This window comes from Mesotoga infera (assembly GCF_900157305.1).
GTDB classification, from domain to species: Bacteria; Thermotogota; Thermotogae; order Petrotogales; family Kosmotogaceae; genus Mesotoga; species Mesotoga infera.
On sequence record NZ_LS974202.1, the window covers coordinates 1,727,179 to 1,784,849 of the forward strand.

Annotated in this window: 59 protein-coding genes and 1 riboswitch (2 of these 60 only partly in view); of the genes, 40 read left to right on the top strand and 19 right to left on the bottom strand. The window is 49.0% G+C overall.

Annotated features, from left to right (window positions below; translation table 11 throughout):
• From MESINF_RS07760 to MESINF_RS07770, 4 genes are all read left to right on the top strand, one after another.
• Window positions 1-84 carry the 3' portion of a sodium ion-translocating decarboxylase subunit beta gene (locus MESINF_RS07760; protein ID WP_169700943.1) on the top strand. Its footprint begins 966 nt before the window's first position, so the window shows 84 of its 1,050 coding nt (coding positions 967-1,050); its start codon lies off the left edge, out of view; the stop codon is at window positions 82-84.
• 24 nt (window positions 85-108) lie between these two features.
• A complete protein-coding gene (locus tag MESINF_RS13735; RefSeq protein ID WP_269460642.1) occupies window positions 109-243 on the top strand; it encodes a hypothetical protein in 135 nt (44 codons plus the stop codon).
• A 175-nt stretch (window positions 244-418) separates the two neighbouring features.
• Window positions 419-1,315: an EamA family transporter gene (locus MESINF_RS07765; RefSeq protein ID WP_231936673.1), complete on the top strand. Its 897-nt coding sequence runs from the start codon at window positions 419-421 to the stop codon at window positions 1,313-1,315.
• A gap of 419 nt (window positions 1,316-1,734) precedes the next feature.
• The gene (locus MESINF_RS07770; RefSeq protein WP_169699289.1) at window positions 1,735-2,682 is read left to right on the top strand and encodes a hypothetical protein; all 948 of its coding nucleotides are present in this window, start codon (window positions 1,735-1,737) and stop codon (window positions 2,680-2,682) included.
• 9 nt (window positions 2,683-2,691) lie between these two features.
• Here MESINF_RS07770 and MESINF_RS07775 read toward each other — a convergent pair whose 3' ends face one another.
• The 3 genes from MESINF_RS07775 to leuS all read right to left on the bottom strand — a co-directional run bounded on the left by MESINF_RS07775 (window position 2,692) and on the right by leuS (window position 7,040).
• Window positions 2,692-3,969 carry a fasciclin domain-containing protein gene (locus tag MESINF_RS07775; protein ID WP_169699290.1) on the bottom strand — a complete coding sequence of 426 codons (1,278 nt, stop codon included), beginning with the start codon at window positions 3,967-3,969 and terminating at the stop codon, window positions 2,692-2,694.
• Window positions 3,970-4,141: 172 nt separating this feature from the next.
• Window positions 4,142-4,303 (bottom strand): hypothetical protein, encoded by a 162-nt coding sequence (locus tag MESINF_RS07780; protein ID WP_169699291.1) that lies wholly within the window; start codon window positions 4,301-4,303, stop codon window positions 4,142-4,144.
• Window positions 4,304-4,664: 361 nt separating this feature from the next.
• Window positions 4,665-7,040, bottom strand: coding sequence for a leucine--tRNA ligase (gene leuS, locus MESINF_RS07785; RefSeq protein ID WP_169699292.1), 2,376 nt, complete (start codon window positions 7,038-7,040; stop codon window positions 4,665-4,667).
• 501 nt (window positions 7,041-7,541) lie between these two features.
• Between leuS and MESINF_RS07790 the strand changes: the two genes are divergently transcribed.
• Both MESINF_RS07790 and MESINF_RS07795 read left to right on the top strand, forming a co-directional pair.
• Entirely contained in the window at window positions 7,542-7,733 is a 192-nt protein-coding gene (locus MESINF_RS07790) for a hypothetical protein (protein ID WP_169699293.1), read from the top strand.
• Window positions 7,721-7,924, top strand: a complete 204-nt coding sequence (locus tag MESINF_RS07795) for a hypothetical protein (protein WP_169699294.1) — start codon at window positions 7,721-7,723, stop codon at window positions 7,922-7,924. Before MESINF_RS07790 ends, MESINF_RS07795 begins: the two co-directional genes overlap by 13 nt.
• Here the strand turns inward: MESINF_RS07795 and MESINF_RS07800 are convergent.
• The 3 genes from MESINF_RS07800 to MESINF_RS07810 form a co-directional block, all read right to left on the bottom strand.
• Entirely contained in the window at window positions 7,903-8,109 is a 207-nt protein-coding gene (locus tag MESINF_RS07800) for a hypothetical protein (protein ID WP_169699295.1), read from the bottom strand. The two genes, MESINF_RS07795 and MESINF_RS07800, sit on opposite strands and share 22 nt — an antisense overlap.
• Before the next feature lie 92 nt (window positions 8,110-8,201).
• Window positions 8,202-9,650 (bottom strand): C1 family peptidase, encoded by a 1,449-nt coding sequence (locus MESINF_RS07805; protein WP_169699296.1) that lies wholly within the window; start codon window positions 9,648-9,650, stop codon window positions 8,202-8,204.
• A 12-nt stretch (window positions 9,651-9,662) separates the two neighbouring features.
• Window positions 9,663-11,147 carry a hypothetical protein gene (locus MESINF_RS07810; protein WP_169699297.1) on the bottom strand — a complete coding sequence of 495 codons (1,485 nt, stop codon included), beginning with the start codon at window positions 11,145-11,147 and terminating at the stop codon, window positions 9,663-9,665.
• Between the two features lie 192 nt (window positions 11,148-11,339).
• Here MESINF_RS07810 and MESINF_RS07815 point away from each other — a divergent pair, with 192 nt between their 5' ends.
• The 3 genes from MESINF_RS07815 (at window position 11,340) to MESINF_RS07825 (ending at window position 13,202) form a co-directional block, all read left to right on the top strand.
• On the top strand, window positions 11,340-11,843 hold the full coding sequence (locus MESINF_RS07815; protein WP_169699298.1) for an inorganic diphosphatase: 504 nt from the start codon (window positions 11,340-11,342) through the stop codon (window positions 11,841-11,843).
• A gap of 77 nt (window positions 11,844-11,920) precedes the next feature.
• Window positions 11,921-12,583: an HAD-IA family hydrolase gene (locus tag MESINF_RS07820; protein ID WP_169699299.1), complete on the top strand. Its 663-nt coding sequence runs from the start codon at window positions 11,921-11,923 to the stop codon at window positions 12,581-12,583.
• The gene (locus MESINF_RS07825) at window positions 12,576-13,202 is read left to right on the top strand and encodes an HAD-IA family hydrolase (protein WP_169699300.1); all 627 of its coding nucleotides are present in this window, start codon (window positions 12,576-12,578) and stop codon (window positions 13,200-13,202) included. Before MESINF_RS07820 ends, MESINF_RS07825 begins: the two co-directional genes overlap by 8 nt.
• A 52-nt stretch (window positions 13,203-13,254) precedes the next feature.
• Here MESINF_RS07825 and MESINF_RS07830 read toward each other — a convergent pair whose 3' ends face one another.
• Window positions 13,255-13,935 carry a hypothetical protein gene (locus tag MESINF_RS07830; RefSeq protein ID WP_169699301.1) on the bottom strand — a complete coding sequence of 227 codons (681 nt, stop codon included), beginning with the start codon at window positions 13,933-13,935 and terminating at the stop codon, window positions 13,255-13,257.
• Window positions 13,936-14,097: 162 nt separating this feature from the next.
• Between MESINF_RS07830 and MESINF_RS07835 the strand changes: the two genes are divergently transcribed.
• The gene (locus MESINF_RS07835; protein WP_169699302.1) at window positions 14,098-15,171 is read left to right on the top strand and encodes a hypothetical protein; all 1,074 of its coding nucleotides are present in this window, start codon (window positions 14,098-14,100) and stop codon (window positions 15,169-15,171) included.
• Here the strand turns inward: MESINF_RS07835 and nadE are convergent.
• Window positions 15,161-15,994 carry an NAD(+) synthase gene (nadE, locus tag MESINF_RS07840; protein ID WP_169700947.1) on the bottom strand — a complete coding sequence of 278 codons (834 nt, stop codon included), beginning with the start codon at window positions 15,992-15,994 and terminating at the stop codon, window positions 15,161-15,163. The genes MESINF_RS07835 and nadE overlap by 11 nt on opposite strands.
• A 195-nt stretch (window positions 15,995-16,189) precedes the next feature.
• On the opposite strand from nadE, the gene ggt (MESINF_RS07845) reads away from it, so the two are divergent.
• The 9 genes from ggt (MESINF_RS07845) to MESINF_RS07885 all read left to right on the top strand — a co-directional run bounded on the left by ggt (MESINF_RS07845) (window position 16,190) and on the right by MESINF_RS07885 (window position 26,732).
• The gene (gene ggt / locus MESINF_RS07845; RefSeq protein WP_169700949.1) at window positions 16,190-17,845 is read left to right on the top strand and encodes a gamma-glutamyltransferase; all 1,656 of its coding nucleotides are present in this window, start codon (window positions 16,190-16,192) and stop codon (window positions 17,843-17,845) included.
• A 276-nt stretch (window positions 17,846-18,121) separates the two neighbouring features.
• Window positions 18,122-19,249, top strand: coding sequence for a M14 family metallopeptidase (locus tag MESINF_RS07850; protein WP_197712652.1), 1,128 nt, complete (start codon window positions 18,122-18,124; stop codon window positions 19,247-19,249).
• Between the two features lie 25 nt (window positions 19,250-19,274).
• Window positions 19,275-21,011, top strand: a complete 1,737-nt coding sequence (gene ggt / locus MESINF_RS07855) for a gamma-glutamyltransferase (protein WP_169699304.1) — start codon at window positions 19,275-19,277, stop codon at window positions 21,009-21,011.
• Window positions 21,012-21,034: 23 nt separating this feature from the next.
• Window positions 21,035-21,586: a DUF6305 family protein gene (locus MESINF_RS07860; protein ID WP_169699305.1), complete on the top strand. Its 552-nt coding sequence runs from the start codon at window positions 21,035-21,037 to the stop codon at window positions 21,584-21,586.
• Between the two features lie 57 nt (window positions 21,587-21,643).
• A complete protein-coding gene (locus tag MESINF_RS07865) occupies window positions 21,644-22,711 on the top strand; it encodes a succinylglutamate desuccinylase/aspartoacylase family protein (protein ID WP_169699306.1) in 1,068 nt (355 codons plus the stop codon).
• A gap of 12 nt (window positions 22,712-22,723) precedes the next feature.
• Window positions 22,724-24,088, top strand: coding sequence for a TRAP transporter large permease subunit (locus MESINF_RS07870; RefSeq protein ID WP_169699307.1), 1,365 nt, complete (start codon window positions 22,724-22,726; stop codon window positions 24,086-24,088).
• Window positions 24,085-24,228, top strand: coding sequence for a hypothetical protein (locus MESINF_RS07875; RefSeq protein ID WP_169699308.1), 144 nt, complete (start codon window positions 24,085-24,087; stop codon window positions 24,226-24,228). Before MESINF_RS07870 ends, MESINF_RS07875 begins: the two co-directional genes overlap by 4 nt.
• Window positions 24,229-24,307: 79 nt before the next feature.
• A complete protein-coding gene (locus MESINF_RS07880) occupies window positions 24,308-25,531 on the top strand; it encodes an MFS transporter (protein WP_231936914.1) in 1,224 nt (407 codons plus the stop codon).
• Between the two features lie 64 nt (window positions 25,532-25,595).
• Window positions 25,596-26,732: a hypothetical protein gene (locus MESINF_RS07885; RefSeq protein ID WP_169699310.1), complete on the top strand. Its 1,137-nt coding sequence runs from the start codon at window positions 25,596-25,598 to the stop codon at window positions 26,730-26,732.
• Between the two features lie 106 nt (window positions 26,733-26,838).
• Here MESINF_RS07885 and MESINF_RS07890 read toward each other — a convergent pair whose 3' ends face one another.
• A complete protein-coding gene (locus MESINF_RS07890; RefSeq protein ID WP_169699311.1) occupies window positions 26,839-28,032 on the bottom strand; it encodes a cation:proton antiporter in 1,194 nt (397 codons plus the stop codon).
• A 46-nt stretch (window positions 28,033-28,078) separates the two neighbouring features.
• A riboswitch (Fluoride riboswitch) is annotated at window positions 28,079-28,157 on the bottom strand.
• Between the two features lie 57 nt (window positions 28,158-28,214).
• Here MESINF_RS07890 and MESINF_RS07895 point away from each other — a divergent pair.
• The 9 genes from MESINF_RS07895 to MESINF_RS07935 all read left to right on the top strand — a co-directional run bounded on the left by MESINF_RS07895 (window position 28,215) and on the right by MESINF_RS07935 (window position 35,847).
• Window positions 28,215-28,418, top strand: coding sequence for a hypothetical protein (locus MESINF_RS07895; RefSeq protein ID WP_231936676.1), 204 nt, complete (start codon window positions 28,215-28,217; stop codon window positions 28,416-28,418).
• A complete protein-coding gene (locus MESINF_RS07900; RefSeq protein WP_169699312.1) occupies window positions 28,415-29,341 on the top strand; it encodes a carbon-nitrogen hydrolase family protein in 927 nt (308 codons plus the stop codon). The genes MESINF_RS07895 and MESINF_RS07900 overlap by 4 nt, the downstream gene beginning before the upstream one ends.
• A 64-nt stretch (window positions 29,342-29,405) precedes the next feature.
• On the top strand, window positions 29,406-30,335 hold the full coding sequence (locus MESINF_RS07905) for a D-alanine--D-alanine ligase family protein (protein WP_231936677.1): 930 nt from the start codon (window positions 29,406-29,408) through the stop codon (window positions 30,333-30,335).
• 4 nt (window positions 30,336-30,339) lie between these two features.
• Window positions 30,340-31,047 (top strand): hypothetical protein, encoded by a 708-nt coding sequence (locus tag MESINF_RS07910; protein ID WP_169699313.1) that lies wholly within the window; start codon window positions 30,340-30,342, stop codon window positions 31,045-31,047.
• Window positions 31,048-31,416: 369 nt separating this feature from the next.
• The gene (mscL, locus tag MESINF_RS07915; RefSeq protein WP_169699314.1) at window positions 31,417-31,869 is read left to right on the top strand and encodes a large conductance mechanosensitive channel protein MscL; all 453 of its coding nucleotides are present in this window, start codon (window positions 31,417-31,419) and stop codon (window positions 31,867-31,869) included.
• 237 nt (window positions 31,870-32,106) lie between these two features.
• On the top strand, window positions 32,107-32,355 hold the full coding sequence (locus MESINF_RS07920) for a hypothetical protein (protein ID WP_169699315.1): 249 nt from the start codon (window positions 32,107-32,109) through the stop codon (window positions 32,353-32,355).
• A gap of 463 nt (window positions 32,356-32,818) precedes the next feature.
• A complete protein-coding gene (locus tag MESINF_RS07925; protein WP_169699316.1) occupies window positions 32,819-34,054 on the top strand; it encodes an ABC transporter substrate-binding protein in 1,236 nt (411 codons plus the stop codon).
• A gap of 54 nt (window positions 34,055-34,108) precedes the next feature.
• Entirely contained in the window at window positions 34,109-35,038 is a 930-nt protein-coding gene (locus MESINF_RS07930) for a carbohydrate ABC transporter permease (protein WP_169700956.1), read from the top strand.
• Window positions 35,035-35,847, top strand: a complete 813-nt coding sequence (locus MESINF_RS07935) for a carbohydrate ABC transporter permease (protein WP_169699317.1) — start codon at window positions 35,035-35,037, stop codon at window positions 35,845-35,847. Before MESINF_RS07930 ends, MESINF_RS07935 begins: the two co-directional genes overlap by 4 nt.
• Here MESINF_RS07935 and MESINF_RS07940 read toward each other — a convergent pair.
• The 5 genes from MESINF_RS07940 to MESINF_RS07960 form a co-directional block, all read right to left on the bottom strand.
• Window positions 35,837-36,838 (bottom strand): hypothetical protein, encoded by a 1,002-nt coding sequence (locus MESINF_RS07940; protein ID WP_169699318.1) that lies wholly within the window; start codon window positions 36,836-36,838, stop codon window positions 35,837-35,839. The two genes, MESINF_RS07935 and MESINF_RS07940, sit on opposite strands and share 11 nt — an antisense overlap.
• 2 nt (window positions 36,839-36,840) lie before the next feature.
• Complete coding sequence (locus MESINF_RS07945; protein WP_169699319.1) at window positions 36,841-37,944, bottom strand: CHAD domain-containing protein; 1,104 nt, start codon at window positions 37,942-37,944, stop codon at window positions 36,841-36,843.
• A complete protein-coding gene (locus MESINF_RS07950; RefSeq protein ID WP_169699320.1) occupies window positions 37,941-38,435 on the bottom strand; it encodes a SixA phosphatase family protein in 495 nt (164 codons plus the stop codon). Before MESINF_RS07950 ends, MESINF_RS07945 begins: the two co-directional genes overlap by 4 nt.
• Window positions 38,436-38,534: 99 nt before the next feature.
• Window positions 38,535-39,368: a GNAT family N-acetyltransferase gene (locus MESINF_RS07955; RefSeq protein ID WP_169699321.1), complete on the bottom strand. Its 834-nt coding sequence runs from the start codon at window positions 39,366-39,368 to the stop codon at window positions 38,535-38,537.
• A 2-nt stretch (window positions 39,369-39,370) separates the two neighbouring features.
• On the bottom strand, window positions 39,371-40,435 hold the full coding sequence (locus MESINF_RS07960) for an alanine/ornithine racemase family PLP-dependent enzyme (RefSeq protein WP_169699322.1): 1,065 nt from the start codon (window positions 40,433-40,435) through the stop codon (window positions 39,371-39,373).
• Window positions 40,436-40,530: 95 nt separating this feature from the next.
• On the opposite strand from MESINF_RS07960, the gene MESINF_RS07965 reads away from it, so the two are divergent.
• The 12 genes from MESINF_RS07965 to MESINF_RS08020 all read left to right on the top strand — a co-directional run bounded on the left by MESINF_RS07965 (window position 40,531) and on the right by MESINF_RS08020 (window position 53,311).
• Window positions 40,531-40,938 (top strand): GIY-YIG nuclease family protein, encoded by a 408-nt coding sequence (locus tag MESINF_RS07965; RefSeq protein ID WP_169699323.1) that lies wholly within the window; start codon window positions 40,531-40,533, stop codon window positions 40,936-40,938.
• Window positions 40,935-41,720, top strand: a complete 786-nt coding sequence (locus tag MESINF_RS07970) for an SAM hydrolase/SAM-dependent halogenase family protein (protein ID WP_169699324.1) — start codon at window positions 40,935-40,937, stop codon at window positions 41,718-41,720. Before MESINF_RS07965 ends, MESINF_RS07970 begins: the two co-directional genes overlap by 4 nt.
• Complete coding sequence (locus tag MESINF_RS07975; protein ID WP_169699325.1) at window positions 41,704-43,014, top strand: sensor histidine kinase; 1,311 nt, start codon at window positions 41,704-41,706, stop codon at window positions 43,012-43,014. Before MESINF_RS07970 ends, MESINF_RS07975 begins: the two co-directional genes overlap by 17 nt.
• Entirely contained in the window at window positions 42,986-44,332 is a 1,347-nt protein-coding gene (locus MESINF_RS07980; RefSeq protein ID WP_169699326.1) for a sigma-54-dependent transcriptional regulator, read from the top strand. Before MESINF_RS07975 ends, MESINF_RS07980 begins: the two co-directional genes overlap by 29 nt.
• Complete coding sequence (locus tag MESINF_RS07985; RefSeq protein ID WP_231936915.1) at window positions 44,313-46,895, top strand: CBS domain-containing protein; 2,583 nt, start codon at window positions 44,313-44,315, stop codon at window positions 46,893-46,895. The genes MESINF_RS07980 and MESINF_RS07985 overlap by 20 nt, the downstream gene beginning before the upstream one ends.
• Entirely contained in the window at window positions 46,896-47,099 is a 204-nt protein-coding gene (locus MESINF_RS07990) for a hypothetical protein (protein ID WP_169699328.1), read from the top strand. It abuts the gene before it with no gap.
• An 81-nt stretch (window positions 47,100-47,180) separates the two neighbouring features.
• Complete coding sequence (locus MESINF_RS07995; protein WP_169699329.1) at window positions 47,181-48,017, top strand: hypothetical protein; 837 nt, start codon at window positions 47,181-47,183, stop codon at window positions 48,015-48,017.
• Between the two features lie 13 nt (window positions 48,018-48,030).
• Window positions 48,031-48,603, top strand: a complete 573-nt coding sequence (locus MESINF_RS08000; RefSeq protein WP_169699330.1) for an NUDIX domain-containing protein — start codon at window positions 48,031-48,033, stop codon at window positions 48,601-48,603.
• Window positions 48,570-49,412 carry a 4-(cytidine 5'-diphospho)-2-C-methyl-D-erythritol kinase gene (gene ispE / locus MESINF_RS08005; protein ID WP_169699331.1) on the top strand — a complete coding sequence of 281 codons (843 nt, stop codon included), beginning with the start codon at window positions 48,570-48,572 and terminating at the stop codon, window positions 49,410-49,412. Before MESINF_RS08000 ends, ispE begins: the two co-directional genes overlap by 34 nt.
• Window positions 49,413-49,849: 437 nt before the next feature.
• Window positions 49,850-51,535 carry an Rqc2 family fibronectin-binding protein gene (locus tag MESINF_RS08010; protein ID WP_169699332.1) on the top strand — a complete coding sequence of 562 codons (1,686 nt, stop codon included), beginning with the start codon at window positions 49,850-49,852 and terminating at the stop codon, window positions 51,533-51,535.
• Window positions 51,532-52,452, top strand: a complete 921-nt coding sequence (locus MESINF_RS08015; RefSeq protein ID WP_169699333.1) for a hypothetical protein — start codon at window positions 51,532-51,534, stop codon at window positions 52,450-52,452. The genes MESINF_RS08010 and MESINF_RS08015 overlap by 4 nt, the downstream gene beginning before the upstream one ends.
• Window positions 52,453-52,462: 10 nt before the next feature.
• Complete coding sequence (locus MESINF_RS08020; protein ID WP_169699334.1) at window positions 52,463-53,311, top strand: rhomboid family intramembrane serine protease; 849 nt, start codon at window positions 52,463-52,465, stop codon at window positions 53,309-53,311.
• A 25-nt stretch (window positions 53,312-53,336) separates the two neighbouring features.
• Here the strand turns inward: MESINF_RS08020 and MESINF_RS08025 are convergent, their stop codons facing one another.
• The 5 genes from MESINF_RS08025 to yqeK all read right to left on the bottom strand — a co-directional run.
• On the bottom strand, window positions 53,337-54,500 hold the full coding sequence (locus MESINF_RS08025; RefSeq protein ID WP_169699335.1) for a type III PLP-dependent enzyme: 1,164 nt from the start codon (window positions 54,498-54,500) through the stop codon (window positions 53,337-53,339).
• 126 nt (window positions 54,501-54,626) lie between these two features.
• Entirely contained in the window at window positions 54,627-55,577 is a 951-nt protein-coding gene (locus MESINF_RS08030; protein WP_169699336.1) for a GAF domain-containing protein, read from the bottom strand.
• Between the two features lie 9 nt (window positions 55,578-55,586).
• The gene (locus MESINF_RS08035; protein ID WP_169699337.1) at window positions 55,587-56,792 is read right to left on the bottom strand and encodes an LCP family protein; all 1,206 of its coding nucleotides are present in this window, start codon (window positions 56,790-56,792) and stop codon (window positions 55,587-55,589) included.
• On the bottom strand, window positions 56,792-57,502 hold the full coding sequence (locus MESINF_RS08040; RefSeq protein ID WP_169699338.1) for a hypothetical protein: 711 nt from the start codon (window positions 57,500-57,502) through the stop codon (window positions 56,792-56,794). The genes MESINF_RS08035 and MESINF_RS08040 overlap by 1 nt, the downstream gene beginning before the upstream one ends.
• Window positions 57,489-57,671, bottom strand: partial view of a bis(5'-nucleosyl)-tetraphosphatase (symmetrical) YqeK gene (gene yqeK, locus MESINF_RS08045; protein ID WP_169699339.1) — the end only. It continues 408 nt past the right edge of the window; the window shows 183 of its 591 coding nt (coding positions 409-591); its start codon lies off the right edge, out of view; it ends in the stop codon at window positions 57,489-57,491. The genes MESINF_RS08040 and yqeK overlap by 14 nt, the downstream gene beginning before the upstream one ends.

Consider the following 57,671-nt stretch of genomic DNA (forward strand, 5'->3'; position numbering starts at 1 on the left):
ATTATGTACGCCACCGGAGCTAACGTTGCAGGGCAGATAGGTTCAGTTCTCGCTGGAAGCATCGTTCTGGCTCTCTTCATCTGAGTGCAGTCGGAAGGAGGGATTGGCATGAGTGAAGCGGTATCCAAGAGTCTTGCGATATTCGTCGAGGGGTATCCGACGACTTTTCTCATCACTGTCGCGTTTTTCATAATGATAAAATTGCTTGTCTGGACTTCTTCAAGGAAAAAGAAAACCGACTAATAGGGCAGAAGCCTACCTGGAAACAGGGGCTTTCCCGGGCCAGAATTGTTGCCGTTGATCTATCTGTCACACAATGTTTCGTGAAGCGAACGAACATCTCCCGTCCGGTTTGTACATAATTCATCAATAAGCTGTGTCCGCATACGGACGGTTTTCTTTGCCGGGGTGATAGATTGTGGGAAAGATCCTGAGCGAAAACGGTAAGGCCTTGTTCGCGTATGTGCTCGTCTGTTTCTTCTGGGGTTCGACGTATCTGGCGATAAAGATCGGCGTTCAGGATATGCCCCCGATGTTCTTCGCCAGCGTCAGGTTTATCGTTGCCGGCGGTCTTATGCTCCTCTTCTCAAAGATCAGAAGTTTGACCTTCCCCTCGAGTTTCAAAGAAGTCGCACTACTTTCGACAGTCGGCCTCTTCATGCTTCTGGGCGGCAACGGCCTGGTAGTCTTCGCAGAACAGTGGGTCGATTCGGGTGTGGCCTCGTTGATGATCGCCACCGTTCCGATATTCGTAGCGATTCTCGAACACTTCTTCATAAAGGGGACGAAACTTACCCTAAAAAGCGTTTTCGGTCTCCTGCTGGGCTTTCTCGGAGTTTATTTCCTGTTGCATCCATCTGGAGACTCGAGTTCAATAAACCTCGAAGGTGTTGCGGTGCTTCTTGCTGCAAGCTTCCTCTGGTCGTCAGGAACGGTGCTTTCCAAGAAAGTCAGGGGCAACGGCTCGATCGTGGTCAAAATTGGAATACAGATGTTTGCAGGTGGAATCGGACTGACAATAACCTCCCTGATCTCCGGAGAGTTGTCTAGGGTGAGATTCACCACAAACTCTTTGTATGCTATCGTGTATCTCATAGTCTTCGGCTCTTTGATAGGCTACAGCAGTTATATTTACCTGCTTCAAAAGTGGCCCGCGACAAGGGCCGGTACCTACGCCTATGTCAATCCCATAGTCGCGGTAACCCTCGGAGCGCTTTTACTCGGAGAGCGCGTGACTTTTCTGATGATGATCTCCATGGCGGCCATACTGGTGGGAGTCATCATCGTACAGAGATCGAAAATCAGAGTCGATTAAGTAGACGGCGACAGCTATTTAACGTACGGGACTTCGGGAAGTGCGCGGATAACCGTGTTATCGACAGATACGGGCAGTACAGAAGAATATATTGATCGGACTGTGCCCGGTGATAACTTTGACATTGAACATTCCGACATTCATTTAAGAGAGTTGCGGAAAGAGAGAATGCTTTCCGACGCGCCTTTTTTGATCTGGAGATAACGCTGAAGAAAAGACTCGCCGGCGGTCCGTTTTACTTCGATTAATCTGTTCTCATACCTCTTATCTATCCATGTCCCGCACGCGCATGCGATCATTGCGAACGGTTACTGTATAATTGAATTGTGATTCTTCTATTTGCACCGGAACAAGATATATCAAAATCCGATCGTGGCGTGTTGTAGATTTCTTCGCCACGCAGTTTTCCGGGGTGTCGTATGAGGTTTGCAGGATTCGCCATATTGTTCTTTGTGACCTTCCTGCTTTTTGTAATTACTCTTCTTTCTTCTTTTGGTTATGAGCCTATAATGGTGCCTCTCCTCGTTCTTGTGATTACGGGATTTGTGATCGAAAGTGTGAGAGTATTGTTTTCGGGAAAGACCACTCCCACTGATCGCTCGCATTTTCTGAAGACTATGGTCGCGGTTATGGTAGGAGCCATAGGTGCCTACATCATGAACTGTTTTCTCTCTATCAGTGCGATTATGTCAGCAAGTCTAGTGGGGCTGATCGCAGTTGCGGTCACGAAGAAGTTCGCCGTTGAGGTTTATTGCGGTGCTTTTGTAGGTATGGTTTCGCCTCAGGTTCTGCATGATTTCACCCACACGATATTCGCCGGGCTTATCGCCGGTCTGGTTTTCTATCTAGCTAGAGATATTTTCAACGGTTACGGAGGAAAACTCGGAACGATAGCCTGCAGCAGCTGGATCATAATGACGGCCATTTCAAGCGTTAAGTTGCTGGATACTCAGGTGGAGATCCGCCACTCCGGATTGAGTATTATGCTTTACAGTCTGGGATCGGCTCTGTTGACGTATATGCTCAGTGTTCGTCTTAAAAATGGTCCCGTGCTGGCCTCCGGCGTTGTGAGTCTTGCAGGGGCAGTGATTCTTCCGGCCGTTCACGGCGTGAGCGCCGGTTTGTTGACCGGAGTGGTGATGGCTGCATCCTTTGCAGGAATGTCTTCTAAGGAGAAGATGAGGAACGAACTGGAGATCTTGCTGAGCGGAGCTCTGCTGGGAATAATCTTTATATATAGCGCGAACCATTTCAACGGAGCGGGAGGAAGGCTGGGAACGCTGGCTTTCGGAAGCGTCGTCAGTGCCAGAGGAATTATCTTTCTAATACAAAAGGCCACCCGAAGGTGGCCTCTGCTGGGCAATTAGAGCTTAAGCTTATCTGGGTATCAGCACTGCATCAATCACGTGTATGACGCCATTCCTGGTCAGGATATCTCTGCTGATTATATTAACGTTATTTATGGTCAGCGTACCGTCCAGGTTTATCTTTACGGGTTTGCCATTGAGCGTAAAGAGCGATTGCGCTATCTTAAGCTCTGAGAATAGATATTCGCCACCTATTACGTGGTAGGTGAGGATCGACTTCAGCTTTTCGGTGTCTTTCAGGAGTCCGTCTATGGTTTCCTGACCAAGTTTGGCAAAGGCTTCGTCGGTCGGGGCAAAGACTGTCAAGAGGCCTCCATCAGAAAGCGCCTCTCCGAGACCGGCAGTTTTCAAAGCTGTGAGAAGGGTTTTGAACTGTCCGGCCTGTTCTGCGGCCTCAACGATCGAAGGCAGACCGCTCCTCCATTCGCGTGGTATCATCACGTGGTCTATCACATGGATCACACCATTTCCAGTGTCGATATCGCCTATCGTGATAATTGTGTTGTCAATGCCAAATCCGGCTTCGTTGATTTTTACGTTTAACAGCTCTCCGTGAAGCGAGCGCAATCCATTTTCATTGATCAAGTCAGCCATCATGTACTCACCCTGCACGACATGGTAGAGAAGCACTGCCTTGAGCCATTGCGGTTCGTTGAAGAGAGCTTCTCTGGTCTCGGCAGGAACTCTGGCGAAGGCGATATCGCTCGGAGCGAAGAGGGTGTACGGACCGCCGCTCTTGAGCGTGTCCACCAGGCTGGACTTTTCGAGGGCGAGAACCAGCGTTTCGAGGATACCGGAATCTCTAGCCACCTGTACCAGGTTGGCCTCTTCTCTGGGGATCATAACGGTATCGATAATATGTATCACACCGTTGGAGGCTTTTATATCCTTAACCGTAACTGCGGCTCCATCGATTTTCAAGCCACCGCGCGTATCTATCGCCAAAGACTGTCCGTGCAATGTTTGAATGGCCGGATAAAGCACTAGGCTCTCAGAAGAGTATTCGCCGGATACCACATGATAGAGAAGAACAGATCTTAATTTCGAGACATTATCCAGAAGGTCTTTGATCGTACCTGCGGGAAGCTTTTCGAAGGCTTCGTCGGTCGGGGCAAAGACAGTGAAGGGGCCACTTCCTTTCAAAACGTCTGTCAGGCCTGCCGTCTCTATGGCCGCGACCAGCGTCTTGAAATTACCGGACTCGACGGCTATATCTACTATATTCTTCTGGGAAAAAGCTACCAGGCTTACGAGGGCAAAGAGAATCAAGATCATTGTTTTCTTCATCTTGCACACCTCCTCATGGTTTCTGTTCAGTGATATTCTACAACGATTGTACCGGTTTATTTGAGATGCGAAAAGTCTGGTGCCGATTCATATGACTCTTCCATAGAGCAGGACTCAATGAAAGAGGCGAGCCTCCGCTGGCCCGCCTCTCTTTTGAGTGTGACTGTATCTGTTACTTCTTTGGGGTTTCTTTTTTTGGCTCTTTCTTTACTTCTTTCTTTACATCTTTCTTGCCCGGCATCCTGGCCACCTCTTTTTGTCGCGGCTCATGTCCGCTCCATGAGAATTCTAGCATTATAATCGAACATGCAAATCCTGCGGTATCATCTTTCAAGGCAATCTCAGGAAACTACGAGCGATTAATGAATAATAGAGTCGAAAATGATATATTTATTCTCTATAAATCCCGCGTGCTAGTTAAGTTTTTCGATTATAACTTTTCTAAATTTCCCTTTTATTCTATAAGCTTTATTTGGAAAGGGATAAAGGTTCCAATTAACCATGAAATTTTACCTGAGAAATTTATTTAAACAAGAAAATATAGAATAGTTAGCTGTCTATCGAAGTATCAGACATCGCCTTTGATTGTGGCTTTGCTTTTCTGCCTTTCGTAACCTGTTCATAAGTGAAAATGACGGGTTACATCCATAACAAAAACCGGCCGTTCGGCCGGTCTGTATTCGTAATCACTATTTTCAGACGATTATATTTATTATTTTGTCCTGCACATATATGATCTTTCTGATGGTCTTTCCTTCAAGCATGGAAGCGAGTTTTTCATCCTTCATGATAGCTTCCATGACCTTTTCCTGGCTGGAGTTCTGCTCGAGCGTCACCTTTCCCCTCATCTTTCCGGATATCTGTACGGGCAGTTCAACGTTTGCCATCGAAGCGTATTTTTCGTAACCCGAGGGGAAACCGTCCTCCAGAATTGTTCTCTTCTTTCCTCCCTTAATGCTGTAGATCTCTTCACAGAGGAAAGGAGCGAATGGTGAAAGGAGTTTTGCCATATCTATCACGAGTTGTCTCTCGATTACATTCTCTTTTGAAGCCTCGTTGACGAACTCCATTATAGCTGCGATCGCCGTGTTAGGCTTTATGTTAGTTATCGAATATTCGACCTTTTCGATGGTCTCGGCCATCTTAATTTTCAGGTTCAACGAGCTCTTCCCTTCGCCCATATTTGCAATTTCCCAGACGCGATTGAGGAATCTCTTAATCGCGTCCATTCCGCTGTCCCTGAAATCTCCGCCCTCGAGGAAGGTCCCCATGAACATAAGGTAGGTTCTGAGGGCATCGACCCCGTGGCTGTCGAAATACTGATTGGGGTTGACGATATTGCCTTTCGACTTCGACATCTTCTCTCCGTCTTTTATAATAAGCCCGTGACCCCTGAACGACGTGAAAGGCTCTTCGAATGAAAGATATCCCATATCATGAAGGGCCATTGCAATGAATCTAGAATACATTAGGTGGAGTGTTGCGTGCTCATTCCCGCCGATGTACATATTCACCGGACACCATTTTTCGACGAGTTCTCTTTCGAAGGCGGCTTCGTCGTTTTTAGGTGAGAGATATCTCAGATAGTACCAGGCCGAATCGAGAAAGTTGTCGGAGACATCGGTCTCGCGCCTGGCCGGGCCTCCACAAATTGGGCAGGTAGTGTTGACGAACTCTGGGCTTTTTGCAAGGGGCGATTTTCCGCTGCCATCTGGTATGTAGTCGTCGGTTTTTGGAAGCATCACAGGCAGATCTTCCTCTGGAACGGGAACTGTCCCGCACCTGTCGCAGTAAATCATGGGGATCGGTGGACCCCAGTAGCGCTGCCTGGATATGCACCAGTCGTGGAGGTGGTAGTTGACCGAACCCTTGATCGAGGTGTCGATGGTATCTATCCGGTCTATGAAATCGGTACTTTTCATGCCTGTATATTTGTCGCTATTCACCATGATCCCTTTTTCGGTGTAGGGCAGTTCCGAAGGGTCGCACTCTATTACCTGTCTTATCTCGAGGCCATACTTCCTGGCAAAAGCAAAGTCTCTCTCGTCATGTGCCGGAACGGCCATGACTGCACCCGTGCCGTATTCGGCCAGAACGTAATCGCCGATCCATATGGGCAGCTCCTCCCCAGTGAGCGGATGGATCGCGTAAGAGCCGGTGAAGATTCCGTTCTTCGGGCGAGATATAGAGGTTCTGGTCGCCATATCCATGTTTTTGACGTTGTTTCTGAACTCTTCGAAGGCCTCTTCCGTGACGGGAGTTATTAGTTTATCCACCAGCGGATACTCCGGTGCGACGACTATATAGGTGACACCGTAGATCGTATCGGGCCTGGTGGTGAAGACTTCGATCTTCTCATCCATTCCTGAAATATCGAAAGTTATCGAGGCACCGGCCGACTTTCCGATCCAGGCTCTCTGGAGGTTTTTGGTCGTATCGGTCCAGTCTAACCAGTCGAGGTTGGAGAGCAGCTTCTCCGCGTACTCGGTGATCTTAAAGAACCACTGACTCATCTCGCGTTTGTCCACCTCGCTGCTGCACCGCTCGCAATGGCCGTCTATAACTTGTTCGTCGGCCAGAACCGTCTTGCAAGAGGGGCACCAGTTCACACTGGAATCGCGCTTCTCGGCCAGTCCGCGCTTATAAAGCTGTATAAAGATCCATTGGGTCCATTTATAGTACTCGGGCGAGGAGGTTATCGCCTCGCTGTCCCAGTCGTATATATTTCCGAGTTTCTTCAATTGTTCCTCGCGGAAATACTCAATGCTTTTCGGTGTCAGTTCAGCAGGGTGTTTGCCCACTTTCAGGGCATAGTTCTCGCTGTGTATGCCGAAGGCATCGAAACCGATCGGCTCGAAAACGTCGTAACCCTTGAGCTTCATGAATCTTCCATATACGTCCGACCCGATGAAGGAGAACATGTTCCCTATATGCAGCCCGGCGGCGGAGGGATAGGGAAACATCATGAGATTGTAGAAAGGCCTTTCAGCTTTATCCAGGTCTATATTAAATGGTTTCTCCCTGGCATAATAATCCTGCCACTTCTTCTCGAGTGCTCTGAAATCGTACATATGCTACCTCCCCGAATGAATATAAAGCTTTAGAAAAGCAACTTAGATGGATTATAACACGCGTATGTGAAGGAAGATTTCCATCAGTGGATAAAGAGATATCTCAACTTGCGCGCTGGAGCGAAAACTAGGGATGAAAGACAGCTTCTCTGTACTTTCGATCGTTAAGCTTGCACAAAATATCGTCGTTTATATCAATTGGAGTCGATAAGAAGGTTCACGATAAAGTACCGGTTCTTGGCAAGGGGTTGCTGAACGAAAACGAGATCGTTTACATTTCAATCGTTTCACGACCGGGCAGGACAACTGAAGGGGGGCGTGAATGAAATGAAAAGAATAAAGTTGTTTATTGTCGTCGCTTCACTGGTTTCAATATTCACCTCTTGTGTTAAAGTTCCTTAGGGGGATTCCATAATCGTAGATGTCGAGACCGTCTGGAGAGAATTTCGGAGCGCACCTCATCTCGAAGGCCGGCTCATTCTGGGGTATTACGATTACAATGTGGTCGAAGAGACCTGCGGGTTGCACGGGGCAGAGGTCACGGTCGATATAAAGGCGTTGAAGGCTGTCGGCCTGCGCTTCGATTCCACTTTCGAGGATGTTCTGGAGCAAATTAAAGGTCTCTTCGATTCGAAACCGGAACTATTGAGAGCGGTGAGATATATAGAACCCAGCTACAGATGGAACTCATAGCGCCTTCGCTGGATGAAGTGGTCGGCGTGGAGGCAGTCCCGACCACTCCGGATGAGATCCCGGATTTCGAGCGGTTCCTCTGGGGAATCAGGAAGATATGCGCTTCACAGGCCTGGGATACCGGATACGATGGGACAGGTATAATCGTCGCCATACTTAATACTTGCATCTACACTCCAGCCACAGGGTAGTCCATCCTCCTGCACCAGAAGCGCGCTCTCGAAAGAAGCGACGGTGCTTCATCGATGAAACCTCTTACGACGACAGCTTTCCTGTTCGAGGGGATGACCTCGTCGAAACTGGTCTTGTTTTCGATGAACTTAGGAGCCACTATGGTCACTTCTATCGAACTGCGGTTCTCTCCGTCAGCCGGCAAAATCTCTCTCGGCTCCGGATAGACCAGAGGTTTATCTTCATCTCCGACAAAAAAGCGGACCCTGAGGTCCGCTTTTGAAATACAGCTCTGTTTTAGTCGATTATGTTGTTCCAGATGAGTAAGAATCTGCTGATATCTTCGTGATCGACCCAGTAATCTTTGGGGATTGAGATATCGTAAACGATGCTTCCGGTGTACATATGTTCGACAAGGATATCGAAATCCTTTTCGTCCACCACTCCGTCACCGTTGAAATCGACGTCTTCCATTGCGTAGGTTTCCTCAAATATTGGGACGTACATAGCGTTGTACTCGATCATCCACGGACTAATACCGAAACCGTTGTTGGCTGAGAACTCATAAAGCTGCTTGGAAACGGCCGGTACCACGTAATAACCGTTCCAGCCCCAGTCACCCCAGCTGTTCTTGATTATCCAGAACTCGGTCGCTTCCCAGGTAAGGCCGGAGAAAGGATCATTCACGGTGATCGAAGTCGCTTCCGGATCGATAAGATCGGGGAAGGCCGCCTTGAGTCCTGCCATGTCGAGCCAACCGACCAGCGTTACGGCGTGACCACCTGTGATAGTCGTGGAGGTGGGAATGTAAACGCCTTCAGTGTAGTAATCGAAGTCTGCCGGCACTCTGAAAGAGACTGCGAGCGACCCGAACTTGATCATCGCCTCTTTGATGGCACCGTTGTAAACTTCGTACGGGTAACCCAGCCAACTGAGTTCATCACCATAATAAACCTGCACGGTCTTGGTGCTCTTGATTATGTTCTCTTCCCAGTTGTTATTGACGGGGTTCCAAAGTATCCAAGGGTTGAAATCAAACATGCTGTATGGGAAATCGCTTTCCAGAGGGAGCCCGTACCTTACACTGTTGTATGTCGAGAAGATCGCGTTTCCACCGGCATCGCTGCTGTCGTCCTGGATTATTACATCCGACTGCAAAGGATCATAGATCGATTCGATATAGATGTCCCAGTCTATGTTGTGGAAAGAGGCGAATTGCTCGGAGAGGTCGTAGGTATCGTGCTGCAACTTCCAGGGCTCGTAGATCTCTTCCCCAGCAAGACCGTCTTTCTGCACCAGCAGGCCACTCTCGAAAGAGGCAACCGTAGCGAAGGCCCAGCAAGTGCCGTGGAAGGCCTGGTTCGTGATAGGAGTGTGAACCTGTACAAAACTACCTTCGGGGATCTGCACATCTCCGTAAGGGAAATAGATGAACAGCGCCGAGATCAATTGGCTATACCGTGTCGTAGCCTGTTCTACGAAGAGAGATTTGGTGAGGTCCATCTTCATTCTTTCGGGGAGCTCAACCTCTCCGTGCCACTTCTCGATTATGCTGTCCAGATCGAGTATACCGTGAGCCGCGAACTCACTGAGCGCACCGGGTACACCGGCCCTCCAGGGAAGATTCAACCGCGCGATGCTTTCGTTGACTTCGGCCGCCCTGGACGCGGCTTCCTGAAGAAGCTCGTTTCCGAAAGTCGCAATAGAAACCAGAGTGATTATTATTACCAGTAAGGTCTTCTTCATTCAAATCACCCCTCACATTTCCGCCCCGACGATTTCGGGCAGATCGAGACCATATATGAAGTTATCTACCACGATACCGTCGATAGTTCTGTTGACGCCGTCCCTTATGAAATAATCTGTACCGAGTCCCAGAGAGACTTCCTGTCCGTTCATCTCCGGCCCGAAGCCGAACTCTACGAAGGCCACAACCTCACCAACTTCTTCTATTTCCGCCGGTTCATTCACGAAGCCTCTTACAAGAACTATTTCATCGCCGAAATCCACGAAGTTGCTGACGTTTTTCTTGTCGGGAATGAAATCGGGGAAGAAGACTTGAGTGACCGTTAAACCCTGCGAATAAAGGAGCGAATTCTGGAGGTACATAAGCTCGCCGTTGCGCGTGTTGTCTGGAGCGAAGTATTCCTTGATCTTGTCGATGTATTCCTTTACATTAGGCGCAACGATGGCGATGACCAGTGAGCCATCCTCTTCATCGGTCGCCGGTCGCGCTGTGATCGGGGCTATGAAGATCTCGGGTTTGTCCTCTCCGGTGTAGCGATCCTCGAGCTTAAAGCTCACGTAGGTATACTTGTTGTTACCAAGCTCGTCGTATGCCCTGACATAAAGAAGATAGGTGTGCCCGAGTTCCAGCATATAGGGCATCATGAACGTTCCTTCCGTGAGATAGAGCGTAACCAGCTCGTCGTTGAGGAGGATGCCGGTGACTGTTGGATCCCAGTCCAGCCAGTCGGTGATCCAGGGATATCCCTCTTCGGTCGTCTCTCTGAGCCTTATCTCAACTTTCACTGCCGGTTCGGAGAATTGCCAGCTGGCAAATAGATATCTACCAAATGGTCTGAAGTCGCCGTCACCAAGGCCTCCATTGTATCTGTCCGAGCCGAAGATAGTGATGGAAGGTCCGGTAGTATCGACCTTGAAGACGTACTTGTTGGGGAGACCGTTGAACTCTTTCGTCTTTACTTGGACGAAGTGAGTGCCATCGACCAGGTTTTTAAGATCGACTTTCAAGGCGTCGGTCTCCACGAATGCCGCCCCATCAACCGAGTAGAGATAGGTGTGAGTCAATTCGTCGACAGGTTTCCAGGATACCGTTACATCCTTCGAGGCGTAGGCGGCCTGGGTGTTGTCGAAGATAACCGAAGGGCTACCAACGATGAATTCCAGCTCGTTCGAATTGAAAGTGCGGAAACCACTCTCGATGGCCAGCTTTCCCAGCGCTTCCACCCAAACTTTGTAATTGCCGGCCACCAGTTCGGTGGCGTATTCGGTTGTCTGGAGTTCAAGGATATTGTCGTTGATATGGAGCTTATAGACTACTTCCTTGAAATCGTCAGCCGTCTCGAACTTCCAGCTGAACGTTATGGTGGTGCCTGCAAGAACCGTGTTCGACCCTGCGTCGGAGCTGAGTGTAACCACTACGAACGGCGGCTTGAAACAAGAAGTTACAAGCAACACCAGCGCAGCGAGAAGAACAAGCATAAAAGAAATGCGCTTCATCCACATACCCCCTTTTTCGTAAGTTATACAATTTTAGCACCTGATGGAAAAAAACTGGCTTAATGTGCAAAAAAACGTTTTAGAATTCTCTCATATGGCTGGCCGATTTACTTCAGCGCTTTCAGAGGCCTTATACAATATCTTACCCTCAAGTGGGCTTTTTTCTGGCATAATTGTGGCAGGGGTGATACGGTGAAAGAGGTAACTCTGGATATATTGATCGAGATACCCAAAGGTAGTCGTAACAAGTACGAGTTCGACAAAAAGATGAAAATGGTCCGTTTCGACAGAACGCTCTTCTCGGCCGTTCATTATCCGATGGACTACGGCTTCATATTAAATACGCTCGCCGAAGACGAAGATCCTCTCGATGCGATGGTTTTGCTGTGGGAACCCACATTCCCGGGCTGCCTTATAGAAGCCAAACCTATAGGGGCTTTTAAAATGTGGGATGAAAAGGGTCCCGACGAAAAGGTCCTCTGTGTTCCGATACACGATCCCGTGTGGAATTACATAGAGACTCTGGAAGATGTTCCTCCCCACCTCCTCAAAGAGATCGAGCACTTTTTCTCGGTCTATAAGGAACTCGAAAAGAAGAAGACTGGAATAGAAGGCTGGGTCTGGAAGGAGGAGACACTCAGGATAATAGAGGAGGCTAAAGTCCGGTATATCGAAAGCGGGGCGAAGCTCTTTTAATCGAAGAGTCATTCTTCGCCAATGAATGATCGGTATTTAGCATTGGCAGGAGCAGAAAATGAAAAGGAGAGACTTCAATGTTCGAATATGTGATCTGGGATTTCGGTGGAACGCTTTTCGATACCTATCCGGCTGCAACGAGGGTTTTCAGGGAAGTGTTGTCGAAATTCGGAGTAATCGCGAAAGAGGAAGAGATACTCGAAAAACTCAAAGAATCGACCATCAAGGCGGCCACCTATTTCTCTAACAAGTACCGCTTGAAGGAAGGTCTCATAGAGAACTTTTATACGATTGAAAATCATCTGGAGCCCGACAAACAACCACCCTTCAAGTCGGCCAGAGAGGTTTGTCTCCAGATAAACAGGAATGGCGGAAACAATTTTTTATTCAGCCACCGGAGCAACTACTCAATGACCAAACTGTTGAGCTACTACAATATGATAGATCTCTTCTCGGAAATAGTCTCCAGCGACAACGGATTCGCCAGAAAGCCCGATCCTCAGGCTATTATGTACATAATCGATAAGTACGACCTAGACCACGAAAGGGTGATAACGATAGGCGATCGCGAGATTGACATAGAATCGGGAAGACGTGCCGGCATTGCCACTTGCCTTTTCAACCCAGGTGGGTCAATAACCTCTACAAGAGCAGACTACGTGATCGACTCACTCGAACAACTTCCATCGATCCTCCAAGTTTGCAACCGGTTCAAAGGTTGTGGGGATACAAATGATTAAAAACCTCATCTGGGACTTCGATGGATCGCTCTTCAACACCTATCCGCTGATGGTAGAGATATTCCAGTCAGTGCTTGCAGAGCACGGTTACACCGCCAGCCGGGAAGAGATACTTTTCCTGATGAAGGACACGCTTGGAAAAGCCGTCGAGTATTATATGGAGCTTGGCGTTGGCGAAGATTTTTACAGGCTCTTTCAGCTGCGCGAAGAAGCGGCCGATCCCTCCCTGCAACCGCCTTTTCCTCATGCCCGCCAGATCTGTCTGAAAGTCAGGGAGAGGGGCGGAAAAAATTTCTTAATAACCCACAGGTCCAGGAGTACCGTGATGAAGCTCCTCTACCATCACGATATGGCCTCTCTCTTCTCGGAGATAATAACCAAAGAAAGCGGCTATAAGCGTAAACCCCATCCTGAAGCCTTCATTGCGGTCATAGCTTCTCACAGTTTAATTGCCGAAGAGACGCTCTCGATAGGCGATCGTGATCTCGACATTCTTGCAGCAAGGTCAGCCGGAAGCAGGACCTGTTTCTTTTCGCAGAACGGTTTTTCTCCTTCTGTTCCGGTTGATCTGATTATTCACGGGCTTGACGAACTTGAAAGCTTTCTGGAAGGCAACTGATCCTAAAAATAAAGCGGGATACGCAAAGCGCATCCCGCAAGAACAAAACGACTCACTGCTCCAGCATCTTTTCCATGACTTCTATAGCGGCGTCCGACAGCAGCACCACAGAGAGTTTTTGGATATCGACCGATACCTGAACACTTCTGGTGGTTACTTTTGAATCGCTCCCGAACTTCCTTGTGACGATCTTTTCTCTCATTTCTTGAACTCTCTCGAAGGGTCCCAAACTGTTCAGCTTCTTAAGAGCTTCCGGGGGAAGGTTTTTCATCATTCTTTCTTTTAGAGCTTCGGCTTTTTCATTTACTGCGGGGAGCTTTCCCGTGATTTTCGTTCTCAGATACTCTGCTAATTTCTCGCTCTGATCAACGGTTACGATTGCTTTCAGGCCGGCGCCGTACTCATTGATTATCTCCTGAACTCTTTTTACAATATCGGCTTTTTGAAGGGGAGTAACTTTCTCGCCAGCGATGGCTTTTTCCAGGTTCTCTTCGAGAGTTCCCTTTACTCTTTCCTGAAGGTTTTCCAGGTTTTCACGGGTTGCAACGGCCAGATCGTGGATCGCTCTCAGCTGATCGCCGGAGAGTTCGAGAGCATTCAAAAAGTTCGCTATCTGCAGCTGATACTGGAGCTTTACAATCTCGCTGTTGGCTAGATTTCTCATGCCAGGTGCGGCAATGACCATGACTCCAAGTACAAGAGCCAGAACGGAAACAATAACTACCTTTTTCATTGGCAACACCTCTGATTCGAATTTTTAACTGAGATAATTATATAAAGCCCTTTGTGAAATGAACGTGAAATGTTCATCGCTGTTGAATGGTCTTATTACAGGCCATCATCATGGGGTATAATGCAATCATTAGAAGGAGATTCAAGAAAGGGGGAATTTAATATGAAAGTGTTGGATTACTCTATACTATCAATCACCGATGCAGGTTCAGTTTTCATCGAAGAGTCAAAACATGACGGCGTCACCTTCTCTTTTCCTTCCGATCCGATCTTTGCCAAATACAGAGATCAGCTGATGGTAGTTGTCGAAGTGAAGATGGATGCATCGAAGTTCTCGCTCACCAAGAGTAAGCTGGATCTCACCTCAGTGAGACTCCACGGAGTGAAGATAGTGGATAACAAGCCTTTCGATGATTCGGTTGCGCTTTGGGCTTTCGAATCCAAGACTCTTGGAAAGACAATGAGAGTCATTTCCGGGAGTGAGGGATCAAAAATACCGGCCAAGAGGGACGCCGACTACGTTGTTCCGGCGATCGTAAATACAATCGAACTGGCTTCGAAAGAGGAGAACGTTGGCAGATTCATCTTCCAGCTTCCGGGCGAGTGGTTTGTTCTTTCACAAATATCGATGGGGCAGGATATCGCCAAAATACGTCGCGAAAATGCGCGGCTTGATCTCAAGTCCTTCAGCACGGAGATAATCGTCGCGGAGTTGAAGAAGCACAGAGTCTTCACTGAAAACCTGTGGAATCTCTACGCCCTCTACAAGGAACTGGACAAGTTCGAAACCGAGAACAGCGAGTTGACCGAATCGGTAGAGGAGGAATTGACAGTCTCCGACCTCGATCTCGAAGAAACGATTCCCGAGTCGGTAGATCTTTACCTTGACGGTGATGAAAAAACTACGGTATCGCTTCACAAACAGGTTCTTGTCCAGTCAAGTATCGAGAAAATCGGCACTTTCAGCAAGAAAAAAGCCGTTGTTCTGAGGATCAGGAATAATTCCGATCTCGGTACGGTGAAGGAAGTACACTTCTCTTTCAGATTGCTCGACCCCGTAGGGAAGGAACTGTACTTGGCCGAACACGATCTGAAAGACCTGAATGTAGGTCCTGGGGAGGCGCAGAAGAGAGATTTCATGGATTTCCCGGAATTCACCGATCAGCAACTCGAGAGAGTGGACGTTAAGCTTTTAAAGATACTGTGGAGCAACGGCGTAGAGACTTTCACTGAATAGATAGATTTCTGATATCTCTGAATTTCGCTGCGTCCAGAATCTTTCTCACCCTCCCGACTTTCGAGTCAGGAGGGGTTGTTTCTTCACCACGCTCTATCTTTTCCAGTATAGCGTCCAGCTCGCTATACTTCATGCCCAATACAAATTCGTCCGTAATGCCAGGAACCAGGTCGGGAGTTGGGGGTTTATCGATTATACTCCTAGGTATCTTCAGCTCTCTGGCCAGGCTGTAGACCTGAGTCTTGTAGAGGTGCATTATGGGCTCGATATCGGAGGAGTCGTCGCCCCATTTCACGTAGAAACCGCACAGCTTTTCCGTCTTGTTCGTCGTTCCAAGGACGGCGTAGTTCCTTTTCTCGGCTTCGAGATAAAGGGCTACCAACCTCATCCTGTGTTTGGATCTGTAGTAAGCCAGTCCTTTGAGGAATTCCTCGTTACCCCTGTTCAGAAGATCGTCTAGAAAAGAGTCATCCGAAAGAGTCTTCCACTTGCTTTTCACGTAATTTTCCTTGATATTCGAGGGAATAAATAGTGCCGGCGGCTCGAGTCGGTAGGTACCGATGGCCCTCAGGGCGCCCGATATTCTCTTGATTTTGTACTCTATTCCTAGAAAATCTACCACTAGTCTCGAATCCCTAATGGTTCGAGCCGAAGAATCTCTTTCGGGGAGGAGGAGTCCGAAGACTCTTTGCCTTCCCAGAGCCTCAACGGCGAGCTTACCGACCACGGCCGAATCTATCCCCCCACTTATACCTATCACTGCGCCTCTGTAGTCGTTCTCTCTCACCGATTTCTCGATGAACTTTACTATTCTCTCTTTTATATAGATCGCCTCCCGATACCTATATCGGTTGTCTGTTATGACTAACTTTCTTCCAATACGGTTCTCGCCGCAGCCGACTGAGACACTCTCAGTTAATTCTTTTTTGGTATTTCTGGGTGCTATACTCTCTAAACAAGGTTCACAATCTTTAAACAAGGAGGAGAAAAAGTGAGAAAAGCTATTCTGGTTTCCATAATGGCGCTCATGATTGTAGCTATGTTTGCAGTTAATCCATTGAATCTCTACGGAAGGGATGCAGAAGGAAGAAACGGAGTTGTAGCGGCGGCAAAGCCCGAAGCCTCGGAAGTTGGTGTTAAAATACTGGAGATGGGAGGCAACGCCGTGGATGCGGCGATAGCGACTGCATTCGCGTTGGGCGTTCTCGAACCCAACGCTTCGGGACTGGGCGGCGGTGGATTCATGATCATAAAGCTGGCCAACATGGACGATGCAGTTGTCATCGACTTCAGAGAAACTGCTCCATCGGCGGCCGGACCGACCTTCTTCAATCTCGATGAAAGAAACCGTGTTATCAACTACGAAACGATTATAGGCGGTAAAGCGATCGGCGTACCCGGCGAAGTAGCTGGATTGCTCTACGCTCTCGAGAACTTCGGAACCATGTCGAGGGCCCAGGTTATCCAGCCGGCCATCGAGTGGGCCGAAAAGGGCATTCCAGTCACCGTTAACCTCTTCTCGATCATCAACGACAACTACGAAAAGATAATGATGATGGAAAACGGTGCCGAGTTATATCTGAAAGATGGCGGCATACCTTACGAAATCGGCGAGACGATAGTTCTCAAGGATCTGGCCAACACGCTCAGGATCATCGTCGAAAAGGGTAAAGACGGTTTCTATAAGGGTGAAATAGCCGAAAAGATCGTAGCCGAGGTCCAGAAGCGCGGCGGAGTCATAACCCTTGAAGACCTGGCCAATTACGATTTGCAGATCAGAAAGCCAGTTGTCGGTACATACAGGGATTACACGATTCTATCCGTACCACCGGCCAGTTCGGGCGGAACACACATAATAGAGTTGCTGAACATCATGGAGAACTTCGATCTGGCCGCTCTGGGAGACAACACTCCAGAAACGCTGCACCTATGGTCGGAAGCCATGAAATTGATCTTCGCCGACAGGGCAAAGTACATGGCAGATACCGCCTTCGTCGATGTGCCTCTCACTGGACTGACTTCGAAAGAATACGCCAGGACCCTCGCTGCCAAGATCGATCCTAGCAAACCTATGGAATCGGTTGCGGCTGGCGACCCATGGCAATACGAAAGCGGCAGCACAACCCACCTTTCTGTTATGGACAAGGAAGGAAACATGGTAGCCATAACAAAGTCGATCAACTACTTCTTCGGGTCCGGTGTCGTTGTACCGGGGACGGGAATAATAATGAACAACCATATGGACGACTTCGTCCCGACGCCAGGTTCCGCGAACTCTGTGGAACCAGGTAAGAGACCTCTAAGCAGTATGAGTCCCACGCTTGTTCTCGACCCTCAGGGGAGACCTTACATGACCATCGGTTCACCAGGTGCCACGAGAATCATTACGACCGTCGCCCAGGTGATAAGCAATATTATCGATCACGGAATGACGATCCAGCAGGCCATACTCGCCCCGAGAGTCTTTAGAACGGCCTCCGGTCCAATGTCTATTGAAGGCAGGATATCCATCAACGCTTACAACAAATTGCTCGAGATGGGTCATCAACTGACAGTACGTGGCGATTACGATGCCTACTTCGGAGGCGTTCACGGCGTACTGTACAACTACGATATCGGCATTCTCTTCGGAGGAGCCGATCCCAGGCGTGATGGTCAGGCCTTCGCCTTCTGATGAAAAGTGATCGATCACACTAAATGCCTTCGTTAGAAAAAGGAACAGACCTGTACAGGTCTGTTCCTTTTCAGCTGTTAACAGAAAGTCAACAAATTAACTTTTCAAACTTATCTCGATTATTGAAGATAGAATAGTATAATTGTATAGCTGTCTTTCCTTAATCGGATGATTGTAACCCTGCAATCGGTTTTGTACAAATCTCTGTTCCGGGTAGTCAGGCACCGTGTATCCCGGAAAGTGATACCGCATGTTTGTGAAAGGATTGGTGATCCTTTGAAAAAGAGATACGTTCAGTTCATTGTGTTCATCGCTGTTGTTGTCGTAATAGTACTTCTCTCGGGTTTTTCTTTCACTTCGATGTGGAAAGATCCACCTATAGTGCCGGGGCCGGGCGTCACGGAAATCAAAATGCTCAGCGACTGGTTACCTTCACTGGCTGGAACTAAAAGCGACACGGAGGTTTATATTATAAGAGGCAGTCAGCCAGGAGGAAACCTCCTTCTACTTGGCGGGAACCATCCAAACGAACCGGGGGGGATGCTGGCGGCCGTTCTTATGATCGAGAACGTTTCGTCTCTGGTTGGAACGGTGTATATAATTCCTAGGGCTAATCACAGTGCTTTTACCCACAACGATCCCATGGAAGGTGCACCGCAATTTTTCAGTATAGAACTTCCCGAGGGTTCCAAGAGGACCTTCAGGTTTGGATCCAGAAGAACTAACCCTGTGTCGCAGTGGCCCGATCCCACCATCTATAACCATCCCACAGGTTCTACGCTCGGCGGCAGCGAGATCTCGAACCTAAACAGGGCCTTTCCCGGCCGCGAGGACGGGCTCATAACAGAGCGGGTGGCCGCCGCCATAATGAATATCGTGAAACAGGAAAAGATAGATCTTGTGTGCGACTTACATGAGTCTTCACCGGAGTATCCGGTGAACAACGCCATAGTTTTTCACCAGAAAGCCGCAGAACTGGCCATCATGACGCAGATGATGCTCGAAATGGAAGGCGTGAATATAAGGCTTGAAGAGTCTCCGCCGTCTCTGCGCGGGTTGACGCACAGAGAGATAGGTGACAACTCCGATGCGTATGTGGTACTTCTAGAAGTTGCCAATCCTTCCCAGGGCAGGCTTCGTGGAAAGACTACCGAGGAGCTCGTAACTACCGGCGTAGATAAATATTATCTCCAGGCTTCGAAAGACGGCAAACTTTTCGCTCCGTACGATGAGACTGGATACCCGCTGGAGCTAAGGGTTGCGCGTCACGTTACCACCGTGAGAGTCCTTCTCGATTCTTGGAATATGATGTTCCCGGATCGAATGATAATGCTCTCCGATGTGCCTGCTTACAACGCGATACTCAGTGATGGTCTGGGTGCTTTTCTAAAACCTGTTTCATAAGACTTTCTTAATTGGAGGGGAAAAAATGAAGAAACATGCGCTTGTTGTTATGCTCGTGGCTGTATTGTTCACCGGCCTTATCGCAACCATAACTGCCCCCACGGTAGCGTCCAGCAACGGTATGGTGGCCGCCGTCAACAATTACGCGGCAGAGGCCGGAGCCAAAATACTGGAAATGGGCGGCAACGCCATCGATGCGGCCATAGCGGTCAGTCTGGCCCTGGGTGTTGTTGAGCCTTACGCTTCCGGTTTCGGTGGCGAAGGTTACGCAGTTATAACGATGGCCGACGGTAGCAAGTATGCGATCGACTTCAGAAGTGCCGCTCCCATGATGGCTACGTACGAAGCGATCGCAGAAAAGGGATTGAAGTTGAGCTCGATATCTTACACTCCCATGGGAGTCTGCGTTCCTGGAGTTTTGGCCGGTATAAAAGAGGCCTGGCTTCTGGGAGCTACGCTTCCTCTGTCGGTTCTGGCGGCTCCGGCCATAGAGCTTGCCAGAAACGGTTTCATAGTCAATGAAACCTTTTCTCAAACGACGTCTGACACGTACGAAAGACTTCTCGAAAGCGCATTCGACTTTCTCAACGAAGGATTCGTCTGGGAAACGGGGAGCGTTTTCAAGAACCCTGAACTGGCAGACACTATCGAGAGAATTGTTGAAGAGGGTATAGACACCTTCTACACCGGCTCGCTGGCCGACGAGATTGACGCCTTCATGGTCGAGAAGGGTGGCTTCTTGAGGAAGTCCGATCTAGAATCCTACCGCGCGATCGTTAGAGAGCCTCTCCACGGCACCTACAGGGGATACGACCTGTACGTTCCACATCCACCGGTCTCCGGGCCGCAATTCATAATGGTTCTCAACGTGCTCGAGAACTACAACCTGTCAGCGATGAGCTGGGACGATCCGTTGGCGATTCATTTGATCCAGCAGGCATTGATTCTTGGCGACGTCGATAGAAAGGCTTACATAAGTGATCCGGAGTTCCATGATCTTCCTTACGAGGCTTTTATGAGCAAGGAGTACGCAAAGACCAGACTGATGTTGATCAACCCGGGAAAAGTTTTCGATAAGCCATATGCAAGCTATCTCGGCGACGCCTATCCCTTTGCCGATGGTTCAACCTACGAGGAAGTCCTTTTAGAGCAGCTGGCCCCGGTTATGTCAAGCGCCAGAGCGGTCGAAGAATCTCCGTCCACGACGCACTTCTCGATAGTTGACAAGGAAGGAAACGCCGTATCCTGGACGCAGACGATTTCCAGCTTCTTCGGAACCGGAACTTATTTCAAGGGTTTCTTCTTCAACAACGAAATGGCAAACTTCGCCTCTTCTTACAGGGAAGGCGACGTAATAAACCTCACAGGAGGAATGAGACCGAGAACGACGATCTGCCCGACAGTTGTTATGAAGGATGGAGAGGTTCGCTGGGTACTGGGAACACCTGGAGGCGGCAGAATAGTCTCGATGATGGTCAATCTGGTAGTCAACCTGGTGGATTTCAACATGCCTATCGACCAGGCGATAAGATCTCCCAAGTTTGTCGGGTACTCCTCATACACCGATCTTAGAATGGAAGAGGGTTTCCCGCAGTCCACGCTGGACTTCCTTGAGAAGATTCTCGGCCATAAACTCAACATTTACGCTTACCCCGACCTCTACTTCGGCGGTCCGAACATAATTGCCGTTGAGGAAAACGGAATGATGATCGGAGCCGGTTCCCTGAGGAGGGGTGGTTCGGCTTCAGCACCGGAATTTTGAAATTGAGAAAGGGATGATTTGAATTGAAAAAGTTACTTCTTACGTTGTTTGTTGTTTTTTGCTTCGTGTTTGTTAGTTTCGCTGTGGAAACACTCCTTGAAGAGCCCGTGATTGTCACTTCGGCCGGTCAGTCCCCGGGAGCTCTCCAGTTCACTGTTGTCGCCAAGATGGTGAATCTGGACTACAAGTTCGATAAACTGTACAAGGTCGAAGACGTCGATATGAGTCAATTCAAGACCTTCGTCATCGTTGTCGGCGCGAGCGGCAAGGGTCTGGGAGCGGCCGGAATCGATCTCGAAGTCGAGATCAACAGAGTTCTGGCACTGGCAAATAAGGCAAAAGAAAACGGATTGAAAATAGTGATCTGCAACCTCGAAGGAGCCTCGAGAAGGGGTGAATCGTCGGATAGAATAGTCACGACTCTGGCACCATTCGCCAGTGTCTACTTTGTTAAGTCCGATGCCAACGAGGACGGTTTCTTCACCACTTTGAGCGAAAAGGCCGGAGTTCCCATGGCCACGTTTGAAATGACGGTGGGACTGAAGGATGTACTGGCGCAGTATTTCGGTAAGTAACTGAAATGGGGGCGTCTCAGCGCGCCCCTTTATTTTAGACCGGAGGAAAGGCATAGAATGAAGATGAAAGCGATAGTAGTAGCGTTTTTAATTCTGGCAACAGCAACTCTAGGTTCGTTTTTCAGGCCCGATGTGAGGCCCGGCTACGGTGTGACTGGAATAGGCTGGCTATCTGATTATTTCACACCTCTTAAGGGAACGAATATGGATACGCCCATCTACTTCATGGACAGCGGCAATGAGGGGCCGACCTTCCTTCTCATGGGTGGAACTCACGGAAGGGAGATCTCTGGTACGACGGCCGCTCTGGTCTTTATAGAGAACGTAGTCGTCACGAAAGGAAAAGTAATCGTGATGCCCTTCTCCAATATAAGCGGTGTCTCCATTCCAGATGAAACCGGTAAAGCGCCGCATTTCATTCAGGTCGAAACCAAGTCCGGCCCGCGCTTTCTGGTGTACGGCGACAGGAGGACCGATCCGGTCGATCAGGGGATACCCGATCCAGTAGTTTTTATGCACGCACAGTCGGGGTTCACGTTGGAAGATGGAACGGAAGCGAGAAATCTTAATAGACAGTACCCGGGAGTGGCAGATGGCAATCCGACCCAGCAACTGGCCTATGCGATCATCGAGATGATAAAGGCCGAGAAGGTAGATTTCAACTTGGATATGCATGAGAGTGGTACTCCCGACGAGTACATAGACGAAAGAGGCAATACCCGGTCTGGCAGTAGTTTGGCCTATACACTGGTCTGCCATCCAGACGCGCTTGAGATAGGCGCCGTAGCCATAATGGAAATCGAAGCCTTCTACGGTATTTCGATGAAGCTCGAGGAATCCAACCTTAGTTACAGAGGTCTCAGCCATCTGGAGATAAGAAACGCCACCGGCTCTCTTTCTTTCCTTTCAGAGACGCCCAACCCCGGCCAGGATTCGTGGAGGAAAGTCTACGACGTGATAAACGATCCCGATTACCCTTTGAAACACAGGGTCGGCCTCCAGCTCCAGATAATACAATCGCTGTTCAACGCTTACGAAATGCTCATGGGAGAGACGGTTCTGGTTACGGGACTACCCTCTTATGACGAAACGATGGAAAACGGTTTATTCATATACCTGAACTGATACTTCCTGGGGGTGATAGAGATCTATACGCCTGAGATCTGGTATTTCATCGTAATGCTTGCCACCTTCGTGGGACTTGCGGCGATCAAAATTCCGATATCCGTTTCTCTGATGTTTTCGGCTCTCGCTGGCTCGTTAGTCTTCGGCGAATTTTTCCCATTGAGGCATTTGGTTGAAGGTGGGTTCGCCTATCTGGATACGATACTCGTTATCTCTTCGGCCATGATCTTCATGGAATCGATCAAAGTATCCGGGCTGCTCGAAACCATAGCCGGAAACATGACGGTGGCGCTCCACAAGAAGCCGACCTTCTTGCTGGTTTTGATGACTTTCTTCATTATGATAGCCGGTATGATAACCGGATCGTCAACCGCGACCGTTCTGACGACGGGAGCAATCGCTTATCCTGTCCTGAAAAGCCTTGGACTGAGCAAGAGAAGGGCCGGCTCAATAATTGCCATGAGCGGTATATACGGTATGATAGCCCCACCGATAAACCTTCCGGCCATGATCATCGGTCAGGGAGTCGATATGCCCTACATCGGCTTCACCACGCCGCTGCTCTTTGTGACCTTCCCGATCGCAATAGTCACCACGCTAATAATCGGTGTAAGGAAAGTAAAGCCCGTCGAACTGGACGAGTTCAAAAAGACAAGGGAAAGCGAGCCTGTGAAAGGCTTTGCGGTCTATCTCCCGCTCATCGTAATGGTCATACTCATGGTGCTCGAGAACGTGAGCTGGGGCTTCTCATTAGGACTCCCGTTGATATTCATGATTTCAGCGTTGATCGCCGTGGTCACCGGAAGAAGAGGCAACATACTAAAGATCTCCTTTACCGCCATTCAAAACGCTCTCGGGATACTTTCGATACTGATAGGCGTCGGTATGTTCATCCAGGTGATGACCATGAACGGCGTCCGCGGTCTGATAGTCGGTTATTTGAACAGTCTACCCCAGGGCGCCCTGCTTCTGGGTATAGCACTGGGAATCCCGGCCTTTGGAGCAGTCTCTTCTTTCGGTTCCTCATCGGTTCTGGGAGTTCCCTTCCTACTGGCCTTCCTGGGCAGCAACGATATCGTAGTCTGTTCGGCCCTGTCGCTACTGGCCGGTCTTGGAGACATGGTTCCCCCGACTGCGCTCGCCGGTATCTTCGCGGCGCACGTGGTGGGCGAGAAGAAATACTTCAAGATATGGCTCAGCTCGATGCCGGCCTTCTTCATAACTATGGTCTTCGCCACCCTGACTATCGTATGGGCCACACAGATAGGCCGATTCGTCAACAGCGTCTTCTTCTATCCCGTGTTTATAGTGGCCTTAGTCTTGATGGCCGTCGCTTTACTGCTGATCGATAAGAGAAAGGAGAGTGTTGCCAGATGACTTTCATATACATACTCATAGCGATATACATAGCCTCCATTCTCCTTTACTATGTCTTCAAAAAGGCCAGCAAGTGGGAGTGGGTGATGAGCGCTATGATACTCATTCCGTTGATTCTGAGGATCTTCCTCATCAAGTGAGATACCTTCCGGGGAACCGATGGCAGGTCTATAATTATCGTATGCCATAAAGGTTCCCCGGGAGGTAGTTATCTTGAAAATGAAGAAAGACGCCCAGTTCTACAAGTTTGCAGTTTATGGTTTCCTGAAAAACCTCCGCTTTTTCGATCCCTTTTTGATCCTTTTTTTCAGAGAGATGGGTCTATCTTTTCTCGAGATAGGGACTCTGATCTCCGTGAGGGAAATAGCCACCAACATACTCGAGCTCCCCACCGGGTTCATAGCCGATCTCTACGGTCGCAGGATGTCCATGGTTCTCTCCATGGTATCTTATCTTGCTTCGTTCATGGTCTTTTATCTCTTTCCAAACTTCTTAGTTTATATGGTCGCGATGGTTGCCTTCGCCTTCGGCGAGGCCTTCAGGACGGGTACTCACAAGGCCATGATTCTAGAGTATTTAAGATTGAACGATATGATGGATATAAAGGTCGACTACTACGGAGCCACCAGAGCCGCATCACAGATGGGATCTGCAATAAATGCCTTAATCGCCGCCTTCCTGGTCTTCTACAGCGGTAGTTACAGGATAGTCTTCCTGGCCTCGGTCATACCTTATCTTCTGAATCTAGTCAACCTTTCGACTTATCCCAAAAATCTGGACGGCGAGCTTAAAACCAGCCAGAAGGGCGAGACCTTCAAGGCCTTCTTCGGTATTTTCAAGAGCCGGGACTCTTTCAGGGGCGTGCTGAACTCCTCCCTTTACGATGCCTTTTTCAAGGTCGTTCAGGAGTATCTGCAGCCGATATTGAAGGCTATGGCTATCGGGCTGCCCGTGATGGTTACCTTGAAACCCGACCAGAGGACGGCGGTTCTTGTCGGCATAGTTTACTTCGTCATCTATTTTGCCACCAGCTATGCTTCGAAGAACGCCGGGAATGTCAGCAAGAAGTTTGGAAACGAGGCTAGGGCGTTGAATTACAGTTACCTTCTGGGCGCTGTATTGATCATCTTCAGCGGTCTCTTCCAAAGATTGGGAATACAGCTGGCAGCGGTCGCAGTCTTTTTCCTGCTTTTCGTCTTGGAAAACCTGAGAAGACCGGTGAATATAAGTTATATAAGCGACACTATCGATCATAAGACAATGGCCTCGGGTCTGTCGGTGGAATCACAGCTGAAAACGTTACTGATGGCCATACTGGCTCCTGTTATAGGTTTTTTGGCCGACAGGTTGGGCGTCGGGCTGGCCCTGATGCTGGCAGGTCTCCTGATGGCCGCTCTCTTCTTCCTTGTGAGCCTGAGATCGGCCGGAAGTAAAGGCAGTTGAAGCAGTTGAAATCGTGCCCGCTATCTTCCCGTAGCTGATAGAATCTAAGAGGGAGGTGACTTGTATGAAGAGAAGTCTCTTTTTGATCATATTCTTTTTCTCTGCCCTTTTCACTCTGGTTTTGGCTTCGGACCTTACCGTCGAGGGTTTGAAGGGAAGTGTCGAAAAGGTCGTAACGGGAAGGTTCACCTACCGGAGCGAGAACGGTCAATGGCTGGCCGGTGAACTTGAGACCAGAAGGATCAAGGTTTTCTCGCCTCTCGGCGATTACCAGACTGTGGCACTATATATGAACGGCGTCCAGTACAGTCGTCACGAATACACATATGACGAAAACGGCCGGAAACTGGAGTCTCGCTACTACAAAAACGACGCCGAGAACTACACCACCAGGGAGATCTATACTTACGATGATAGGGGCCGCCTCATAGAGGAAATCACGATGGAATACTGGCCGGTCTTTCTGGGTGGCGACCGCCTGAGCGGCAAAACCGTTCTCGCCTACGACGACAGGGGCTATATCTCCTTGAAAAGGCTGCTCAACGACCAGGGGGTTATCCTCTCCTCGGTCAGACTTACCTACGACGATGGCGGAAGATTGATAAGGGAATCTCATTACGGAAAAGATGGAAAGCTCGAATCGATCTTGCTCTACAAGTACGAAGGGGATGTTCTGAGGGGCATACACTCTCTTGACAGCAGCAACAGGATACTTGAAGAGGTTGTCGCCGGCGGTGAGAACGGACTTAACGACAGAACGCAGTACGGCTATTCAGGAGACAGGGCCGTTAGAAGCTCGAGAACTCTCACGGACGGATATATCTCGGTAAACGAGATCGTAGACCTCACCGAAATCGATCAGCCGGGTAGAAGAGTCGAGATCTCCTTCACGCTCGAACCCCTGGTCGTTACGTTCGATACAGAAGAGACTCTTCAGGCGATCCTATCCAGAAACACGGCCGGGAGGATCACGGGAGTCGATTTTAAAAGCGGCAATGACCTGCTGGCCGGATTCAAATACTATTTCGACAACGCCGGAAGGTTGCTGGCAAGAGAATACACGTTCGGTGAAAACTCTCTCAGGATTGACTACAGGTACGACACCGCGGGAAACTGGATAGAGGAGAGATACTTCAGGCTGGAAAATCAGGAATACAGGCCGGTATCGACGCTCGTTCGCCAGATCGACTACTTCGAATGAGACAAGTGGCTTAGCATTCAATAATGACGGCTCCTGCAGGTAGCGCGAGGGCCTTCGATAAACGGTGCTATATCCAGTTTGTATCTATCGAACCTTGGGAATTGGTTCAAAGCGCGGATCGATTTTCGCAATGTGCAGTTTTTTTCAGCGTTCTGGGACCGATATAACGTATTCCAATTGCGCCCAGTGGAGCCGTTATGATTATCGAGAGGACAGAAACCGAAAGAATTACATCTCCATATGCCACTCCCATTGCTAGAGGAATGCCACCAACAGCGGCCTGAACGGTTGCCTTTGGAATATAAGATACCATACAGAATAGCCTTTCATGAAGGTTCAACTTCGACCCCAGGGTTGAAACAGCAACTCCAAGGCTCCTGAATAAAAGTCCCAGAATTATAACCACTATCCCTTTTTGCCATGAATTGTTTATGGCGTTTATACTTACGCTTGCACCCACGAGAACGAAAAGGAAGACCTCTGCGAGTACCCATACACGCTCCATTTTTCCCGCCAATCTTTCGGCAGCAACCGGCAGTTTTTCTCTTAGCATGAACCCGATCGCCATCACACCTAGCAACGAAGCCACCGGCATATAGTTTTCCAGTTGATGGAAAATAAAAGCCGATGATAGAACCAGTAGGACTTTCTTTGTGTCCCTCATATGGAATTTTTTGAATAGAAGAGCGAAAAGAAAACCGATGAGTGCTCCAGCTCCGATTCCAAGGGCTATTTCCAGCGGTACGCTTGCAACAGCGGTAACTACGTTGATATTCTGTCCTTTATCTATACCAAGGAAAACAGTGAATATGGTTATGGCAACCACATCATCAACCGAGGCCGCAGCCAGTATGGTCGATGGCACTTCCCTGTCCTTTCCCATGTCGCTTTCCTTGAAGCGAAGCATCTCGGGAACCACTACGGCGGGAGAAACGGCGGCAATAATGAAACCAAGCATTCCACCCTTCACTAAATCCAGACCGAGCCATTGAGCGAAGAACATTATTGAGAAGCCTTCGAAGACGCCTGGAAGAAAACTCATTCGCAATGCGAGGGGACCGATCTTCTTCACAGTTTTACGGTCAAGGCCAAGACCGGCGCGAAGAAGAATTACAATCAAGGCCAGTAACCTGATTTCACTCGAAACGTCCAGCAGCGAGTTATCTATAAGGTTTAGAATCTGGGGACCCAGAAGAACGCCGAGAAAGATCAATCCTATCAAGCCGGGAAGCCGCAGTTTTTCGAAAAGAGAGATGATAGGAATTGAAAGAATAATTATCAGCGAGATACTCAATACCATTTTTACCTCCAGAACACGGTGAACAACGATAGCCACCATAAATTTGACAGTAGTAGAAGCTATCAGCGCGCGACGCGGTTCTGGGTGGTAAAAACTCCACGGCAAGCTTCATTGCCTTAGGTATTATATTATGTGATGAGTTATACTGTCAAATAGATGCTGAACGGAGGTGAGAGAGCGAGATGCTGACCACTTTTCTTGCGATTGTCGGTGCGTTGTTTCTGCTTTATCTGGCGATAAGGTACTTCCCCGCCCTCATCAAGCTGGTGATAGGGATCGGAGTCGTTCTGGTGGTGGTTTTTGCTTTCGCCGGTTTTGTGGTGGTCTTCCTGCCGATCCTGATAATTATAGCGATAGTCCTGCTTGTTGTGAAGCTTGTAAAATGAAAACTATCGATCTGACGGCCATTCAGGTCCATTTCGACGCGACGACGTTTTCAAGGGAATCGTTCGCGAGCGCAATGGACCGATATGTTCGTCTGGCCCGTGGTCTCTGGAGGGGTGAGCGTCATGTCACGGTCTTTCCGGAGTTCTTTCCGACCTTTCTTTATCCTGCATTCAGAGGCATGACCTTAAAAGGCGGTCCGGGAAAGATCCTTTTGAAGTACGCGCTCAAGAATACGGGGCTCTCTCTCAATCCTCTCAGACAGGCCTTTTTGAATCACGCTTTAGAAATAGAGCTCTTTTATCGCGAAACGTTCGGAGCGCTGGCCGGGGAATTTAAAACTTATCTGCTGGCACCTTCTATCCTGATGCCTGAGGTTGATTTCGAATCTTCAAGGGGAACCTTCTTGAGGGATAAGAGGTTGTACAACATGGCTTATCTCTTCAGCCCTCAGGGCCGGCTCATCGCGAAGATCGCCAAACGCAATCTTACGGACGCAGAGAGCAGGATACTCTTCTCCAGGGGAAGCTCCTTCGGCAATATAGCCGAGACTTCAATCGGAACACTGGGTGTCGCCATCTGTTACGATATGTTTTTTGAGAGCGAAGTGAGGAGACTCGATTCTAGTGGCTGCGAGATCCTTCTCGTTCCTTCCTGCAACTTCGCTCCATGGAAGGCCCATTTGAACGGATCAACTCAGGAGAGGGTATGGTTCAGAGATGGTCCGATCAGCGCGTCGAAAGACAGGGAGAACATACGTTTTCTGGTGAACGCGATGGCCGTCGGCGATATTGGTGGGCAGACCGCCCAGGGAAGATCTTCCATATGGCACAACGGCAAGGTTCTGGCCATATCGCGGGAGGTCGAGCGGGAAGATGTCGTGAATGCCATAGTGGAACTGGATTTTTACCCGGGCGGACTTTAGAGAATCGCGGGTAGTATAATCTAGTCGGCAATCGTACAGGGCCAGATTCAAAGGAGGTATACGAGTGAAAATAGCGGTAGTACACGACGAAAAACCCGGTGAGGTCGGCATGAAGATGCTGAAAAGTATCGCCGGTGTTTTAGAGAAACACCACGAAGTATTCCCAGTGCCGCTCACGTCGAAATTCGTTGAAAGGATCGAGAGTGAAGGTATAGAGTTCGTCTTTAACATCGCAACCGGAGGTGAGGGCCACCAGAGACAGGTCTATGTGCCTGCTATACTCGACTTCTGGAATATACCTTATACCGGTTCTGGTGTGTCGGCCAACTGCCTATGCATCGACAAATCGCTCACCAAAATAGTTATGGCCGACAGCGGTATACCAACCCCTAAGTACGTTTGCTTCAAACAATCTCGTCCGGTTGAAGAGATAGATTTCTATCCGGCCATTGTAAAGCCTTCGCGCGGTGGAAGCGCCGTTGGAATATGGGCAGATTCGGTGGTCAGTGATAGGGTCGAACTCGAAAGGGCCGTGGAGAGAATTCACAGGGAATACGGAGAACCAGCCCTGGTTGAAGAGTTCATAGTCGGTCGAGAATTCAGCGTCGGGATAGTCGGACACACGGTACTACCCATTCTTGAGATAGACTTTTCTTCACTACCGGAGGGGATGGAACGATTCTACTCTTACAGAGTCAAGCAGTATCTAGGCGAGAAAACCGGTTACATCTGTCCGGCCGTCATACCGGAAGTTCTGAAAGCAGAGATCGAAAGCTTATCGCTAGAACTCTTCGATAGGCTCGATCTGGGCGATTATGCGCGCATGGATATAAGGGTCGATAAGTACGGCGAGCCGTACTTTCTCGAGGTAAACTCCCTCCCGCTGCTCGTTCCCGATTACTCGGATATAGTAAAGATGGCGCTGGCAGCAGGCTGGGAATACGACGATCTGATACTCGCAATTCTGGATTCCGCTATAGAGAGAAGAAGGTAATCGAATGAATCATAGAGAGAGGTACGAACTGGCTTTGAAAATCTCCCGCGATGTCTCGGAAGAGATGGGTAGCAATTTGGTTTCTTTCTGTCTTTACGGTTCCACTTGCCGGGGTACGGATACGCGCTGGTCCGACCTGGAGATGTTTGCCATAACCATTGAAGAGACACCTCAGAAATCTCTTCTTATCGGTACTGTCCCTGCGATCGTTTACACGATGACCGATTCGAAACTTCGTGAGATTCTTGAAAAGCCCGGTACACAATGGCCACTGTACACCGGCCTGATGAAAGGACTTGTGGTTCTTTCCGGAGACATGGAAGCGCCGTCAAGGTATTATTCGCTGGCACTGAACGTGTCGCGCGAAAGACTAAAAGAGGCTCTTAAAGAAAATCTGCCCGGGTTGGTCTTCGAGTCTTACGGAAGGATCTTCTCCAGTATAGTCAGAAAGAAACATGAGGATATCTATTGTGCGGTAGTCGAGGTTTTGTTGGAGATGAGCACCGCGCTATGTCTGCTGAACGGCAAGCATGTCAACAGCAGCTACTTCGAGGGGATAAGGGAGAGCTTCGAATTCGAAAAAAGGCCCGCGCGTTATGCGGCCCTCGCCACCAGGCTATGGAAGAGCCGCAACCCCTTCGAAATAGCTCGCGACGCCAGAGAACTTATTAAAAACTACATAGTGCTCCTTGAAAGCGAAGGGCTTATCTAGTAGAGCACCGGGTCTGGAGTGTGAGGTCTGGTAAGAGCGGGAAGAGCTGTCTCCGGTATTTCGTTGTTTGTTAGAATAAGAGAGGCAGGGGATACAAAATAAGTCCAGTCCTTCGAAAGAGCAAAGAGCGATTCATCGTGGTTTGTTAAAGAACACGAGAGAAAGAGAGTACGAACTCTCGAATGCTCTCTTTTTCGTGTTTTACGAGCAAACTGGCCAGTCGTATTTTATGCTTATTGGATGATCCTTTTTGTGCTTTCTTTGTTTCTAGAATATCTCTAAAAGCGCTTTTCCGGTCTCTATTTTCCTTTGTTTTAAAGTCTTTTGGGAATATAATCTTACTGTCACAAAATAGAGGGGGTGAGAGCCATGTGGAAGGAGTTCAAAAAGTTCATAAGTCGCGGCAATGTCATCGATCTGGCAGTCGGTATCATAATCGGGGGCGCCTTTCAGGTAATAGTTAGATCCCTCGTCGATGATATCATAATGCCGATTCTCGGTCTCTTCACGGGTGGCATCGATTTCAGTAACCTTTATATCAACCTCTCCGGCGGGAGTTACGAAACTCTAGCGGCGGCAAAGGCGGCTGGTGCGGCAACTATAAACATCGGTCTCTTCATAAACGCCGTGATCAATTTCCTGATTCTGGCATTCGTGATTTTCCTGATCGTCAGACAGATAAATAAGATCAGGGAACGCCAGAAGAAAGAAGAGGCTCCGGCCGCACCGACGACGAAGACCTGTCCATTCTGTCATACTTCGATTCCAATTGAAGCGACGAGATGTCCGAACTGTACATCCGAGCTTGGGAAAAAGGGTTAAAACGCTTTTTTCAGAAGCGGCCTTCGAGCCGCTTCTGTCGTTTTATACGAATAAATAGAATCAAAAGGCGAGATGCTGTGGCTAGGAAAAGCTGTTCGCATGTCCCGACTATCAACGACGGAGGATGGCTACGAACGAGGTGGAGAGCGATAAAATAAAAGAGTGGAAATCCGGGCATTTTGGTATAATAGCTCTACTGTATCGAAAGTAAACGCCGAATTGGACGGGGTGTTCCGTATGAGAATAATACCTGAAACGAGAGAGCGCATCAAGAAAAGAAGAATGGAGATTGGCATACTCGCCGCTTGTATGCTGTTAGCCAGTCTCTATGCGGTTTATCAAATTGCCGCCAACACTGAGTTGTTCTTGAGCAGCTCGAAGGTGCAACTTATAATGATCGTAATATTCGCCTTCACCGTTGTTTGCAACGTTTACTTCTTGATTCTGCACTTCGCTTACAGGAAGAGAAGGCGCACACGCACCTGAGTTTCTGTTGTTTCATCCGAACTTCCTCACGAAAGACAGACCCAGATATGCCTATCCTCGATATTCGTAAAAAATATGTAATCCATTTTCTTTGGAAGAGCAGTTCTCGCTGGTTTCTTGGTCATCCTCTTCAAAAACGATAGAGATACCGGATCGAAATCTGGCATTACAAGATGAGATTGTCACCAGTAGTGACATCATACTGGATCTAAATAATCCATAACTCCAGACCCAGTGCGAGCAAGGCGTACGAGATGCAAGATTTTTTTGCGAGAGAAGCGAACTTCATTGTTTTATCGTGCAAAAATCCATTTGCTGGCGAATTGTCTATCTGACAGAGAGAGTAGAAATGTATTGAGTAAATATTTCCAGTTGTATAATAACAATGTAATTATCCGTTCGGTCTGGGGGAACTGAATTCGTAAAGTACGGCTAGAAAGCCGAAAACACAGGGGGTGTTTAGATGAAAAAGCTTTTGGTCGCGGTTCTTCTTTTATCCGTTAGCGCACTCTTAGCGTCCGGGAGTGTCGAGATTTTCAGCTGGTGGACGGGTGGTGGAGAAGAAGAGGGCCTTGCGGCGATCTACGAGGTCTTCAAGGCAAAATTCCCCGACGTCGAGATAATAAACGCAACGGTCGCCGGTGGAGCCGGAACTAACGCAAAGGCCGTTTTGAAGACCAGGATGCTGGGTGGCAACCCGCCGGATTCCTTCCAGGTACACGGTGGAATGGAGCTGATAGACACCTACGTCATCACGGGCATGATGGAACCCCTGACGGATATCCTCGAAGGCTGGGGGATACTCGACAAGTTCCCTAAAGACATTATGACGATCTGTAGTTACGAGGGAGAGGTTTACTCCATACCGGTGAATGTGCACAGGGGTAACGTTGTATTCATCAACAACGAGATCCTCAAGAAGGCCGGTGTCGAGACGGTACCGCAGGATGGACCGGGTTTCCTACAAGTCTGTGAGAAGATCAAACAGGCCGGCTTCATTCCTCTCGCTCTCGGCGACAAGGACAAGTGGGAAGCGGCGCATCTCTTCGAAACCGTACTGCTCTCCGCTCTCGGCCCTGAAGGCTACAACGGTCTATGGAACGGCACAACTAGCTTCAATGACCCGGGGATCGGAAGGGCTATCGTTATTTTCGAAGAGTTGATCAAGTACGTCAACGAGGACCACGCCGCGCTCACGTGGCAAGATGCCACGAAGATGGTTTTCGACGGTAAGGCAGCTTTCAATGTCATGGGCGACTGGGCCGAAGGTTATCTCAAGACGCTCGGCTGGACTCCCGGTGTAGAATTCGGCTGGATGGCAGTCCCCGGAACTCAGGGTTCTTTCATGGTCGTAACCGATACTTTCGGTCTTCCGAAGAATGCTCCCAACAGAGAAAACGCCCTGAAGTGGCTCGAAATAGTGGCTTCGGTCGAGGGGCAGGATGCTTTCAACCCGATCAAAGGGTCAATTCCGGCGAGGCTCGATGCCGACAAATCGCTTTACGATCCTTACCTTACATGGTCGATGAACGACTTCGCCACCAACGCGCTCTGTCCATCAATCGCACACGGTTCTGCAGCTCCAGAAGGCTTCATCACCGAATTGAACGACGCAGTCAATATCTTCATAACCACGAAGGATAGAGACGGCTTCTTGAAGGCAATAAGAAACGCCGCGCAAGACTATTATATAGACTAATGTGCTCGGTGGGGCCTGCGTTGAAGCGGGCCCCCTTCTCTGGAGGTGTTGTAGATCAAGCGGAAAACCAGGCGTGGAATTATTTCCTTTCTTATACTATCGCCGACGTTCGCCGCGATAGGTATTTTCGTTTATTTCTTCATCGGCTGGACGGCTAGAACCTCGGTGTCTAACTGGAACAGCTTTGCCAGACTATTGAAGGGAGAGTTCGAGTTCGTGGGTCTTCGCAATTATCTCAGACTCTTCGAAGATCCGAGGTTCCAGACAGATCTCTGGAACACTTTCTACTTCACTCTCTTCTTCATCGCCGGCTGTCTGATACTGGGCATAATTCTCGCAGTTCTTATAGACAGAAATCTTAAAGGTTCGGCGATATTCAGAAATATCTATCTCTTTCCAATGGCTCTTTCGTTCGTCGTCACCGGGGCAGTCTGGCGGTGGATATTCGCGCCGGGAATTCTACCGGGCAGTCCCCAGGGTATGAACCTTCTCCTGGATCTGGTGGGACTGGATATATTCCAGTGGAAATGGTTCACGAGCACGACCAATTTTTTAAAATTCAACGTGGCCCTGATTCCGGTCATTATCGCCGCTGTCTGGCAGCTTTCGGGCTACACGATGGCGATGTATCTGGCCGGACTGCGCGGGATATCTCAGGATCTTATCGAGGCGGCCGAGGTCGATGGTGCGACCGGCTGGCAGATCTTCTGGAAGATAAAGTTCCCGATACTGAGGCCCATAACGCTGAGCGCCATGATAATCCTGGGGCACATTTCGCTGAAAATCTTCGATCTCGTTTACGCAATGACCGGTAGCGGCCCAAACAACGTCACGGACGTGCCGGCTATCTATATGTTCGAGACGACTTTCAGGGCGAACAAGTACGCCACGGGCTCGGCGATCGCCATGGTGATGCTGATCATGGTCGCCGTGGTTATTGTGCCGTACCTCTTTTCGGCGTTCAGAAAGGAGAAAAGGATATGATCAGAAAGCTTGTGATCTACATACTTCTGGTTGTTTTCGCCCTGTTCTTTCTGATGCCGGTTTACGTACTTTTGGCCACGAGTTTCAAGCCACTGAAGGAAGTTGGTTTGGTCAGGATGTGGTTTCCGCCGAACGAGTTCTCCTTCGACGGCTTCGTCAAGGCCTTCAATAAACTGGCTCCCAACCTGAGAAACTCTTTCATACTGGTAATACCGGCCACATTGTTATCGGCCGTGATCGGCTCGATCAACGGGTACGTTTTATCCAAGTTGAAATTCAGGGGATCGGATTTTCTCTTCGCCCTCGTTCTTTTCGGAATGTTCATCCCCTACCAGAGCGTTCTTTTCCCGCTGATACGCTTTTTGCAGGATATAGGTCTTTACGGCTCAATCTGGGGGCTGGTACTGGTACATGTGGTTTACGGGTTGCCTATAACGACTTTGATCTTCAGGAATTATTACAGCGAAGTGCCGACAGAGTTGATAGAAGCGGCCGGCATAGACGGAGCCGGTATCTTCAAGACATATCTCAAAGTTCTCTTCCCCATATCGCTGCCGGGCTTCGTGGTCGTAGTAATCTGGCAGTTCACGAACATATGGAATGAATTTCTCTTTGCCGTCACAGTTACCAGTGACCCGACGAAGCAGCCGATCACCGTGGCGCTGGTAAACCTTGCAGGAAGTCAGGTAGTCGAGTGGAACGTTCAGATGGCCGGCGCCCTGCTAGCAGCTCTTCCGACGTTGATCGTCTATATACTTTTGGGTAAGTACTTCCTGAGGGGACTCCTCGCGGGCTCTGTCAAAGGTTGAACATCACCGGAAGGTAATCGAAGAGGTTCGTGTATTCGCCATCCTTTTTTTCCTCCAGATAACGGAGAAGAGGCTCTCCCATAGGTCTTACGCCCGAGAAACCGGACCTCTCTTCCATGGTTCTGTGAAAAATTTCGGCCGTCTCCTCACCGAACTCATGGAAAAGATAGGCGTAGGTCATTGCGTATATTAGAAATTCGGCCAGCATATCCTCCCAGGACGGGTATCTGTCCATGAAAGCGGAAAGCACACCGCATGAAAAGGGCGATGTTCTCAACGCTTCTACCAGCTCCGGCTTTGCCGTTATGAGCGGATCTATGAGAGGGTGACAGAACTCGTGAAAGGCGACAATCCTTGACCAGACGGGATGGTCGCTGAAACTTCCGAATTTCTCGTCCGGCAAAGTGACTCCCGGTTCATAGGGCCATTTCTGGCTGGACCTACCGGGGTATCTGGCTATACAGTATAGACAGCGTTTGTCGGCCGCACCTAAAGAGGCCAGTTCGGGAAAGAGGGGATTGGGGAAGAAAAAGAGAGACCTTTCGTGATCACCGAAGAAATCTTTCAGGAGCTCTTCTATACGGTTGTTTTCGAGTGCCGTCGAAGCATCGCGCTCCAGTTTCTCCCAGCCAGTTTTCTGGCTTTCCCACAGACTTTCGAGATCGGCGGAAGCCAGTAACTTTCTCAACTCGAGGTGAAGTTCGCTGGTACAAAGTGTTGGTTCGTATCGGTACAGGTAATCGGGAAAACTTCGGGGTTCCAGGTCGGGCCACGATAGGTTTACGGCATAAGTGAAGAGAAAGTAATAGGCCGTCCCATCTTTGAGAAGCGAGTTTAGGAGTTCAGGACGCTTTCTGCCCGCCAGGTGGCGCATCGTGCCCTCATATAGGAAGTGATGGGCGTGGGGCTTACGCAATTCCAGCTCCGGCAATTCGGTAAGCATCATCGCAGTCGACATAAGCCTGATTCTTTTGTCCGTAGATACTTTCAAAATCAACCTCCCGTTTTCTTTCTCTTTCCCAGCCTGCCGGCCCTCCTGGCGAGCGTCTGGTACGAAGGAAGGCCTTCGATGCCCAATCTGTCGCAAATGGCCGGGTTTTCCTTGAGGTAGGCCACAACGCCCCTGTAGCTAAGTCCCTTCTCGCTGGCCAGGAAGAGTATCTTCTCTATAGTCCCGTCGCTGAATTTTTCTGTTACGCCGGAGCGGAAGTTGCCCCGGTCTTTATCCTTTCTCTCGTACTGATTTGTAGCCGGCTCTTCGATGAAACGCCCTATGACGGCCAGCTCATCCCTCCAGCCCTCGAGAAATTCGCTCACCAGCATATGCCTGTCGATCGAGATTCTCTGAAAGGTCTCGACCGGAACGGAGAGCCTTCCTTTATTAACCAGCTTACCTATAGTCTTCAACAATACCGTGAGGTCCTGAACCTTTCCAAGTCTGTCCTGAATCTTTTTGAGGAGCGCGAGCGTACCGCCGTCGAGTCCGATGTATCCGTCCAGTGTCTCGAGTGTGTAACGGAGCTTCTTTATGGAGATCCTGGAGTTGTGGAGTGTGGTAAAATCCGCCGGATCGGACCTGGCGAAGCTCTTCCCGACGGACGAATAACGCTTTTTTATTCGGGTGGATATTCGCTCGGTGTTCCGTTCCAGGAGATTGCTGTCGTCGCAGACCACTATGAGTTCCCTGTGGAAGTGGAGAAAGTCTCTTTCGAGACGTTCCATGTCGAATTCGACCAGCGATCTGGAGGCCTGTGCCGCGAGTCTTTCGTCCTTGGCCTCCAGTTGTTCGGGAAGGCCTTCGATGCCGTATTCGATGGCCAGAGACCTCTGGACATGGTTGTCCCTGAGACGACCGAGCGAAGTTCTGAGAGCCGAAAGCATTTTGAGCGATCTGGAGGGCTTTCTGTCGATTAAAATGGCGCCGATCGATAGAGCTTCGGAAAGCCTGCGACTCCACACTCTAATGTCGTGTACGGTATCTTCCTCCAGCGAATCTCTTCCCTTATCGATATGACCCTTGAGAGTGTCCAGCATCGCTCCGACCTTCTCTGGAAAGGCCTTGAGAAAGGACTCGTGGACCGTTCTATCGAAGATCATTTCGTTTTTCTCAGTAGCGACGGCTTGAGGAGAAATTCCAACTTGAATTTGTTGAGGTCCAATTCTTTCCAGTTTTCGCAATCGACTTTGAAGCAGGCCACCGACGAAGTGGCCATTCTAGCTGTGCACCGGACTGCCGCCATGAACTCTTCGATCGCTGGGTTGTGGCCGACTATCATCACGGAGCTGTATTTGTCGTCCGTTGTGGCGATCGCCGCGGCTATGGTCTCGCTCGATCCGGTGTAGAGCTCCCCGTTCTCGATCATCTCGATCTCTCCTATGGCTTTTTTGAATTTTCTGGCCGTCTGTCTTGCACGTTTCGCTCCGGAGGAGAGTATTATCGCAGGTCCGTCGATAAACGGCTTTACGATTTTGGCCATCGACAGTGAATCGCTCTTTCCCCTGTCGGTGAGCGATCTGTCTATATCCTGCATATCGCCCTTTTTTTCTCTTTCGGCCTCTGCGTGACGTACCAAGAAGACTTTTCTCAATTATTCCACCTCTTGCACGAACCAAAGCCTTCGTCCGTTGGAACGTACGAGAACAATGATACTATCTTTCCTTCCAGAAAACCAAGAGCTGGACTCTCTTCAGTCTATTCTCAATTCTACGATTCTTGCCCGGTATATGAAAACATCGTGAAACCTCTCGAAGGGAGCGAACCGGTTTTTCAGAAAGGGGTCGAGTTCCACGCTTTCGGGCACCATGGTGTGAACGCGGGAGTAACCCTTTTCGTGGGCGTACCCGGCAAGCAACGAAAGAAAGTTTTCGGCATCTTCGCCCTTGCCCAACTCTATGTAGTTGATCTCCATGCAATCGGAAAATTTCGGGTTTCTGGAGACTACGGCCATATTGTCATTCCGTCTTAAGATTTCCGGCTCTTTCAACCAGTTTCTCTTTTGGCCGATCTCCGGAGGAACGAAAAACCAGTCGTTGCTCATGTAAGCCTCTATCTCCGGGATCTCCTGGCCAATCTGCAATCCTGCGTATTTCAATTCAATCTCAAGATCCACGGAGGGCTTGAGTTCCAGCTCCAGGTTCGTGAAGACCGCTACTCTTGAGAATCCCAGAGATTCGTTGATTTTGATCGAGGCTAGATTGTCGAAGTAAGTCGAAAAGTAAAGTTCCTTCAGTCCTTCATTCCGGGCCAGTCTCATCATTTCTACAGCCAGTTCTCTGCCATATCCCTTTCCCTGAAGCTCGGGTTTGATCCTCATTCCTTCTAGCCAGCCTACCGCCGGCGAAAGACGCCTGAGGTTGGCCACGCCAACCAGAGCTTCATCCTTCCACATCCCCATGAAATGACAGTCACTGTCGCTAACCCAGGAGTCGAAGGCTGCCGGGATATAATCGTCGCCCTCCCATATATCTTTGACAACCTCGAGAACATTTTCCCTGTCTTTTAGTTCGAGTTCTCTAATCATATTTAACCCCTGTACTCTTTGATGATATAGTGGGAGGTCATAACCCTCAGGAGAGCACCGTAAGACATTCTAAACGGTATCTGGTCGTCCACTGAAAGCTTTTTTGGGCAGTCGGTAACGTCCAAAATAAGATGATCGCTGGAGGCGTGAAGGACCCGGCAACCTTCAAGCATTGGTGTAAGTCCTGATGGAACTACGTCCTGCTCACCGATATCCAGGATAGCTTTCAACCTCTCACCCATGTCCTCAAAATGGGGCTTCCTTCCGAAGGCATCCGATCCTATTTCTCCGATCGGGACGGAAGGTTTTCTCTTTAGCTCCAAAACAGTTCCATAAAGAGTGAAGGTCTCCCTGGTAGTTCCTGGTACGGCGCGGTTGTTGGTCACGTCGGTGCCACACATGATGGATTCACCGAGTCTGTAATGGTTGATTCCTCGCGGGAGTGTTCCGTTCTCTATCAGAGGTAGCGATGCGGTATTTCCGGCCGAATACCTCTCGATCTCGACACCGGCTTCCCTGCACAGCCTATCGCCCAGCTCGAGAAGTATCTCGAATTTTTCCGGTGTTGCGATCACACCGCCGAAGCAGCCAAGGTTCGTGCCGATACCGGCGAAACTCTGCCCCGCTATCTTCACCGCCTCTCCAAGCTCTTCGAAGGCCCGGTCGTACATCACACCTTCTCTGAGGTCACCGGTATCCACCATGTAGATGAACTTCAAGCGGCGGCCCAACTCTTCTGAGAGTTCCTTGAGAGCCTTCAGGGATTTCAACTCGCTCAGGAGGACGTAATCAACCGATTCAACGACTTTTCTATAAAGCTGCGGAGAGGGGAGACGCAACAGGAGGAAGGTGGGTGAGAGGCCTGACTTCCTGATTCTGTCGATGTTCTCCAGTCTCGATTCTCCGATCTCTCGCACACCGGTTTCGATTATCTTCGAAACTATTTCGGGGTCGCCGCAGACGACCTTCGTTACGGATGTCATCTCCACACCAGCTCTTCCCGTCAGATTCAGCAGATAACGGGCGTTATTCGCTATGTTCAGTTTGTTGATTACCACGTAAGCCATGCGATCACCTCTCAAAGAATTATACGAAACCCGGCGAACAACTTTCAAGGAGTCCCTTCTATCATATTCGATCGCTATCGTATAATAGCTACATCATGGATGAAAACAGGGGAGCTTACCTCGTTTTACTCGAACTTGAGCGTAGAACGTTGATTTCGGCCGGTGCAAGGGAATGGGAGCTCGAGCCGGGAATGTATATATATGTGGGATCGGCGATGACCTCGCTTTCGGAGAGAGTGGGGCGCCACCTGAGGTATGAGAAAAAGAAACACTGGCACATAGATTATCTCAGGCAGGAGTCGAGGGTGCTGGCTGCACTTCTCCTTCCCTCCGACGTGAGGATGGAAGAGGAGCTTTCACGGTTTGTCTCCAAATACGGCGAAGGCGTGAAAGGTTTTGGTGCTAGCGATTGCAATGTAGACTCTAACCTTTACAGAATAGAACTGGAAGCTGTTTCGGAAATATTCTATGCGATAGCAGAAAAACTGGAGGGAGAGAGATGATAGCTTTTTTGACTGACTGGGGGCACGACAGTTACTACGTCGGGGTAGCCAAGGCTGTGATAAGAGAAATAAACAGGGACGTGGAAATTCTCGACATCTGCCACAACATAAAACCTTTCAGTGTAAGGCACGCCGCTTATGTGATAGAGAGGGTGATCAAAGACCTGCCGGCCGATACGGTCTTCCTGGCCGTGGTCGATCCAGGTGTAGGGACTTCTAGAAAGCCTGTGGCGATGGTTCTCAAAAACGGAATGTGCATGGTTGGACCTGACAACGGTATCTTCACGCTGGCTGCCGAGGGTTTCGGCGTTCACGAAGTGAGAGAGCTCGAGAACCGCCAATACCACAGGGGAGTTTCAAGGAGCTTTCACGGAAGAGATATCTTCGCACCGGTCGCCGCCCACATAGCCAGAGGACTGGCTGTGGAGAAGCTGGGGTCCAGACTGATGAACTTCGAATATCTCAAATACAGAAAGGCGACAAAAAGTGGAAACTCTTTCACGGGCGAGGTGGCCTTCTATGACGGTTTCGGCAATCTCGAGACCAACATCCCGCTATCTATCGCTGGAGAGCTGGAAGAGGGAGACATTTTAGAGTTGAACCGGGGAAGAAACCAGTTCAAGATAACCTTCGGAAACACTTATTACGATGTGAATCCCGGACAGCTTATGGCTCACTTCGATTCCAGCGGTTATTTGGAGATAACGGTAAATAAGGGAAGCGCGAGGGAACTCCTGGGAATGGACGAGGGAGAGCAGATAACGGTTGTCAAAGCCAGATAAGGTTCTTTTCGGTTCCGGTTACCACTACATCACGGGAATTGTAGTGGCAGGTGCCGGCTTGCTGGCCTCGTTGCTTATCGGGTTCAACGTAGAGAGTCTCCTGCTGATTATCTTTTCAGGTCTTTCGGCTACGGCCTTCGTTTACCTGGCGATCGTGAGACAGCTCAACAGGCTGGTCAAACTGATACGGAGCGGCGAACGGAAACCGGCAGTCGAACTTGAAGGACAGTTTCATGAACTGTACGGTTTTTACAGGAACCTTTCGCTCCAGGTGGAGCAGGAGAGGAATTACTACGAAAAGCTATACAGGGACTATTCCGAGCTGTTGAACACACTTAACATATCAGTGGTTTCACTCGATGGGAACGGAAATATTGATCTGGCAAACGAGGCTTTCGTAAAGAGCTTTTCCTACGGTAACCAGAACATGAGATATCTGAGGCTCGATCATTTCATAAGGAGAACCGGGCTGCTCTTTCCCCTACAGGAGGGTCAGTACGATGTTTACAGTAAGAAACTAGGCAAACGCTACCTGGTGACTGTGGCCAAAAAAAAGAGGAGCGGCTTCCTGGTCACCCTGGATGATAAGACAAGCCAGTGGAAGACTAAGCAACTCCTCGAGAAGACCAGGCGCTACGCCGTCGATGCCCAGACCGTCGCCGATCTGGCCCACGGTCTCAAACAACCCCTGGCCAACATGAGGCTGGCACTGGACTTGTATATTCGCACCAAGAAGGATTCCTATCTGCAAACGTTATCTAGTGAGCTTTCGGGCTTCCAGGTAAAGGTGGGCGGAATTTTGCAAATCTTCAGATATGGCGAAGAGTTCGAACGACTCGATCTTTCCCAATCGGTAAGGAAGGTTCTCTCGTTCATGGGACCAATACTGGCGGCCAGAAGTATATCTCTCGATACGATTTCGCTGGATGAGGGCAAGGTCCTGGTTCAAAAGGGAAGGCTGGAGAATGTAGTCAAGAATCTGCTCATGAACGCGGTAGAGGCAAGTGAAGACGGAGGAGCGATCGCCTTGAAGGTTCGTCGCTCGAGCGAGTACCTCACTCTTATTGTTTCCGACCGGGGAAAGGGCATCGACGAGTCGATACAGACCGAAGTCTTCAAACCATTCTACACGACCAAATCCGAGGGTTCGGGGCTGGGGCTGTACCTGGTCAAGAATTTCTGTGACGAGAACGATGTAAGATTGAAGATGAAAAGCGTTCCGGAGAAGGGAACGGTTTTCGTTTTGACTTTCAGGAGGAATGATGATGAATCGCAGGATTCTTCTGGTAGATGACGATCTGGCCTTCAACGGTCTTCTCGCGGCCGCTCTTCGCGAGGAAGGCTACTATGTGACACAGGTTTATAATCTGAAGCAGGCCGAAAAGTCACTGCTCGACGAGTTCTTCGATTGCGTGATACTGGATGTGAGACTCCCCGATGGCTCAGGACTGGATCTACTACCGGACGCCGCTCAAAGTGCGCCGATCATAGTTGTATCGGCCCATGGCGATATTAACACCGCCATAGATGCTGTTAGAAAGGGAGCCTTCAACTTTCTGGAGAAGCCCTTCGATCTTACCCACGCCCTGCTGGAGGTGAAGAGGTCGATAGAGTATTCGGAACTCAGCAGGGAGAGAGACGATCTGGCCGGAATGGTCGGGGGCGATACGCTCTCGGAGTTTGTGGGAAAGAGTCCGTCGGTTATCCGACTGAAAGAGACGATATCGATGATTGCTCCCAAGAAGGTAACGGTTCTCCTGGAAGGAGAGAGCGGAACGGGCAAGGAGATAGTCGCCAGGGCGATCCATCAGTTGAGCGGCCGGAAGAGGTTCGTCGCGATCAACTGTGGAGCCATACCGGAGAATCTTTTCGAGAGCGAGCTGTTCGGCTATGAGAAGGGAGCTTTCACCGGCGCCCTTCATTCAAGACCTGGTCTAATAGAGGAGTCAAGCAGGGGAACTCTCTTTCTCGATGAAGTCTCGGAAATGCCTCCCGCCCTTCAGGTGAAGCTACTGAGAGTACTGGAAACATCTACCAACCAGCGTCTGGGTGGCAACGTTTCGCGCAGGCTGGACCTGAGAGTCATAGCGGCCACTAACAGGGATCTGGAATCTTACGTGATTGGTGGGCAGTTCAGGAGCGATCTGTACTATAGGCTGAATGTGGTGAAGTTGAGGATCGCTCCGCTCAGAGAGAAACGGGAGGACATTCCCGTGCTGGTCGAATATTTTCTCCCCAGGCTCTGCCAGGAGCTGGGGTTAAGGAAACCCCCGGCGCTATCTGCCGGTTTGTTAGATGAGATGATGGGGTACGATTGGCCGGGCAACATCCGGGAACTCAGAAACAAGCTCCTCTCATTGCTTGCCGTTAATGGAGACAGAGAGATCCTCTCCTCGATAGGTTTGGAGAATCCTGAAAATGAGAAATGTATCGAAAAAGCTTTCGAAGAGGTATCGCTGGATGAGATGGAGAAACGGTATATCTCATGGTTATTGAAGAGACATTCGGGAAACAAGAGTGAGACGGCCAGAATACTGGAGATAAGTAAGAGTACGTTATACGAGAAGATAAAGAGGTGGGAAAGCTTTGAATGTGATAACGACACATCTTAACCCCGATTTCGATTCCTTCGCATCGGCTGTGGCCGCACAGAAGCTTTTTAACGACCACATGATTGTTCTGGGCGGCGAGCTTTCGCCCGCTCTGAAAGGCTTTCTCTCTTCCAGAGGATTGCTTCTCTCTTTCTACAAGATTGGGGAGTTGAAACTGGAAAGGCTGAATTCGCTAATAGTAGTCGATACTTCAGATATTCAGAGACTTCCCTTTTCGATAAGGCGACTTATAAATGCCGGCACGGAAGTCAAATTCTTCGATCATCACCTTCAGGCAACCGGCGTGAAACCCGGTACCTACCGTGATCTGGGAGCCTGCACCACCCTTATGTGCACTCTCCTGAGGAAGAAAAAGAAACAAGTCACGCAGAACGAGGCATCGCTCTTCGCCACGGCGATCTACAGGGAGACGGGCAACTTCACGCACGCCAATACAAAACCACAGGATTTGAGAACAGCCGCGTGGTTGCTGGATTTGGGCGTTCATCCCGACGAATTGGGCATTTATTCCAGCTACAGGTTGAGTCTATCGCAGCAAAAGCTGATCGAGACGCTTCTGCTCAACATCGAGACGGTCGATGTAGGGGGAGTCGAGGTGAGCTTCGCCAGAGCCCAGAGAGACTCCCTACCCAGCGGTATGAGTCTGGCAGTAGAGAAACTGTGGTCTTTTCTGGGCGTGGAGAACCTGGTGGTACTGGTGAAGGTTGGGGAGAGGATTTATTTTACGATCAGATCAAGACATATGAACCTCGACCTCAATGGACTCGGCGGGAGTTTAAGGAATGGCGGAGGAGCCTTCACGATGGGCTATTTTGAAGATAGCGACTTCGAAAAGGCTAATCTGGCCATCAGGAGAGCCTTCGAGAAGAATATAGAGAGGCTTATAAAAGTCAGGGACATAATGTCTTCTCCGGTCAGGACGGTTCTAACAGAGATGAGGATCGAGGATGTTCTAAAAATAATGCAGAGAACGGGCCACCACACACTGCCGGTGGTCGACCAGGACAAGATCGTGGGAATCGCCAGACACAGGAACGTGGAGAAGGCTGCCAGGCACAACCTGGGCGACAGGAAGATCGTTGAAGTCATGGACCCCTTCTTCGTTGTGGCTTCGGCGAACGATTCCGTTCAGTCGGTTACGGACAGGATGGTGGAAAACGATACTACCTCGGCACTGGTTCTTGAAAATGGAATTCTCACAGGCATAGTGACCAGAACAGATCTTTTAAAGAGTCCTTTCAGCCGTCAAAGGTTTTTACAGAGCAGGGAGCAGAAGGAAGACCAGAATTATGTCAAACTTTCGATAGCACGACTAATGGAAGAGCGCATCGAAGGTAGGATACTGACCATGCTCAGATTCTTGGGCGCAGTTGGAAGCGAGTTGGGTATGCCAACTTACATCGTGGGGGGATTCGTGAGGGACCTTCTGCTGAACAAGACGAACTTCGATCTCGATATAGTGGTCGAAGGAAATGCGAACAGTTTTGCGTCGGCCTTCAAGAATTACTTCGATATAAAGATAGTGGAGCACAAAGAATTTTTGGCCAGTTCGATGTTCTTTCACGACGGGTTGAGGATAGACGTCGCAACGGCGCGCACCGAGTTCTACAAGAGACCGGCCGCACTGCCGGAGGTAGATATGAGCACCATCAAGAAAGATCTTTACAGACGGGACTTCTCAATAAACGCTATGGCCGTAAAACTCAATCAGGAGGAGTTCGGAATGCTGATCGATTTCTTCGGCTCGAGAAACGACCTAGCCAGGGGAACCATTAGAGCACTTCACCCGCTGAGCTTCATAGAAGATCCGACTAGAGTTCTGAGGGCCATCAGGTTCGAGCAGCGTTTCGGTTTCGAAATAGAAGTAAGAACGGCGGAGCTCCTTAAAAACTGCGTCCGCGAGGACTATCTGGACAAAGTGGCCGGTCAGCGGCTGAGGGACGAGCTAAACAAAATCCTGCTGGAACCCCAGCCCCTTAAAGCCATAAGGCGGTTTTCGACGCTGGGTGTTATAGAGAAGCTCTTCCCTGGAGTGGTCTTCGACAGGCAAATCGATTTCGCAGTCGAGAAGTATTTTCTGAGGCGGCCGAGAAACATCGGTTATATCGGTGAGGATAGAGTGTTTTACACACTAATGATGATACTGTTGAGGTATAGTAGTAATGAGCAGGTTCAGTGGAATATTCAGCGTTACGGTCTTCCCAGAAACTTTCTGGAGAGGCTCAAAGATGCCAGGGAGAACGCCGACAATATCTCCCGAGAGAGTCCCGAAAGACCTTCGGAGTATCACCGCATGATCAAGTCGAAAAAGGCAGAGACATTGAACTTCCTGAACAGTCAGCTCGACGATGAGAGAGACCGGTCTTTCGAAGAATACCTGAAAAGACTCAAAGGGACGAAGCTGGCGATCGACGGTGAGCATCTGAAGAGAGTGTACGGTCTGAAAGAGGGGCCGGAAATAAGGGAAATACTCGATGCCCTGTATTGTGCGAGACTGGACGGGCTTGAAATCGAGAAGGAAGATGGATTTGTGAAAAATTTTCTTAGAATGGAGGGGATATGAATGAAAAGATTCAGAACGTTACTGGTGATTTTCTTCATCGCCGCTTTAGTGCTTTTTATCAGTTCTTGCTGGCCGATGCTTCCATCCATATCATTGACCATCCAGGGTAGCAATAGGGAACCAGGCAAGCCGATAATGGTAGAGGCAATGAACTTCAGATTCGCCCCGAACGCGACAGGTTATATCTGGAAACTTGAGAAATAACTGGGCGGAGGCGGCTGGCAGGACATCACCGCGCAGAATCTCAAGATCATGAAGAGCGCCCGATTCAAGGATGATACAGTAGTGGTCTATATTCCGACCGTTCCCGAGACGGGAAGGGTCAAGATAACTGCCAGAGCGACGGGCCAAGACGATGATGGCGCTCTCGTTACCGTGGAATACAGCCAAACGGTTTCCTACAACCCGAAGACATCCGTTCTCGTGGAGGTCTTCGAGAAGGCAGGAACGACCTTCGGACAGCCATCCACCTGGTTTGGTGCCTTCTCTTTCTCCTGGTCGAACAGAGTCCCCAACTTCGTCCGTTACAAAGAGGGCTTCCTGGAATCGGGTGTGGGATTCGATCCATACGCCCAGAGGTTACTTTTCGGGATCGATCCTACCAGCGCCGGGGCAATATACAACGCCGGCGAGGTCTTTTTCCAGGCCTGGACAAAATTGCCTAGCAACACATACTCCAACGCCCAGATGAGCACCATGTTCAACAACGCTCCCACCACTGGCGATTGGGCTGTCAGGATCGAACCCACCACCTTCAGCGGCTGGCGGGCGACAGGCTGGAAGGTAAAGGTCCAGAACATCGATCGCTTCACCGATGACCTGTGGCTTTTCAGAGCCAGAAAAAGCGATAACAGGGCCACACACCTGGTCAAGATAAACGGTTACTACGTACCCGGAGCCGTGGAGGAGTTCGTCGAGGAAGATATCGGCACATTCGTGAGTTTCGCCTTCAGCGAAGGCAATCTATTACCGCCGGGCAGCCATCTCTGGGATGAAGATTACTATTTCGGAGTGATCGCTGTACAGAAGACGGCTCCTTCCTCCCAGTACAACGAAGAAGACATAATTTTCGCAGCACTGAAGGGATCGGCCATGGTTCTCTTCCCCAACAAGAGCTGGTAGTGGGGAGAACGGTTTGAAGGAAAAAGTTCTCGTAGTCGATGTTGATCGTCTTGGAGAGCTGGTAACCCGCGACGGGCTGCTGGCTCTTCCTTTAGAGTATATAAAAAAAACCGTCGAGCTTTACGGATGTTTTGTCCCCCGCGAGGAAGCTGAAAGAGATGAAAGCGGCCGGCAGATAATACCTTATGTGATTCTGAGAAACGAAAAGAGGTATCTCTTGATGCGCAGGACGAACAGGCAGGGTGAGTCAAGACTTCATGATAAATACTCGATCGGGGTCGGCGGCCATATAAACCCCGAAGACGGTCGGAATCCCTGGCAAGCATTCGAGAGAGGTATGAGGCGCGAAATCGACGAGGAGGTGAATGTGGATATCTCCTCTCTGGAGTATCTGGGTATCCTCAACGATCTCTCCACGGCCGTGAGCAGGGTCCACATAGGGATAGTCTATATCGCCGGCGTAGTCTTTCACGGCTTCAACGAAAAGGACAAGTTCACCGGTTCGATGGTAGAATTCGAAGAGTTAGAAATGCACAGAGAGAAGATGGAAACATGGTCGCAGATCGTGATGAATTGGTTGAAGTAACTCTGAAATGCCCCGCGAAAGTCAATCTCTTTCTCCAAGTTGGCCGGAAGAGAGAGGATGGTTACCACGAGATACTGACTATCTTTCAGACGATAGATCTCTACGATGAATTGATCCTACGTCCGGGGGTATCCACTAGCTTTTTCAAGAGCGACACCGATCTTGCGTGGAATAGTTCGAACACACTTTATAAAGCTTTTAAAGCCGTGGAGAAGCACCTTGGCAAAGAGCTGGCTCTTGAGATGGAGTTAAAAAAGAAAATACCTACCGGCGGAGGTCTCGGAGGCGGCAGCTCCGACGCCGCGGCACTTCTGAGATACCTCGGGGAGACCTTTCATATCGAAAGAGAAGCAATTTTCGAGATTGCCTGCTCTATTGGGAGCGATGTACCTTTTTTTCTAAGGGGCGGTACGGCAATCGGAACAGGCCGTGGAGAAGTTCTGACCTTTCCCGGCGATCTGAAAGGCTACTCGGTAGATCTCTGCTTCCCGGGGATCGAGGTCTCGACTCCTTTGGCTTATGCTCTTCTGGGCAGATCGTCGGATAGACAGGAGTTAAGTAATAAAGAGGTAGAAAAGCTTCTCTCGGCGTTTAGGGAGCGTGATTTGGTGCTCATTGGCAAACTCTCGAAGAACGATTTCGAGGAACCGGTCTTTGCAAAGTTTCCGGTGATCGAGAGAGCTTACAATAAACTCAGAGAGAAAAGAAAGGCCATAGTAACCAGAATGACAGGGTCGGGGTCTACCCTCTTCTCTCTGTTCGAAGGGATGGATGGCGAATACAATTTCGTCACTTCAACAGATGGGTAAGGTAAGAAGGGCGACAGGAGCAGTTGTGAATGGTGAGTTGTGAATAAGAGCAGTATAAAGAATCACGGTCCTTATGACAAGAAGATTATAAAACTGTCATTCCGTAGGATATCTATACGGAATCTAGTTCTTATCGTCCTTTCTCTAAACAGATGTTAGAGGTGACAGGTTAGAGGTAGAAAGTCAAGATCTTATCACTCTTCACACCCCACATCTCTATCCTCTGACCTCAGTTTTACCAGGAACCTGGACGTGCGGCGTCGGAACTGTTCTTCTCATAATTTTTGCTCTGATCGCTCTCCTGAACGAAGAACAAAGTTCCTAGCTCCGCAACGAAGAACGACATTAATCGCTCTTCCCAAGGACGGATCCACGCTCCGGGACGAAGGACCAAAAACTGCTCTATAACTAGAATTCAGAAATGAGGTGTTATATCTGTGATATTCGATGGCCTGGTTTTGAAGAGAGTGGTCAACGAACTGCAAAATGTGACAGGTCAGCAGCTGCGTCAAGTTTATCAGACGGGTAAGAGCGAGTTCTTCTTCAAATTTTCCCGGTCTGGACTGAATGTTTCTCTTGACCCTTCTACGCCATACATTTCTTCCAGTGACAGAGATGAAAATTCCGCTTCGCTGGAGACACCCTTCAGTATTTATCTTCGCAGGCATTTGAACGGTCTCTTTCTCGAGTCGATAGCCCAGGAGAAAATGGACAGGATCGTGCGTTTGGCCTTGGAGGGAGTAAATGCCTTCGGTGAGAGAGAGAGTTACCAGCTGGTTATAGAATTGATGGGACCGGGTTCGAATATGATCGTTCTAGATGACTGGGGAAACATCATCCAAGCCTTTCGTGAGATGATAACCGAAAAGAGGACACTAACCCGTGGGGCCAGATATGTACCGCCCGAACCGAGGGGAAAGGATCTGTCGAACCTGCCAATCGGGGAGATCAGGAGTTTGATACTCGGATCAAGCGAGAAACTTTCTAAAGCGATATGGAGCACATTCTCCGGCATCTCAAAAAGGACTTCGGAAAATATAACCGGTTACCTGGGTCTGGAGGAAATCGCTCCGGCCAAGTTGGAAGATGAAAGACTCGATGAACTGTGTGCCTTTCTAGGCAAGATGGCAAGCGATTTCGACAGCTCCATACTATACACTTGCCTGAACGAGGGATTGCTGGAGATCTCGCCCATACCACTAGATTTCAAGGGAGATTGTAAAGAAATGCAGGCCTCTAAGGCGATAAACGAGGTGCTCGTCCATTTCGGAGTCGATAGGGAGATAGATCGCAGACGTAGATCGATTGTCGGAAAGCTGCTCAAGGCGATCGCAAGACAGGAAAAGTTGATCGAAAAGTTAGAGAAGGAATTGCAGGAAGTCAACGATTACGACAGTTACAGGTATTATGGAGAACTACTGGTGGCCAACCTTTACAGACTGAAAGAGAGAACACCCAGTATCGAACTCGAAGACTGGAAGAGCGGTGAAAGGATCAAGATAGATCTGGACGATAGACTCACACCTTCAGAAAATGCCCAGCTTTTTTTCAAATACTACGACAAATCCCGCAGGAAAGAGATCCAGTTAACCAGGAGACTGAAAGAAGTCAACGACGAAAGGGAGTATCTTGAACAGCTCGAAGAGATGGTACGGCTTTCAGAGAATCTGGCCGAACTGGATTCCTTCAAGGGCGAATTGAGACAGGCAGGGATCATCAGGGCGGAGAGCGTCGAAAAGAAGAGAAGGAGGATGCCTCCTTCCGGGCCGAGGATCTTTGAGAGGTACGGATTCAAGTACCTGGTCGGAAAGAACAACACACAGAATGACGAAATAACCAAGACCGCTTCAAAAGAAGACTTCTGGTTTCATGCCCGCGGGATACCTGGGGCTCATGTTATACTTAAGAGGGCCGGGAAAGACATTTCGGAGAAGGCGATACGCTTTGGCGCCGCACTCGCTGGACATTATTCTAAGGGCAGATTTTCAGGCAAAGTGGAGGTCGCCTATACGCTGGCTGGCAATATTATTAAGCCGAAGGGAGCAAAGCCAGGAATGGTGATTTACAGAAAGGCGAAAACTATCCTAGTCGATCTTTCTACGGATTTGGAGGAAAGGCTTTGATAAGACTTCCGTCGTATCTATTCTTCATCGGAGGCTTTTTTTCTTACGCTTCGATCTTTTTCGCCAGTCCCACCATCTCTATGACGATGTCGATCATCGGTATGATCATTAGTCTCTACATATGGTACGTTCTGGCCCGCAACAGAGATATGCACCTCAAGATGATGAAGACAAAGAAACTGATCGTTGAACAAGACTTGAGGAACCTGAAGATCTATACGAACGCGAGGTTATGGGTCATACTTTATTCGGCCTCTTTCATAGCTATGAACATTTCGGGGCTGTTCGTGATAAAGGCGATACTTGAAAATGTCGATATAACCCTGGAGGCTCCAAGAATGGAAGAATTGATTGGGGTGCTTGGAACCGGGTATGTGCTCTTCAGCTGGATCTTCTTTCTATCGGGAATAGCCTCAATCCTTCTTTATGCCAAACTGATAATGTTGTTGTACAACGACGAGATGAAGATACAATCTCTCGAAGGGAAAGCGAGGAATATTCCACTATTAGTCACCAAACCGCTTTCGGTGATTCTCGTACTGCTCTTCACTCTCGTAACCTACGGGCTTTTCAGCTGGTTTATGAGGTACAGGTTATATTCCTTTCAAAAGTTGCATAACTTCTTAGAGAAGAAACTCGAAAGAGAATCTATGAAATCGGTCATTATACAAGAGAGAAGACTGGATAAAGAAGTAAATAGAGAATCGGAGGAATTAGCCGAAGATCTGCTGAAAAAATATTCCGAGAGTCTGAGTCGTGTCAATGGACCGGAAGATCGCAAAGAAGTGATAGCCTTGCTCTTCAAGGATCTGGGAGATCTTAAGACCGATCATGCCAGATCGCTTCTCGATCAGTTGCTTTCGAAGGAGCTGCTTAGCGAGAACGAGTTCAACAGATTGATAAGGCTCTTGGTATAGGGAGGGTATTTTGAATCGATACAGAAACTCTACGATAGTCTTAATAGTCATAAACGTCGCCGTGTACCTTTTCATAGCGGTACTTGGCTTTTTCAAAGGTCCCGGAGGTAAAAGCCTGCGGGATCTAATAACTCTTTACGGTGGGGTCAGCAGGTACGCGCTCTCAAGCGGATTGATATACACTCCGGTTACGGCGCTTTTCCTTCATGGAAATTTCATGCACATTCTCTTCAACATGTGGGCACTCTTTCAGCTAGGTATGGTTGTCGAGGCCGTTTATGGAAAAAAGCTGTATCTGCTCTTCTATTTTGTGACAGGTATCGCCGGAGGATTAAGCGCCGCGGCATTTTCACCGGCCCTTACCATAGGTTCGAGCAGTGCGATCTTCGGGCTTGTAGGAATCCTTTTCACTCTGGGATTGAAGAAGGACACCCCGGTGATGTTGAGATCGATAACGGGTTATTCGCTTCTCCCTATAATTCTAATAAACCTCTTCCTCGGTTTTAGTATTCCGGGTATAAGCAACGCCGCCCATATTGGTGGTTTGATAGCCGGAGCGGCCATCGGCTGGTTCGCAAAGCCGGCCTATGCACGTTTTGGAAGACAGAGGAGAGTTTATACGAGGGTTACGGAGAAGAGTTCCCAGGAGGTCTCGCAGGAGATCCTCATCAAGTATCTACCGATTCTGAACGCCCTCAAGAATGGCGATTCCGAAGAGAGAACCGTGAGGTTAGCCCAGCTGAGAAGCGAGTTGAGCAACCTAAAGGATGAAGAGGTAGCTTCAAAGGTTCTTTGGGAGCTCTTCAAAAGAGATCTCATATCGAAAGAGGAGTTTGAGAAGCTGAGAAAGTTTCTATAGAAAATAAGAGCCCCTTTCGGGGCCCTTATTCTGCAAAGTCGCCTTCTATTGGCATCTGTGCATCTACGAAATCTTCAACGAAATAGATCTTTGGTGCTTCGATGCCGTTGAAATTGGTTGCGTATTCTGTGGTGTAAGCACCGGCGTTGATAAAATAAACGATGTCTCCGTAACCTATGTTCTTGGGTAGATCGATTTCATGGTAAATGGTATCCACGGAATCGCATGTCGGCCCAGCCAGGTGGAAGGAGATCTTTGTATCGTCAACCTTTCCTTCGGTCAGGACCTCGTACCTGAAGCCTTCTATAGTCTCCGTTAGACCATGAAAAACTCCAGCATCGATGTAAACCCATTCTTCGTCTCCCTTTCTGCTTCGAAGTATCACCTGGCTTACCAGAATGGCCGAGTTACCCACCATCGACCTTCCCGGTTCGATAAAGAGATCCAGATCGGTAACGAAAGACATGTACTTCTTCAGGGCCTTGTTTATAACGTCGCCGTAGGCCTTTACTGATTTGATCTCCCGAATGTGCTTAACAGGCATTCCACCTCCGAGGTTCAGCATTCTGAGGTTTATGCCTTTCGATCTCAGAGCCTTGAAAACCTGCGCAGCATCCTTTATGGCGTCGTCCCAGCTGTTGACGTTGTAGTTCTGGGAGCCTACGTGAAAGCTTACACCGTACGCATCAAGCCCAAGTTGATCGGCGTATTCGAGGATCGTGATAACATGGTTGACATCAGTTCCAAACTTCCTTGAGAGCGGCCAATCGCAGTCACCGCCGCTGGTAGCTATTCTTCCATAAACCTTGCTCCCGGGGGCGTGGGCGGCGATCTTCTCGACTTCCATTTCGGAATCGACCGCGTAGTAATCAATACCCACCGAATAAGCGAAGGCTATATCTTCCACTTTTTTTATCGTGTTGCCAAAACTCATTCTCTCCGGAGTTACTCCAAGGGAAAGGAGCTTCTCGATCTCTCCACGTGATGCTACATCGAAGTTGCTGCCAAGATCCCGAAGGGTTTCGATGATCCTTGGATGTGAATTCGCCTTAACCGCGTAAAACACCTGGACATTTCTTACATGGTTTACTATGTCGAAGTAATTGTTTCTAACGTAGTCCATATCCATTATCAAGAACGGTGTCTTTATTTCCATTGCGGCCTTTCTTACCTCAGGCGTTATGTGCACTACGGCATCCCTCCCATAAAATGATCAAGTTATTGTAGCACCATTAGTATGAAAGAATGCCAAAGATAAAATGTCAGTTTTAGTTTAAAAAAGTTACAATACTGAATAGCAATTTGTCAGCCACTTTCAGCTGCCAATCAGGAACTGGCAGATTTTTTCCAGAAACTCTCTGTCGGAATCTAAGAAACTATTTTGAAAATGACTGTCAATATCCAGTTCACCTATTACTCTCTCTTCCTTTATCAAAGGGAGTACAATTTCCGATTTCGTTTTCGGACTGCACGAGAGGTAATTGCTCTCCTTCGCAACGTCCGGGACGAGAAAGACGTTTTTAGTTTCGGCCGCTTGACCGCAAATGCCGATCCCAAAAGGTATCCTGGTGTGTTCTGTTGGTTCTCCCACGTACGGACCGAGTACGAGGTGATTCTCATCGTCGGCCAGGTAGAAACCTGTCCAGTTGTAGTGTTCTATGTATTTGTCGAGAAAGACCACAGTTTTTTCCATTTTATGCTCAAAAGACAGACCGTCGAGTTCCTTGATCAATCTTTGGAAAAGGAATGTATAGCGCTCTTTTCTCTCCTGGTCGTTCATTGTGTTTCTGACGTGTATCCGCGAGTAGTCGAGAAAGTCTTCCAGAGCCCTCGTCACTACTGCGAGAAAGTCGTCTATATTTCCACTCTTCCAGCAATTCAAAAGGTCTATCATCACAACATTTCCCTTAGAGGTAGGTACAATGAGATGCTCCTGCTTCCCCAGGCCACCGAGTATGTGGATTACGAAGTCCTCCCTTTCAAGGTGGAGGTCGGCAGACATGGCTCCAAGCGCTTTGAGAACACATGACTTTTCGCGGGGACCGGCTTCCTGCCAGTACTGTGAAAGTCTGTCTATCTCTCTCCTGTCAAGCCCTTCCAGCTCCATTCTCAACGATGAGTCGTCGAGGTTGTTTTTGTGCATATATTCCTCGAGAACCCTCGGATGCTTCTCTCTATAGACTAGCCAGAAGTCGTACCATTTCTCTTTAGGGTAAGCCAATAAGTTGAAATAATCGTAGGTGAAATCTCTGAAAATGCTTCTCATAGTCCTCCTTCATTTTCCTCCGACGCCCAGCAACACCATTGCGTCGTAAGTAGCCGGATAGAATCTTTCTTTCGAGAGCGAATCGAGTAGAGCGTAGTATTTTTCTATGTTGGCGAAGTTGTATGTAGTAATTACCACAGGGTTGTGGTAGAGATGTGCCAGAGAAAAAGCGTCCCTGACTTCGGAGGCTCTGGAGTTTATGAATAAGTATGTTTCGCGCTTCTCAATACCCGATATCTCAGGGATTATTCCGGTTGCTTCTACCTTTATACCGGCCTGTTTCAACCACTGATTCTTAACGGTCTCGGCGAAATTTCCCAGTCTTGTTTCGTAATCGGGTATGTTGTTTACCACCAGTATCGAGGGCGAACTAGCGACAGGCTCTACCGGTGTCTGGACCGTTGTGGCCGCGGGCTCTCTTGGAATTATCTGTCCGTCCCTGTCCAGGTAATAATCTATCTGGGAGAAGGTGATGGATCTGCTGCTCCTTAGAAAGCTGTAAGCGACTCCAAGGAGCGTCTTTTTATCTATGCTGATCTCTGTCTTGCTCATGACGTAATCGATCAGATCCAGGATCTTCTTCGGTCCTGCCTGTATGAGCTGGGAGACGAGTTGGTTTATGACGTACTTCTGTCTTTCTATCCTCCCCAAATCGCCTGTATCGTTACTTCTGAAGCGGAGGTATTTCAGAAGGTCTTCCCCTTCAAGGTAGTGAACACCTGTTTCAAAGTGGATGTGCAGGTCCTGCTGGTAGTCGTCGTGGTGCATTGGGATGAGCACATTTACCTGGATAGGGCCAGTGAAATCAGTCAGATTGTTGACCGTGTTGAAATCGACTATCATGAAACCGGATATCTTCCTTTTGGTGAGAGTTTCCACCTGTGAAATCAGTGCATTCATACCGAAAGAGTTGTAGAGGGAGTTTATCTTCCTCGCGACACCGTTATAAGTTATGATGGTATCGCGCGGTATGCTCTTGATGTTGAAAATACCGGCATCGTCGAGATAGAAGAGAGCGATATAATCGGTCCGACCACCGATAGAATTATTTGCCTTCCCTCCGGTGTCTATACCGACTATGAGAAAGCTCTCTTCCGAGGTCGTCAGGTTTGTAATGGAGAAATAAGCCCCTCTGAAGAGAAGAACCAGCAGAGAGAAGAAAAGAACCATTAGAACCATACACAACGAGAAAAGAAGGTACTGTGCTCTTTTCATCACCTTGCCAGTGCCTTTTTCACACTTTCTATAGAATCGTTCTTTATGTACAATCTGTTGACCGACTCGCCGGTTACACCGACTTTTATCTTCAACGGGTACTGAGTGAGCGTCTCCACCTGATAAGCCATCCTCGAAGATGTGCTCAGTCTTTTCAAAAGAACGGCCATGCCTTTAGGAGTAATAGTAGTCGAGGGGCTGAATTCCTTTATCGTCTTGGAAAATCCCCCAAGTTTCCAGTAATCGAGCAGCTTGAATCCTCTCATAGCCATTCCATCGATCAACTGAACGGCATTTGTAGCCTTGATTCCGAGAGATTCAGAAAGGTTGCTCAGGAGCGTGTTGGAGAGGCGCACGTAATATGAGTAATCACTACTCGTGTTTAGCCAGCTCTGGATAAGCTTCATTGCCGAGGCTTCAAGCTTTGGATCTAGGACCTCTTTGGAGTTTTCGATAGTTGAATAGACCGGGAAGGTCACCAGCGAGCTCCTGCCGTCATTTGAGGTCAACAGGTAGTAATAAGAACCACCACCCGGCTCTTCCAGGTAGAAGAGATAATCCACGTATCTGGCCTTGACTTCGTTGCTGTTATTGACACCGTTCATTGTCAGATATACATAGAGGCCCAGCGCCACCACGATAAATATGGGCACCAGGATCAACCACAGCATCCTCGGACCACGACGTCTCTTCGGCTTAATCAGAGACATAATCGGCACCTCCAATACAGTAATTCCATGCCAATACAGTTTCGGGAAGTAGACACTTCTCCGAGTTCAGTGACCATTGTATCTTCAATCTTATCACGTTGAGAAAAGATTTTTCCAGATCACCTTTCGCCAGTTTTCTGATCTCATCCGCCTGGGTGAACTGCCTCGT

Excerpts from the sequence above, each read along its gene's own strand:
- MESINF_RS13735 (WP_269460642.1), top strand. The coding sequence starts at position 109 with ATGAGTGAAGCGGTATCCAAGAGTCTTGCGATATTCGTCGAGGGGTAT.
- MESINF_RS07770 (WP_169699289.1), top strand. The coding sequence starts at position 1,735 with ATGAGGTTTGCAGGATTCGCCATATTGTTCTTTGTGACCTTCCTGCTT.
- MESINF_RS07775 (WP_169699290.1), bottom strand. The coding sequence starts at position 3,969 with ATGAAGAAAACAATGATCTTGATTCTCTTTGCCCTCGTAAGCCTGGTA.
- leuS (WP_169699292.1), bottom strand. The coding sequence starts at position 7,040 with ATGTACGATTTCAGAGCACTCGAGAAGAAGTGGCAGGATTATTATGCC.
- MESINF_RS07795 (WP_169699294.1), top strand. The coding sequence starts at position 7,721 with ATGGAACTCATAGCGCCTTCGCTGGATGAAGTGGTCGGCGTGGAGGCA.
- MESINF_RS07805 (WP_169699296.1), bottom strand. The coding sequence starts at position 9,650 with ATGAAGAAGACCTTACTGGTAATAATAATCACTCTGGTTTCTATTGCG.
- MESINF_RS07810 (WP_169699297.1), bottom strand. The coding sequence starts at position 11,147 with ATGAAGCGCATTTCTTTTATGCTTGTTCTTCTCGCTGCGCTGGTGTTG.
- MESINF_RS07820 (WP_169699299.1), top strand. The coding sequence starts at position 11,921 with ATGTTCGAATATGTGATCTGGGATTTCGGTGGAACGCTTTTCGATACC.
- MESINF_RS07825 (WP_169699300.1), top strand. The coding sequence starts at position 12,576 with ATGATTAAAAACCTCATCTGGGACTTCGATGGATCGCTCTTCAACACC.
- MESINF_RS07830 (WP_169699301.1), bottom strand. The coding sequence starts at position 13,935 with ATGAAAAAGGTAGTTATTGTTTCCGTTCTGGCTCTTGTACTTGGAGTC.
- MESINF_RS07835 (WP_169699302.1), top strand. The coding sequence starts at position 14,098 with ATGAAAGTGTTGGATTACTCTATACTATCAATCACCGATGCAGGTTCA.
- ggt (WP_169700949.1), top strand. The coding sequence starts at position 16,190 with ATGGCGCTCATGATTGTAGCTATGTTTGCAGTTAATCCATTGAATCTC.
- ggt (WP_169699304.1), top strand. The coding sequence starts at position 19,275 with ATGAAGAAACATGCGCTTGTTGTTATGCTCGTGGCTGTATTGTTCACC.
- MESINF_RS07865 (WP_169699306.1), top strand. The coding sequence starts at position 21,644 with ATGAAGATGAAAGCGATAGTAGTAGCGTTTTTAATTCTGGCAACAGCA.
- MESINF_RS07875 (WP_169699308.1), top strand. The coding sequence starts at position 24,085 with ATGACTTTCATATACATACTCATAGCGATATACATAGCCTCCATTCTC.
- MESINF_RS07880 (WP_231936914.1), top strand. The coding sequence starts at position 24,308 with ATGAAGAAAGACGCCCAGTTCTACAAGTTTGCAGTTTATGGTTTCCTG.
- MESINF_RS07885 (WP_169699310.1), top strand. The coding sequence starts at position 25,596 with ATGAAGAGAAGTCTCTTTTTGATCATATTCTTTTTCTCTGCCCTTTTC.
- MESINF_RS07890 (WP_169699311.1), bottom strand. The coding sequence starts at position 28,032 with ATGGTATTGAGTATCTCGCTGATAATTATTCTTTCAATTCCTATCATC.
- MESINF_RS07895 (WP_231936676.1), top strand. The coding sequence starts at position 28,215 with ATGCTGACCACTTTTCTTGCGATTGTCGGTGCGTTGTTTCTGCTTTAT.
- MESINF_RS07900 (WP_169699312.1), top strand. The coding sequence starts at position 28,415 with ATGAAAACTATCGATCTGACGGCCATTCAGGTCCATTTCGACGCGACG.
- MESINF_RS07910 (WP_169699313.1), top strand. The coding sequence starts at position 30,340 with ATGAATCATAGAGAGAGGTACGAACTGGCTTTGAAAATCTCCCGCGAT.
- mscL (WP_169699314.1), top strand. The coding sequence starts at position 31,417 with ATGTGGAAGGAGTTCAAAAAGTTCATAAGTCGCGGCAATGTCATCGAT.
- MESINF_RS07920 (WP_169699315.1), top strand. The coding sequence starts at position 32,107 with ATGAGAATAATACCTGAAACGAGAGAGCGCATCAAGAAAAGAAGAATG.
- MESINF_RS07925 (WP_169699316.1), top strand. The coding sequence starts at position 32,819 with ATGAAAAAGCTTTTGGTCGCGGTTCTTCTTTTATCCGTTAGCGCACTC.
- MESINF_RS07935 (WP_169699317.1), top strand. The coding sequence starts at position 35,035 with ATGATCAGAAAGCTTGTGATCTACATACTTCTGGTTGTTTTCGCCCTG.
- MESINF_RS07945 (WP_169699319.1), bottom strand. The coding sequence starts at position 37,944 with ATGATCTTCGATAGAACGGTCCACGAGTCCTTTCTCAAGGCCTTTCCA.
- MESINF_RS07955 (WP_169699321.1), bottom strand. The coding sequence starts at position 39,368 with ATGATTAGAGAACTCGAACTAAAAGACAGGGAAAATGTTCTCGAGGTT.
- MESINF_RS07960 (WP_169699322.1), bottom strand. The coding sequence starts at position 40,435 with ATGGCTTACGTGGTAATCAACAAACTGAACATAGCGAATAACGCCCGT.
- MESINF_RS07965 (WP_169699323.1), top strand. The coding sequence starts at position 40,531 with ATGGATGAAAACAGGGGAGCTTACCTCGTTTTACTCGAACTTGAGCGT.
- MESINF_RS07970 (WP_169699324.1), top strand. The coding sequence starts at position 40,935 with ATGATAGCTTTTTTGACTGACTGGGGGCACGACAGTTACTACGTCGGG.
- MESINF_RS07980 (WP_169699326.1), top strand. The coding sequence starts at position 42,986 with ATGAATCGCAGGATTCTTCTGGTAGATGACGATCTGGCCTTCAACGGT.
- MESINF_RS07990 (WP_169699328.1), top strand. The coding sequence starts at position 46,896 with ATGAAAAGATTCAGAACGTTACTGGTGATTTTCTTCATCGCCGCTTTA.
- ispE (WP_169699331.1), top strand. The coding sequence starts at position 48,570 with ATGGTCGCAGATCGTGATGAATTGGTTGAAGTAACTCTGAAATGCCCC.
- MESINF_RS08030 (WP_169699336.1), bottom strand. The coding sequence starts at position 55,577 with ATGAGAAGCATTTTCAGAGATTTCACCTACGATTATTTCAACTTATTG.
- MESINF_RS08035 (WP_169699337.1), bottom strand. The coding sequence starts at position 56,792 with ATGAAAAGAGCACAGTACCTTCTTTTCTCGTTGTGTATGGTTCTAATG.
- MESINF_RS08040 (WP_169699338.1), bottom strand. The coding sequence starts at position 57,502 with ATGTCTCTGATTAAGCCGAAGAGACGTCGTGGTCCGAGGATGCTGTGG.